General features: G+C 62.5%; 53 protein-coding genes, 1 tRNA gene, 6 pseudogenes and 1 riboswitch (2 of these 61 running past the window's edge). Of the genes and pseudogenes, 31 read left to right on the forward strand and 29 right to left on the reverse strand.

Annotation, left to right across the window (positions count from 1 at the left end):
* Together ACVWYI_RS11315 and ACVWYI_RS11320 are read left to right on the forward strand one after the other, a co-directional pair.
* A protein-coding gene (locus ACVWYI_RS11315; RefSeq protein ID WP_247441882.1) for an acyl-CoA dehydrogenase crosses the window boundary here: on the forward strand, window positions 1-1,193 show its 3' portion. Its footprint begins 22 nt before the window's first position; only the last 1,193 of its 1,215 coding nucleotides appear in the window; its start codon lies beyond the left edge, outside the window; it ends in the stop codon at window positions 1,191-1,193.
* Between the two features lie 157 nt (window positions 1,194-1,350).
* Window positions 1,351-2,274, forward strand: coding sequence for an MBL fold metallo-hydrolase (locus tag ACVWYI_RS11320; RefSeq protein WP_456662009.1), 924 nt, complete (start codon window positions 1,351-1,353; stop codon window positions 2,272-2,274).
* Between the two features lie 7 nt (window positions 2,275-2,281).
* Here the strand turns inward: ACVWYI_RS11320 and ACVWYI_RS11325 are convergent, their stop codons facing one another.
* Entirely contained in the window at window positions 2,282-3,136 is an 855-nt protein-coding gene (locus ACVWYI_RS11325; RefSeq protein WP_247441878.1) for a DUF1499 domain-containing protein, read from the reverse strand.
* Between the two features lie 174 nt (window positions 3,137-3,310).
* Entirely contained in the window at window positions 3,311-4,939 is a 1,629-nt protein-coding gene (locus tag ACVWYI_RS11330; RefSeq protein ID WP_456650918.1) for a fatty-acid--CoA ligase, read from the reverse strand.
* Between the two features lie 65 nt (window positions 4,940-5,004).
* On the opposite strand from ACVWYI_RS11330, the gene ACVWYI_RS11335 reads away from it, so the two are divergent.
* Entirely contained in the window at window positions 5,005-6,105 is a 1,101-nt protein-coding gene (locus tag ACVWYI_RS11335) for an extensin family protein (RefSeq protein ID WP_456662010.1), read from the forward strand.
* 38 nt (window positions 6,106-6,143) lie between these two features.
* Here the strand turns inward: ACVWYI_RS11335 and ACVWYI_RS11340 are convergent, their stop codons facing one another.
* The gene (locus ACVWYI_RS11340) at window positions 6,144-6,830 is read right to left on the reverse strand and encodes a L,D-transpeptidase (protein ID WP_247348037.1); all 687 of its coding nucleotides are present in this window, start codon (window positions 6,828-6,830) and stop codon (window positions 6,144-6,146) included.
* Window positions 6,831-7,165: 335 nt separating this feature from the next.
* Between ACVWYI_RS11340 and ACVWYI_RS11345 the strand changes: the two genes are divergently transcribed.
* From ACVWYI_RS11345 to ACVWYI_RS11355, 3 genes are all read left to right on the forward strand, one after another.
* Window positions 7,166-8,143 carry a magnesium transporter CorA family protein gene (locus ACVWYI_RS11345; protein WP_247348038.1) on the forward strand — a complete coding sequence of 326 codons (978 nt, stop codon included), beginning with the start codon at window positions 7,166-7,168 and terminating at the stop codon, window positions 8,141-8,143.
* A gap of 244 nt (window positions 8,144-8,387) precedes the next feature.
* Window positions 8,388-8,606: a hypothetical protein gene (locus ACVWYI_RS11350; RefSeq protein ID WP_247348039.1), complete on the forward strand. Its 219-nt coding sequence runs from the start codon at window positions 8,388-8,390 to the stop codon at window positions 8,604-8,606.
* 314 nt (window positions 8,607-8,920) lie between these two features.
* Window positions 8,921-9,430, forward strand: coding sequence for a Uma2 family endonuclease (locus ACVWYI_RS11355; RefSeq protein ID WP_456662011.1), 510 nt, complete (start codon window positions 8,921-8,923; stop codon window positions 9,428-9,430).
* A gap of 50 nt (window positions 9,431-9,480) precedes the next feature.
* Here ACVWYI_RS11355 and ACVWYI_RS11360 read toward each other — a convergent pair whose 3' ends face one another.
* Window positions 9,481-10,233, reverse strand: coding sequence for an SDR family NAD(P)-dependent oxidoreductase (locus ACVWYI_RS11360; RefSeq protein ID WP_456662012.1), 753 nt, complete (start codon window positions 10,231-10,233; stop codon window positions 9,481-9,483).
* A gap of 76 nt (window positions 10,234-10,309) precedes the next feature.
* Window positions 10,310-10,951 carry a pyridoxamine 5'-phosphate oxidase gene (pdxH, locus tag ACVWYI_RS11365; RefSeq protein ID WP_247441867.1) on the reverse strand — a complete coding sequence of 214 codons (642 nt, stop codon included), beginning with the start codon at window positions 10,949-10,951 and terminating at the stop codon, window positions 10,310-10,312.
* 113 nt (window positions 10,952-11,064) lie between these two features.
* On the opposite strand from pdxH, the gene ACVWYI_RS11370 reads away from it, so the two are divergent.
* Complete coding sequence (locus ACVWYI_RS11370; RefSeq protein WP_345946830.1) at window positions 11,065-11,472, forward strand: RT0821/Lpp0805 family surface protein; 408 nt, start codon at window positions 11,065-11,067, stop codon at window positions 11,470-11,472.
* A 108-nt stretch (window positions 11,473-11,580) separates the two neighbouring features.
* Entirely contained in the window at window positions 11,581-12,552 is a 972-nt protein-coding gene (locus ACVWYI_RS11375) for a DnaJ C-terminal domain-containing protein (RefSeq protein WP_456662013.1), read from the forward strand.
* Window positions 12,553-12,878: 326 nt separating this feature from the next.
* Here the strand turns inward: ACVWYI_RS11375 and ACVWYI_RS11380 are convergent, their stop codons facing one another.
* Window positions 12,879-13,649 (reverse strand): anti-sigma factor family protein, encoded by a 771-nt coding sequence (locus ACVWYI_RS11380; protein WP_247348289.1) that lies wholly within the window; start codon window positions 13,647-13,649, stop codon window positions 12,879-12,881.
* A 106-nt stretch (window positions 13,650-13,755) separates the two neighbouring features.
* Complete coding sequence (locus ACVWYI_RS11385) at window positions 13,756-14,244, reverse strand: sigma-70 family RNA polymerase sigma factor (RefSeq protein ID WP_354045984.1); 489 nt, start codon at window positions 14,242-14,244, stop codon at window positions 13,756-13,758.
* Window positions 14,245-14,416: 172 nt separating this feature from the next.
* On the opposite strand from ACVWYI_RS11385, the gene fabI reads away from it, so the two are divergent.
* The 4 genes and pseudogenes from fabI (at window position 14,417) to ACVWYI_RS11405 (ending at window position 18,307) form a co-directional block, all read left to right on the forward strand.
* Window positions 14,417-15,244 carry an enoyl-ACP reductase FabI gene (fabI, locus tag ACVWYI_RS11390; RefSeq protein WP_247348045.1) on the forward strand — a complete coding sequence of 276 codons (828 nt, stop codon included), beginning with the start codon at window positions 14,417-14,419 and terminating at the stop codon, window positions 15,242-15,244.
* Between the two features lie 12 nt (window positions 15,245-15,256).
* Window positions 15,257-15,857 (forward strand): annotated as a pseudogene (locus tag ACVWYI_RS11395) (histidine phosphatase family protein).
* Between the two features lie 91 nt (window positions 15,858-15,948).
* Window positions 15,949-17,037: a chorismate synthase gene (gene aroC, locus ACVWYI_RS11400; protein ID WP_456662014.1), complete on the forward strand. Its 1,089-nt coding sequence runs from the start codon at window positions 15,949-15,951 to the stop codon at window positions 17,035-17,037.
* 79 nt (window positions 17,038-17,116) lie between these two features.
* Window positions 17,117-18,307: an adenylate/guanylate cyclase domain-containing protein gene (locus ACVWYI_RS11405; protein WP_456662015.1), complete on the forward strand. Its 1,191-nt coding sequence runs from the start codon at window positions 17,117-17,119 to the stop codon at window positions 18,305-18,307.
* A gap of 3 nt (window positions 18,308-18,310) precedes the next feature.
* Here ACVWYI_RS11405 and clpS read toward each other — a convergent pair whose 3' ends face one another.
* The 5 genes from clpS to ACVWYI_RS11430 are packed head-to-tail and all read right to left on the reverse strand — an operon-like array spanning window position 18,311 to window position 21,056.
* Entirely contained in the window at window positions 18,311-18,616 is a 306-nt protein-coding gene (gene clpS, locus ACVWYI_RS11410) for an ATP-dependent Clp protease adapter ClpS (RefSeq protein ID WP_247441851.1), read from the reverse strand.
* Between the two features lie 43 nt (window positions 18,617-18,659).
* Window positions 18,660-19,001 (reverse strand): DUF190 domain-containing protein, encoded by a 342-nt coding sequence (locus ACVWYI_RS11415; protein WP_456662016.1) that lies wholly within the window; start codon window positions 18,999-19,001, stop codon window positions 18,660-18,662.
* A 2-nt stretch (window positions 19,002-19,003) separates the two neighbouring features.
* Window positions 19,004-19,432 carry a fluoride efflux transporter CrcB gene (crcB, locus tag ACVWYI_RS11420; protein WP_456662017.1) on the reverse strand — a complete coding sequence of 143 codons (429 nt, stop codon included), beginning with the start codon at window positions 19,430-19,432 and terminating at the stop codon, window positions 19,004-19,006.
* A 6-nt stretch (window positions 19,433-19,438) separates the two neighbouring features.
* The gene (gene crcB, locus ACVWYI_RS11425; protein WP_456650910.1) at window positions 19,439-19,828 is read right to left on the reverse strand and encodes a fluoride efflux transporter CrcB; all 390 of its coding nucleotides are present in this window, start codon (window positions 19,826-19,828) and stop codon (window positions 19,439-19,441) included.
* Between the two features lie 19 nt (window positions 19,829-19,847).
* Entirely contained in the window at window positions 19,848-21,056 is a 1,209-nt protein-coding gene (locus tag ACVWYI_RS11430; RefSeq protein ID WP_456662018.1) for an MFS transporter, read from the reverse strand.
* 137 nt (window positions 21,057-21,193) lie between these two features.
* Window positions 21,194-21,271: riboswitch (Fluoride riboswitch) on the reverse strand.
* 274 nt (window positions 21,272-21,545) lie between these two features.
* Here ACVWYI_RS11430 and ACVWYI_RS11435 point away from each other — a divergent pair.
* The 3 genes and pseudogenes from ACVWYI_RS11435 (at window position 21,546) to ACVWYI_RS11445 (ending at window position 24,204) form a co-directional block, all read left to right on the forward strand.
* Window positions 21,546-22,415, forward strand: coding sequence for a DUF1194 domain-containing protein (locus ACVWYI_RS11435; protein ID WP_247348061.1), 870 nt, complete (start codon window positions 21,546-21,548; stop codon window positions 22,413-22,415).
* A 177-nt stretch (window positions 22,416-22,592) separates the two neighbouring features.
* Window positions 22,593-23,225, forward strand: coding sequence for a hypothetical protein (locus ACVWYI_RS11440; RefSeq protein ID WP_354045997.1), 633 nt, complete (start codon window positions 22,593-22,595; stop codon window positions 23,223-23,225).
* Between the two features lie 375 nt (window positions 23,226-23,600).
* Window positions 23,601-24,204, forward strand: a pseudogene (locus tag ACVWYI_RS11445) (hypothetical protein).
* 59 nt (window positions 24,205-24,263) lie between these two features.
* On the opposite strand, the gene ACVWYI_RS11450 reads toward ACVWYI_RS11445, so the two are convergent.
* The 8 genes and pseudogenes from ACVWYI_RS11450 to ACVWYI_RS11485 all read right to left on the reverse strand — a co-directional run bounded on the left by ACVWYI_RS11450 (window position 24,264) and on the right by ACVWYI_RS11485 (window position 33,234).
* The gene (locus tag ACVWYI_RS11450; protein ID WP_456662019.1) at window positions 24,264-25,511 is read right to left on the reverse strand and encodes a class I SAM-dependent RNA methyltransferase; all 1,248 of its coding nucleotides are present in this window, start codon (window positions 25,509-25,511) and stop codon (window positions 24,264-24,266) included.
* The gene (locus tag ACVWYI_RS11455) at window positions 25,504-26,238 is read right to left on the reverse strand and encodes a TlyA family RNA methyltransferase (RefSeq protein WP_456662020.1); all 735 of its coding nucleotides are present in this window, start codon (window positions 26,236-26,238) and stop codon (window positions 25,504-25,506) included. The genes ACVWYI_RS11450 and ACVWYI_RS11455 overlap by 8 nt, the downstream gene beginning before the upstream one ends.
* Window positions 26,239-26,263: 25 nt before the next feature.
* Window positions 26,264-26,818: a nucleoside 2-deoxyribosyltransferase gene (locus ACVWYI_RS11460; protein WP_456662021.1), complete on the reverse strand. Its 555-nt coding sequence runs from the start codon at window positions 26,816-26,818 to the stop codon at window positions 26,264-26,266.
* A 33-nt stretch (window positions 26,819-26,851) separates the two neighbouring features.
* Window positions 26,852-28,780, reverse strand: coding sequence for a 1-deoxy-D-xylulose-5-phosphate synthase (gene dxs / locus ACVWYI_RS11465; RefSeq protein ID WP_247348075.1), 1,929 nt, complete (start codon window positions 28,778-28,780; stop codon window positions 26,852-26,854).
* A 592-nt stretch (window positions 28,781-29,372) separates the two neighbouring features.
* Entirely contained in the window at window positions 29,373-29,624 is a 252-nt protein-coding gene (locus tag ACVWYI_RS11470; RefSeq protein ID WP_247441837.1) for an exodeoxyribonuclease VII small subunit, read from the reverse strand.
* A 72-nt stretch (window positions 29,625-29,696) separates the two neighbouring features.
* Complete coding sequence (locus ACVWYI_RS11475; protein WP_456662022.1) at window positions 29,697-30,626, reverse strand: histone deacetylase family protein; 930 nt, start codon at window positions 30,624-30,626, stop codon at window positions 29,697-29,699.
* A 137-nt stretch (window positions 30,627-30,763) separates the two neighbouring features.
* Window positions 30,764-32,424, reverse strand: a pseudogene (locus tag ACVWYI_RS11480) (bifunctional metallophosphatase/5'-nucleotidase).
* A gap of 51 nt (window positions 32,425-32,475) precedes the next feature.
* Window positions 32,476-33,234: an enoyl-CoA hydratase-related protein gene (locus ACVWYI_RS11485; RefSeq protein WP_247348081.1), complete on the reverse strand. Its 759-nt coding sequence runs from the start codon at window positions 33,232-33,234 to the stop codon at window positions 32,476-32,478.
* 302 nt (window positions 33,235-33,536) lie between these two features.
* Here ACVWYI_RS11485 and ACVWYI_RS11490 point away from each other — a divergent pair, with 302 nt between their 5' ends.
* Window positions 33,537-34,775 carry an MFS transporter gene (locus tag ACVWYI_RS11490; RefSeq protein ID WP_456662023.1) on the forward strand — a complete coding sequence of 413 codons (1,239 nt, stop codon included), beginning with the start codon at window positions 33,537-33,539 and terminating at the stop codon, window positions 34,773-34,775.
* Between the two features lie 2 nt (window positions 34,776-34,777).
* On the opposite strand, the gene ACVWYI_RS11495 is transcribed toward ACVWYI_RS11490, so the two are convergent.
* The gene (locus ACVWYI_RS11495; protein ID WP_456662024.1) at window positions 34,778-36,568 is read right to left on the reverse strand and encodes an acyl-CoA dehydrogenase; all 1,791 of its coding nucleotides are present in this window, start codon (window positions 36,566-36,568) and stop codon (window positions 34,778-34,780) included.
* Between the two features lie 276 nt (window positions 36,569-36,844).
* Between ACVWYI_RS11495 and ACVWYI_RS11500 the strand changes: the two genes are divergently transcribed.
* From ACVWYI_RS11500 to ACVWYI_RS11510, 3 genes are all read left to right on the forward strand, one after another.
* Window positions 36,845-36,919, forward strand: a tRNA-Gln gene (locus tag ACVWYI_RS11500).
* A gap of 100 nt (window positions 36,920-37,019) precedes the next feature.
* A complete protein-coding gene (locus ACVWYI_RS11505) occupies window positions 37,020-38,444 on the forward strand; it encodes a DUF6538 domain-containing protein (RefSeq protein WP_456662025.1) in 1,425 nt (474 codons plus the stop codon).
* Window positions 38,437-39,057: a hypothetical protein gene (locus ACVWYI_RS11510; protein WP_456662026.1), complete on the forward strand. Its 621-nt coding sequence runs from the start codon at window positions 38,437-38,439 to the stop codon at window positions 39,055-39,057. Before ACVWYI_RS11505 ends, ACVWYI_RS11510 begins: the two co-directional genes overlap by 8 nt.
* A 98-nt stretch (window positions 39,058-39,155) precedes the next feature.
* Here ACVWYI_RS11510 and ACVWYI_RS11515 read toward each other — a convergent pair whose 3' ends face one another.
* The 5 genes from ACVWYI_RS11515 to ACVWYI_RS11535 all read right to left on the reverse strand — a co-directional run bounded on the left by ACVWYI_RS11515 (window position 39,156) and on the right by ACVWYI_RS11535 (window position 44,741).
* Complete coding sequence (locus tag ACVWYI_RS11515) at window positions 39,156-40,340, reverse strand: integrase core domain-containing protein (protein ID WP_456660981.1); 1,185 nt, start codon at window positions 40,338-40,340, stop codon at window positions 39,156-39,158.
* A gap of 704 nt (window positions 40,341-41,044) precedes the next feature.
* Window positions 41,045-41,185, reverse strand: coding sequence for a DUF1214 domain-containing protein (locus tag ACVWYI_RS11520; RefSeq protein ID WP_456662027.1), 141 nt, complete (start codon window positions 41,183-41,185; stop codon window positions 41,045-41,047).
* Window positions 41,186-41,254: 69 nt separating this feature from the next.
* Window positions 41,255-42,205 (reverse strand): helix-turn-helix domain-containing protein, encoded by a 951-nt coding sequence (locus ACVWYI_RS11525; protein WP_456662028.1) that lies wholly within the window; start codon window positions 42,203-42,205, stop codon window positions 41,255-41,257.
* A gap of 739 nt (window positions 42,206-42,944) precedes the next feature.
* The gene (locus tag ACVWYI_RS11530) at window positions 42,945-43,916 is read right to left on the reverse strand and encodes an ABC transporter substrate-binding protein (RefSeq protein WP_456662029.1); all 972 of its coding nucleotides are present in this window, start codon (window positions 43,914-43,916) and stop codon (window positions 42,945-42,947) included.
* Window positions 43,917-44,510: 594 nt separating this feature from the next.
* Window positions 44,511-44,741 carry a DUF6894 family protein gene (locus ACVWYI_RS11535; RefSeq protein ID WP_456662030.1) on the reverse strand — a complete coding sequence of 77 codons (231 nt, stop codon included), beginning with the start codon at window positions 44,739-44,741 and terminating at the stop codon, window positions 44,511-44,513.
* A gap of 44 nt (window positions 44,742-44,785) precedes the next feature.
* Between ACVWYI_RS11535 and ACVWYI_RS11540 the strand changes: the two genes are divergently transcribed.
* From ACVWYI_RS11540 to ACVWYI_RS11560, 5 genes and pseudogenes are all read left to right on the forward strand, one after another.
* A complete protein-coding gene (locus ACVWYI_RS11540; protein WP_247347892.1) occupies window positions 44,786-44,986 on the forward strand; it encodes a hypothetical protein in 201 nt (66 codons plus the stop codon).
* A gap of 149 nt (window positions 44,987-45,135) precedes the next feature.
* A complete protein-coding gene (locus tag ACVWYI_RS11545; RefSeq protein WP_456662031.1) occupies window positions 45,136-46,200 on the forward strand; it encodes an IS110 family RNA-guided transposase in 1,065 nt (354 codons plus the stop codon).
* 208 nt (window positions 46,201-46,408) lie between these two features.
* A pseudogene (locus tag ACVWYI_RS11550) lies at window positions 46,409-47,408 on the forward strand (Mu transposase domain-containing protein); the annotation flags it as partial.
* Window positions 47,374-47,556: pseudogene (locus ACVWYI_RS11555) on the forward strand (IS21-like element helper ATPase IstB); the annotation flags it as partial. The pseudogenes ACVWYI_RS11550 and ACVWYI_RS11555, both read left to right, overlap by 35 nt.
* Before the next feature lie 60 nt (window positions 47,557-47,616).
* Complete coding sequence (locus tag ACVWYI_RS11560) at window positions 47,617-49,059, forward strand: FAD-binding oxidoreductase (protein WP_456664506.1); 1,443 nt, start codon at window positions 47,617-47,619, stop codon at window positions 49,057-49,059.
* Window positions 49,060-49,144: 85 nt separating this feature from the next.
* On the opposite strand, the gene ACVWYI_RS11565 is transcribed toward ACVWYI_RS11560, so the two are convergent.
* Both ACVWYI_RS11565 and ACVWYI_RS11570 read right to left on the reverse strand, forming a co-directional pair.
* The gene (locus tag ACVWYI_RS11565; RefSeq protein WP_456662032.1) at window positions 49,145-49,360 is read right to left on the reverse strand and encodes a helix-turn-helix domain-containing protein; all 216 of its coding nucleotides are present in this window, start codon (window positions 49,358-49,360) and stop codon (window positions 49,145-49,147) included.
* Window positions 49,302-50,261, reverse strand: a pseudogene (locus ACVWYI_RS11570) (LysR family transcriptional regulator); the annotation flags it as partial. The pseudogene ACVWYI_RS11570 and the gene ACVWYI_RS11565, both read right to left, overlap by 59 nt.
* A gap of 212 nt (window positions 50,262-50,473) precedes the next feature.
* Here ACVWYI_RS11570 and ACVWYI_RS11575 point away from each other — a divergent pair.
* The 7 genes from ACVWYI_RS11575 to ACVWYI_RS11605 all read left to right on the forward strand — a co-directional run bounded on the left by ACVWYI_RS11575 (window position 50,474) and on the right by ACVWYI_RS11605 (window position 54,396).
* Window positions 50,474-51,886 (forward strand): GMC family oxidoreductase, encoded by a 1,413-nt coding sequence (locus ACVWYI_RS11575; protein WP_456662033.1) that lies wholly within the window; start codon window positions 50,474-50,476, stop codon window positions 51,884-51,886.
* Window positions 51,826-52,074 (forward strand): GMC oxidoreductase, encoded by a 249-nt coding sequence (locus ACVWYI_RS11580; RefSeq protein ID WP_456662034.1) that lies wholly within the window; start codon window positions 51,826-51,828, stop codon window positions 52,072-52,074. The genes ACVWYI_RS11575 and ACVWYI_RS11580 overlap by 61 nt, the downstream gene beginning before the upstream one ends.
* The gene (locus tag ACVWYI_RS11585) at window positions 52,071-52,505 is read left to right on the forward strand and encodes a DoxX family protein (protein WP_456662035.1); all 435 of its coding nucleotides are present in this window, start codon (window positions 52,071-52,073) and stop codon (window positions 52,503-52,505) included. The genes ACVWYI_RS11580 and ACVWYI_RS11585 overlap by 4 nt, the downstream gene beginning before the upstream one ends.
* Window positions 52,502-52,909 carry a nuclear transport factor 2 family protein gene (locus ACVWYI_RS11590; protein WP_456662036.1) on the forward strand — a complete coding sequence of 136 codons (408 nt, stop codon included), beginning with the start codon at window positions 52,502-52,504 and terminating at the stop codon, window positions 52,907-52,909. Before ACVWYI_RS11585 ends, ACVWYI_RS11590 begins: the two co-directional genes overlap by 4 nt.
* A 5-nt stretch (window positions 52,910-52,914) precedes the next feature.
* Window positions 52,915-53,253, forward strand: coding sequence for an FAD-dependent oxidoreductase (locus ACVWYI_RS11595; RefSeq protein ID WP_456662037.1), 339 nt, complete (start codon window positions 52,915-52,917; stop codon window positions 53,251-53,253).
* A gap of 80 nt (window positions 53,254-53,333) precedes the next feature.
* A complete protein-coding gene (locus ACVWYI_RS11600) occupies window positions 53,334-53,912 on the forward strand; it encodes an FAD-dependent monooxygenase (protein WP_456662038.1) in 579 nt (192 codons plus the stop codon).
* A complete protein-coding gene (locus tag ACVWYI_RS11605) occupies window positions 53,884-54,396 on the forward strand; it encodes an aromatic-ring hydroxylase C-terminal domain-containing protein (RefSeq protein ID WP_456662039.1) in 513 nt (170 codons plus the stop codon). The genes ACVWYI_RS11600 and ACVWYI_RS11605 overlap by 29 nt, the downstream gene beginning before the upstream one ends.
* A 232-nt stretch (window positions 54,397-54,628) precedes the next feature.
* Here the strand turns inward: ACVWYI_RS11605 and ACVWYI_RS11610 are convergent, their stop codons facing one another.
* On the reverse strand, window positions 54,629-55,379 hold the 3' portion of the coding sequence (locus tag ACVWYI_RS11610; RefSeq protein ID WP_456662040.1) for an ATP-binding protein. It continues 299 nt past the right edge of the window; only the last 751 of its 1,050 coding nucleotides appear in the window; its start codon lies off the right edge, out of view; the stop codon is at window positions 54,629-54,631.

Consider the following 55,379-nt stretch of genomic DNA (forward strand, 5'->3'; position numbering starts at 1 on the left):
AGGACAAGCCGATCTCGGCTTCTTTCCAGTGGGACGATCCGTTCCTGCTCGACGAGCAACTCACCGAAGACGAGCGCATGGTGCGCGACACCGCGCGCGCCTACGCCCAGGACAAGCTGCTGCCGCGTGTCACCAAAGCCTATCTCGAAGAGACGACCGACCGCGAGATCTTCAACGAGATGGGCGAGCTCGGCCTGATCGGCATCACGCTGCCTGAGGAATATGGCTGCGCCAATGCAGGCTATGTCGCCTACGGCCTCGTCGCCCGCGAGATCGAGCGGGTCGATTCCGGCTACCGCTCGATGAACTCGGTGCAGTCCTCGCTGGTGATGTACCCGATCTACGCCTATGGCGACGAGAACCAGCGCAAGAAATACCTGCCGAAGCTCGCCAGCGGCGAGTGGGTCGGCTGCTTCGGCCTGACCGAGCCCGACGCCGGCTCCGATCCGGCCGGCATGAAGACCCGGGCGGAGAAGGTCTCGGACGGCTATCGCCTCACCGGCAGCAAGATGTGGATATCGAACGCGCCGATCGCCGACGTGTTCGTGGTCTGGGCCAAGTCGGCCGCGCACGACAACCAGATCCGCGGCTTTGTGCTGGAGAAGGGCATGAAGGGCCTGTCCGCACCGAAGATCGGCGGCAAGCTGTCGCTTCGCGCCTCCATCACCGGCGAGGTCGTGATGGACGGCGTCGTGGTGCCGGAAGACGCGCTGCTGCCCAACGTCTCCGGCCTGAAGGGCCCGTTCGGCTGCCTCAACCGCGCCCGCTACGGCATTTCCTGGGGCGCGCTCGGCGCGGCCGAGGATTGCATGCACCGCGCCCGCCAGTACACGCTCGACCGCAAGCAGTTCGGCAAGCCGCTCGCCGCGACCCAGCTCGTGCAGAAGAAGCTCGCCGACATGGAGACCGAGATCGCGCTGGGCCTCCAGGGCTCGCTTCGCGTCGGCCGTCTGATGGACGAGGGCAAGTTCGCCCCCGAGATGATCTCGATCATGAAGCGCAACAATTGCGGCAAGGCGCTCGACATCGCCCGCGTCGCGCGCGACATGCACGGCGGCAACGGCATCTCGGCCGAGTACCACGTGATGCGTCATGTCCATAACCTCGAGACGGTCAACACCTACGAGGGCACCCACGACGTCCACGCCCTGATCCTGGGCCGCGCGATTACGGGCATTCAGGCGTTCTTCTGAGCAGACGTCTCGGCGTGGAATTGCGTCATGGCCGGGTAGAAGCGCGAAGCGCGTCTTCGCGCTAGACGTCCCGGCCATCCACGTTCTAGCCGCACGAAGAACGTGGATGCCCGGCACAAGCCCGGGCAAGACGAAGTCAGCAAGGTATGAGCCAGCCATGTCCGACAACGACGACGTCCCGTTCAACCGCAACTTTCCGCTGAAGCCCGGCGTCGTCGAGGAAGTCCGCCCCGGTGTGCGGCGCGTGCTTTGTAGCAATCCGAGCCCGTTCACTTTCACCGGCACGGTCAGTTACATCGTCGGCCAAGGCAACGTCGCGATCATCGATCCCGGTCCGGACGACGAGGCGCACGCGGCGGCGCTGCTCGATGCTGTCAGCGGCGAGACGGTGAGCCATATCTTCGTCACCCACACCCACCGCGACCATTCACCGAACACCGCGCGGATCAAGCAGGCGACCGGCGCGCCGGTCTATGCCGAAGGCCCGCACCGCGCCTCGCGCCCGCGTTTCGAGAGCGAGAAGCACAACCCGGAATCCGGCGCCGACCGCGACTTCGCGCCCGATATCAGGATCGCCCATGGCGACATCGTCGAAGGCGACGGCTGGCGGCTCGAGGCCGTGGCGACGCCCGGCCACACCGCCAATCATCTCGCGTTCGCCTGGCCCGAGCGAAAATTCAACTTCGTCGGCGATCACGTGATGGGCTGGTCGACCTCGATCGTGGCGCCGCCCGACGGCTCGATGATCGATTACATGGAGTCACTCGACCGACTGGCCGCACGCGAGGAGGATCTGTATTTCTCCGGCCACGGTCCCGAGATCCCGGACGGCCCGCGTTTCGTGCGCTTCCTGATCCGTCACCGCAAGGCGCGCGAGTCCTCGATCCTGCATCGCCTTGCCAAGGGCGAGACCGACATCCCGACCATGGTCCGCGCGATCTATATCGGCATCGATCCCAGGCTGACGACAGCTGCCGGCTATTCCGTGCTGGCGCATCTGGAAGATCTGGTCGCCCGCGGCGTGGTGGCGACTGACGGCGATCCCGTGATTGGCGGGACGTATCGGATGGCGAACGCTTAGCGTTCCGTCACTTCTTCACCGTCTTCGCCGGCGCCTTCGGCGGCATCACCGGGGTCTTCTTCACTGGCTTGAGTGCGTCGGCGTCGGCGGCGGTGTTGAGGTCGTCGATGAATTTTTTCACGCGCGCGGCGTTGCTGCCGAGGTCGCTCTCGAAATAGCGCGAGGCGGACCGGATATCGACGCGGGAATCGTCGCCGTCGGGTACGACGCGGATCGCGATGTCCTCGCGGAATCCCATGATCGGCGAGCGTGCCACAGCCTCGATGCGGCCGATGCGGCGCGGCGGCTGCGGCGCGCGCTCGTCGATGACCAGCCATTTGCGCTTGTTGACGAGCTGAAGCGCGATTGCATAGGCGCGGTCGACCGAAATCTCAAGCTCGATCGGCTCGATATCAGGATAGAACTGACGCTGCTGCTCGGCCGAATAGAGGCCGGCATAAACAGCGGTATTGGTGCCATCGCCGGTGCGCAGGCGGGCCAGTGCGTCGAAGCGCGGCGGGTCGATCGGGTCGGTGGTGATGTCGTGGATCGCCGGCAGCTTGCGGTATTGCAGGCCGAGATAAGCGGGATAGGCGAGGATCGCGCCGGCGATCAGGAAGGCAAGCAGGATGCGCGCCATGCCGCGCGAGCCGTTCTGCCAGATCGCGGCAAAGCCTGCGAGCCCGAACAGGATCGAGAGCGCGGCGATCCCGAGCCCGCCGAAGAAGGTCGCGAGTGCCGGCTTCATCTCCAGGAAGCCGAACCGGAGGATGATGATCGAGACCACCACCGCCACCACTGCGAACACGGCCAAATTGCGCGCCCAGCTCGCGAGGCTGGATACGGGCTCCGACTGATAGGGAGCGGAAAACCTGCGGGCCATCGGGTGAGCTCTGCCGGGGTCTTGGGGGCGGTGTCGGCCGATTTGGCGCGACTATGGGCCGTTGAGATCACGGCCCGAAGGCAAATTCAAGGGTTCCCGGGATGTTACGGCCCTGTCATTCCGGGTTCGATGCCGTTGGCATCGCCCCGAAATGACAGTGTTTGGTTCGGCCGTCTACGCCGCCGCGTTCGGGAAGCGATAGTCCTTGAACTGGTCGCGCAGCGCGGTCTTCAGGATCTTGCCCGTCGCCGTGTGCGGGATGCCGTCGACGAAAGCGACGTCGTCGGGCATCCACCATTTGGCGATCTTGCCGTCCATGAACTTCAGGATGTCCTCGCGGCTGGCCTGCTGGCCCTGCTTGAGCTGCACGATCAGCAGCGGACGCTCGTCCCATTTGGGATGGAACACGCCGATCACGGCGGCTTCCGCCACCGCGGGATGGCCGATTGCGAGGTTTTCCAGGTCGATCGAGGAGATCCACTCGCCGCCGGACTTGATCACGTCCTTGGAGCGGTCGGTGATCCGCATGTAGCCGGCCTCGTCGATGGTCGCGACGTCGCCGGTGTCGAAGAAGCCGTCCTCGTCGAGGATGTTGGCGTCGATGCGGAAATAGGCTTTGGCGACGGCGGGGCCGGAGACTTTCAAACGGCCGAAGGTCGTGCCGTCCCATGGCAGTTCCTTGCCGGCATCGTCGGTGATCTTCATCTCGACGGCGAACGGCGCGTAGCCTTGCATCTGAAGCACGTCGAGCCGCGCATCGCCCGTCGCATTCTGGAACGGCGGCTTCAGCGCCGCGACGCTGCCGATCGGGCTCATCTCGGTCATGCCCCAAGCGTGGCGGACGTTCGAGCCCATGTCGAGGAAGGCCTTGATCATCGAGCGCGGCATCGCCGAGCCGCCGCAGATCACCATCTTCAGATCCGGCAGCTTGAGATTGTTGGCGGCCATGTGCTGGAGCAGCATCAGCCACACCGTGGGCACGCCGGCGGTATGCGTCACTCTCTCGGTCGAGAGCAGTTCGTAGACCGAGGCGCCGTCAAGCTTGGCGCCGGGCATGACCAGCTTGGTGCCCTGCGAGGGTGCGGAGAAGGCGATGCCCCAGCTGTTGGCGTGGAAGAGCGGCACCACGGGGAGCATGGTCTCGGAGGCGCTGGTGCCGAGCGCGTCGACATTGTTCGCCATCAGCGCATGCAGCACGTTGGAGCGATGCGAATACAGCACGCCCTTGGGGTCGCCGGTGGTGCCTGACGTGTAGCACATCGCAGCCGCCGTGTTCTCGTCAAAGTCCTTCCATTTAAATTCGCCGTCGGCCTCCGCAATCCAGTCCTCGTAGGCGACCACATTCTTCAGCGTCGTCTGTGGCATGTGCGCTTTGTCGGTGAGCACGACGTAGCGTTCCACGCTTGTAAGCTTGTCGGCGATCTTCTCCAGGACCGGAACGAAAGTGATGTCGGTCATCACGATGCGGTCCTGCGCATGGTTGATGATCCAGGCGATCTGCTCGGGGAAAAGCCGGGGATTGACGGTATGGCAGATGGCGCCGATCCCCATGATGCCGTACCAGACCTCGAGATGGCGCCAGGTGTTCCAGGCGATCGTTGCGACACGGTCGCCGAGCTTGATGCCGCCGCGCTCCAGCATCTGCGAGACCTTGAGCGCGCGCTTGTGGATCTCGGCATAATTTGTGCGATGGATCGGTCCTTCGACCGAGCGCGTGACGACCTCCTGCTTGCCATGAATCCTGGCGGCGTGTTCGATGATCCGGTGGCAGAGCAGGGGCCAGTCTTGCATCAAACCAAGCATTCCGTCGTTCCTCCGAGAAGCCGCTGGGCGGATTGTCGCTCTCAGCGTTGGGCCAAAGAATTGTCATGAGTTTTAGCCTGCCGGCCCTTCGCCGCAAATGGTCTTGTCGCGGCTATATGTCCGCCGGCGCGGCAATGGTTACCGTCGCGCTCGTGCTCGCGGATCGGGCAGAGGCGCGAAAATATGCCTCCCCGCTGGATATCTTCGGCATTGCTGCACCACGGCCGCGCGCGACGGTTCATTCTGCCAAGGTCCCTGGCAGGATCCCGCTCCCGAGACCCCGCCCTGAGGAGGCCCCCAAAGCATCGGACGCGGTCCCCCCGGAGACTGACGGCAAGCCTTCGCCCGACAAGCCTTCCGCGGACGAACCTGGCGCCAGCAAGCCCGCCGAGGCCGCGCCGCCGCCCGAGAAGCAGGCCTCTTCCTGCCGCCTCGCGCTGACCGAGGAGATCGCTATCGCGCCGTCCATTCCGGATATCCGCGGTCCGGGCGCTTGCGGCGGTGAGGATCTGGTTCGGCTCGAAGCCATCGTGCTACCGGACAAGCGCAAGGTAGCGGTCAAGCCGGCGGCGATCCTCCGCTGCACCATGGCGTCAGCGATGGCCGATTGGGTGCGCAAGGACATGGTGCCGCTGGCCGCGAGCCTCGGCTCGACCATCAGCGATCTCGACAATTTCGACAGTTTCGAGTGCCGCGGCCGCAATCGCGTTGTCGGCGCCACGCTGTCCGAGCACGGCAAGGCCAACGCGCTCGATGTCCGCGCCATCAAGCTGGTCAACGGGCAGTCGATCGGCCTGACCGACCGCACCATGCCGCGCGAGGTCCGCGAGCGCGTGCTGCATTCGGTCTGTTCGCGCTTTTCCACCGTACTTGGGCCGGGCTCGGACTGGTACCACGAGGACCATATCCATCTCGATCTGGCGCAGCGGCGCAATGACTACCGGATCTGCCAATGGAACGTCTGGGATCCCCTGCCGCAGATTGCCCCGCTCCTGCCGGCGGAACGGCCCGAGGAGGCGCCGCCGCGCGAGGTCGCGGCCAAGCCCGAGCCAAAGCAGGGAGCTGATGACGAGGCGGCGCAGAAATCCCCTTCGCCTGCGGACAAGCCGGCGGTCGACGGCAGCAAGGCCCAGCCGCACAAGCCGGCAACAAAAAAGCGCCGGTGAAACCGGCGCTTTTGAAGCTCGGAAAGATCAGGACGGGATCAGTAGCTGCCCGCCTGGCCAGTTCCGCCGGCGCCGAGCGCCAGCCGCGAATTATAGGGCGAGTCGCCATGCTTGGGTTCGAGCACGACCACAATCGTACCGACCTTGACGCGGGTATAGAGGTCGATCGCGTCCTCGTTGGTCATGCGGATACAGCCCGACGAAATCGAGGCACCGATATATTCGGGCTGGTTGGTACCGTGGATGCGGAACAGCGTGTCCTTGCCGCCCGAATAGAGATACATCGCGCGCGAGCCCATCGGATTGTCCGGACCGGGCGCAACGAAGGTCGGTACGCCCAGACGTGAAATCTCGCCCGGGGTCGGATGCCATGCCGGCCACTCGGTCATGCTGCCGACCTTGGCGATGCCCGACCAGGCCATGGCCTCTTCGCCGACCGTGATGCCGTAGCGGATTGCCTTTCCGCCATCCATCACCCAGTAAAGGTAGTGGTTGTCGGAATCGACCACGATCGAACCCGGTGATTCCTTGCGGTGATAGTCGACGATGGCGCGGCGGAATGGCTCTGCGACCGGGGTGTTCTCGTACCGAACCTTGGCAAGCAGTTCCTTGTCCTTCGGCTTGAAGGCCTTGGTGTCGGTCGCCTCAAAATGTGTGGCCTGCATGCAGCCCGACAGCATCAGGCCAGCGGCCAAAATACCCAGCATAACTTTCAGCGACGACATGATTTGGTTCCAATCGACAACAACAAACTTGCGTGGAGCTTGGACCAAGCCCAAAGACCACGACTCCGTTGGCCCCATTATCGTTGAAATCTGCCACAATTCCAGCGTTTCGAAGCTTTTCCCGCGCTGCAAGACCTTACCTGTGGCTTTTCTGCCGCAAGTTTTGCGGTCCAGCGACGGTTTCTGGGCAACGCGCGCGCATGTGTGTTTTCGTGCCACAGTTGAGCCACGGCGCCGCCGCAAATGCAAACACTCCGTTAATGTGCTTGTCATCATGAACTTGTCAGAATCGCGCTAAACGCTGTCATTCTGTCGCAGGTTCTCTGGAGTTGTTCATGTTTTCGGTATTTGTTCCCTCCGAATCCTCCCTCAAGAAGGCCATCGTCGAGGATCTGGCGGCAGTACCGGAGCACGCGGTCTGGATCGACCTGGTCAACCCGACCGCGGCCGAGGACAAGGCCGTGGAGAAGCTGTCGGGGATCGCGATCCCCACCCGGGAGGACATGCAGGAGATCGAGATCTCCAGCCGCCTCTATATCGAGAACGGCGCGCGCTACATGACGGCGACGCTGATGTGCCAATCCGATACCGACATGCCCCGGACCACGGCCGTCACCTTCATTCTCGGCGACCATCGCCTGGTGACAGTGCGCTACGACCAGCCGAAGCCCTTTGCGCTGGTGGAAGCCAAGCTTGCCCGGTCCTGCACGCCTGCGATCACCGGCGAGATGGTGCTGATGGAACTGCTGGACGCGGTGATCGACCGCTGCGCCGACATTCTGGAACGCTGCGGCGCCGACATCGACCAGGTCTCCCATGACATCTTCGAGCCGGAGAGCGAGCGTCACGGCCACGCCAAGCAATACTCGCAAATCCTGATCTCGATCGGCCGCAAGGGCGACCTGACCTCCAAGGTCCGCGAGAGCCTGGTGTCGATCGGCCGCGTCGTCACCTTCCTCTCGGCGATCGTCGAAGGCGTGAAATGGTCGAAGGACATGCGCGAGCAGCTCAAGACCATGCAGCGCGACGTCTCCTCGCTGACCGACCACGCCTCCTATCTCTCCAGCAAGATCACCTTCGTGCTCGACGCCATGCTCGGCGTCGTCAATCTCGAGCAGAACAACATCATCAAGCTGTTTTCGGTCATGGCCGTTGTCCTGATGCCGCCGACGCTGATCGCCTCGATCTACGGCATGAACTTCAAGTCGATGCCGGAACTCGATTGGGCGCACGGCTATCCGTACGCGCTGGTTCTAATGCTGATCGCGGCGATCGTTCCTTACTGGATCTTCAAGTGGAAGAAGTGGCTGTAGGCGCATGATCCGGAAAAGTGTGCAGCGGTTTTCCGAAAAGATCATGCTCAAGCAAAGATACCTACCGAGACCTTACGCCGGTCACAGAGAGATGGCGTTGGGTGTTGCAGAATAGATCGGGATTGAGGCCGTGCGGTGATGTGTGCGCAGCGCCCCAATTCCTCCGGTAAAATTTGAGCGGTGGGCTGAACGTTTGCGCGAAACTTGTCTGCGATAAGCAGCATGTTAGCCGCGAGGAACAGCCATGGTTGAAAAACACATAACGTCGCCCCGCAACGTCATCGATCTGGCGAATTATCGTCAGGTCCTGGCGAGCGGCAAGGCGTCGTCGATGTCGGCACGCATGTGCCGGCACTGTGGTGCTCCGCTGCTCGACGGCGAGAACGACGACGACTGCTCGACTGCAATCACTTCCGCAGCTCCCCGGCTGCGCGAACAGCCGCGTCGGTTTCGCGCCGATTGACAACGGAAGGTAAGGGCGATCCAGGTCTTGCGGCGGCGTTGTCTGGATCGCCTTGCTTCCGTTCCCGTAGCTCTTCCCCACATTTGGCTCGCAGCGTCTGACGGGGACGGTGGCGTCCCCTGCCAGCCCTTCTTATCTCTATTGGCGTTCACGGCGGAGCCGATTAGGCTCGCGCCCGGTGACGTCGGAGACGCCGATGGGTGTTGGAATCGAAGAACCCACCACGGCCGGGCGCATGTCCGGCGAGCACTTCCGCCTGTTCCAGGAAGGTCGGCCGGACCATGAGCGCTGGGAGCTTGTCGGAGGGTGTCGCGATGATGATGACGCCGCCAATGATTGCGCACAACCGCATCGCGGGAAATCTTGAGCGTCTGCTCAATGACGCGCTGGCGAGTCACGATCAGAGTCGCATCGCAATGCAGCGTCCCGGCATCGAACTCGGGTCGGGCGAATTCCGCCCTGAGCCGGATGTTGCCGTCATCGACGCCGAGTACGAGCCGGACCAGAGGTTCGTCGAGCGAGCCTATCTGTTGGCAGAGATCGTCTCCGCCACTGACGACACGCGGGTGCCCGCCACCGAGAAGAGGTGGATCGACGTCAAACGAACCATCTACCTCGCGCATGCGGCCTGCGAGGCGGTGCTCATCATCGAGCAGGACCGAATGGAGGTCCGTCTCGACGCCAGAACGCCGAGTGGTTGGAACTCGCAAACACTCGGCGGGTCCGAGGAATTCAAGCTGCCTGCATTCGGACCGCAATGCGCCGTCGCTGATCTCTATGAGGGGACGCCGTTGCAGCCACGTCGCCGGAAGCGCCCTGCTTGAAGGGCTGTCAGACTCGCCGCAACTGACCTTCATTCAATGACGACGAGAGATTACACGTGCTGACCGCCGTTGATGTGGATCTCGGCGCCGTTGACATAGGACGAGGTGTCCGTGCACAGCACGTAGATGATCTTGGCGACCTCGTCGGGCGTGCCGAGGCGGTGCATCGGGATCTGCTGGTCGACGATCTTCTCGGTGCCCGGCGACAGGATCGAGGTGTCGATCTCGCCCGGCGCGATCGCGTTGACGCGAACGCCGACGCGGCCGAAGTCGGAGGCCATCTCGCGCGTCAGGGATGCGAGCGCGGCCTTCGAGGTTGCGTAGGCGGCGCCCGCGAAGGGATGTACGCGCGAGCCGGCGATCGAAGTGACGTTGACCACCGATCCCTTGGCCGCCTTCAATTCCTCGATCAGCCCCCGCGCCATCATGATCGGAGCGAAGAAGTTGACGTTGAACACGTGCGTCCAGGTCTCGAGGTCAGTGTCGACCGAGCCAAGCCTGGAGCCGCCGACACCCTTCGGCGAGATCGCGGCGTTGTTGACCAGCGCATGCAGCATGCCGCCTTCGAGGCGGTCGCGGATGTCGGAGATCGCGCGCGTGGTATCGGTGGGGGTGGCGAGGTCGACCTGGATATGGTCCTCAGGGCCCGCATCCCAGGGACAATCCTCCGGGAACGGATGCCGCGAACAGGTGATGACGCGCCAGCCGGCCGAGGAAAATCGGATTACGGTCGCGTGGCCGATGCCGCGGCTGGCTCCGGTCAGGAGCAGCGTACGGCGTGGCGCGTTGGAAGACTGCGACATGAAGCTCTTTCAGGTTGGAGCATGATCCGGAAAATTGTGCAGCGGTTTTCCGAAAAGATCATGCTCAAACAAAATACTAAGGATACATCCGCGTCTTGGACCATGGTTGGCCGGCCGCGTCACGACGAAATTCGATGCGGTCGTGCAGGCGGAATGGGCGATCGTGCCAGAACTCGATACGCGACGGCGTGATGCGCCAGCCGCTCCAGCCCGGCGGTCGCGGCACCTCGCCGATCATGTGCTTGGCGGCGACCTTGGCGATCGCCTGCTCGAAGGCGAAGCGGCTCTCTAGCTCTTGCGACTGCTTGCTCGCCCACGCGCCGATCTGCGCCTGCTTCGGACGGGTGGCGAAATAGGCGTCGGCTTCGGCCTCGCTTACCGGCGTCACGTTGCCGCGGATGCGGACCTGCCGGCGCAGCGACTTCCAGTGAAAAAGTAACGCGGCCTTAGGATTTGCGGCGAGTTCGCGGCCCTTCTGGCTGGCGATGTGGCTGTAGAAGACGAAACCCTCGGTATCGAAGCCTTTCATCAGCACCATGCGCACGTCCGGCAGGCCGTCGGCGTCGACGGTCGAGAGCGCCATGGCGTTCGGATCGTTCGGCTCGCTCTTGATCGCCTCGTTCAGCCAAGCCTCGAACAGCGCAAAAGGTTCGTCGGCGGCGGTGAAATCACCGGATGTTAAGGGTGTCTGGTGTTTCATCGGGGTCGTGTCGGTCATGTCTGGAGTCCGAGTTGCGTCCTGCGGCCCAAAACGCGTTGTTGTCCGCTACCGCCCTATATAGGGCATGGGGACGCGTTGGCCTATCGGCGATCCGGCCGTCCGGCGTCGTCATGACGATCGTTCTGATCGGGCTTGGCACCGGCGGTTGCAGCTTTTCCCGCAATGACAAGAGTGCCTACGCCAAGGCCGACGACAGCGATCTCACCGGCTCGATCACGATGTCGGCGAAGGAGGCGGCTCCGACCGAGACCGATCTCGCCTTCGCCCGCAATGCCGCCTCAGACATCCTGAGCAAGGGCGACAAGGATTCCAGCCAACACTGGGAGAATCCCGAGACCGGCGCCCGCGGTTCGGTGACGCCGATCGCGCAATCCTATGCCGCCGAGGACGGCCGCAAGTGCCGCGACTTCCTCGCGAGCTATGTCAACGGCACCACCGAAAGCTGGCTCCAGGGCGCCGGCTGCCAAAGCAGCCGTGGCCGTTGGGAGATTCATACGCTAAAGCCGTGGCGGAGTTAGAAATCGGCTCCGCGAGCTAGTTGCAAAAATGCCACTTGCCCCCACATGGAGCCCAGGTGGGGCGGGGAGCCCTTTGAACATATCGATTTCCTGAAGGAGACGTGACGGATGCGCGACCCCTACGAGGTCTTGGGGGTGCCGCGGAGCGCCAACGCTGCCGCGATCAAGAGCGCCTATCGCAAGCTTGCCAAGAAGCACCATCCCGACAACAACCAGAACGATCCGCGGGCCGCCGAGCACTTCGCCGAGATCAACACGGCCAACGAGATCCTCGGCGACGAGGACAAGCGCAAGCAGTTTGATCGTGGCGAGATCGGCGCCGACGGCAAGCCGCGGTTCCAGGGCTTTCCCGGCGGCGGCGGCGGCGGCGGGCCGCGCGGTCGCGCCGGTCCGGGCGGGTTCGAAAGCTACACCTTCCGCAGTGGCGGCGCGGGCCCTGGTCAGGGCGGCGGCGCGTTCGAGGACATCCTCAACAGCATGTTCGGCGGTGGGCAGCGTCCGCGGCCCGGGGCCGGCGGTGCCGGGCAGTTCGAATTCGACACCGGCGGGATCGGGGTTAATCTCGACCTGAACGTCGCCATGACCGTTTCGCTGGAGGAGTCGGTGCAGGGCGGGGAGAAGCGCGTCCGGCTGCCGACGGGCAAGGAACTCAATGTCAAAATTCCGGTCGGCGTGGTCAGCGGCCAGCAGATCCGGCTGAAGGGGCAGGGCGAGACCGCGCAGGGCCACCCGCCGGGCGATCTCCTGATCACGATTACCGTTGCACCGCATTCGTTTTTCAAGGTCGATGGTGCCGACCTCAGGATCGACCTACCGGTCACGCTCTATGAGGCGGTGCTTGGCGGTAAGGTCCGCGTGCCCACACTCGGCAATGCAGTGGAGCTGTCGGTCCCGAAAAACACGTCCAGCGGCCGGACCTTCCGCCTTAAGGGCAAAGGATTGCCAAAAGCAGGCGGAACCGGGGATCTCTTCGTCACCATCAGGATTATGCTACCGGACGGGAACGACGCCGAACTTGAAGCATTGATGGAAAAGTGGCGGGACCAACACCCCTACAATCCACGTAGCGGGCTCGGTTAGGGCGAGATCGGCAGCTGAAGGGGTTCTCCTAAAGACTGAGAGCGTCGTCCATGGAGATGATGCTCATCATATGCCGAGGCGTGGTAGCCCCTGTTGGCTCACGTGCTCGACGTGTCGGCTGCCCGGCGGGGCAGCCGATAAAAAGGTGCGGCCTCGAGAGGGGGACCAGCGCGGTACCAAAAACCCCAATCGAGGCCGCCCGCGTCGATCGGCGGATCGAACGCTGCTCATTTTCGCGTGATCATCCGGTGCGATAATGAGACGCGCCGATGTCTTGATTCCAAATTTTCAATGTCGGAATCGAGGCACCGCGTTTGCGTGGTTGTCTACGTGCCTTTTTTCTCTGCCTGGTCGTAGACCGCCTGCGCCACTTTGGTCAGCCGGTCCCGGTCGCCGCCACCGCTGACGACGTAGCCGACGCCGCGCTCGGCCCAGAACAGCGCCCCGTCCTTGTCCGCTCTGGCGTAGCGCATCTGCGTCGCGCCGTTCTCGGTCTTGGCGGTGTAGATCGTGTACCGCTCGCCCGAGGCGCCCTCGTACATCAGGAACGACGCCGGACCGTTCGGCCCAGGCAGGAGCCGGCCGCCGACGAGCTTCAGCCCGCTCGCCTCCAGGTTCGGTGCAAACACGGTCCAGCCGCAGCGCCGGGTCAGCCAGGCCTGGAGGTGGTCGCGCTCGTTGCCGCCGACCTCGACGGGGTGGCGAACCTCGACGACGTAGAGGCGGTGGGCGTCGAGCGCGTCGGTCGTAAAGTTCTGGAAGGTCGAGGGGGCATTGGCGGCGCCATGCGCGACCCAGCCGGCGGTGCCGCCGGCGACGAAGGCAACAAGCACCGCCGCGGCGGCGCCATAGAGCCACTGGCGGGGCCGGCGCTCCAGCCGCTCGAGCTCCAGCCGCGCCGGCACCTGCTCCTGGGCGACGGAATCGTAGCGGGCGTGCAGCATCTCGGCCACGGCGCGCCAGGACTGCACGCGCTCGGCATCGTCAGGGTGGGCGACTAGCCAGGCCTCGACGTCGGTGCTGCGCTCGGCCGGTAGCTCGCCGTCGACATAGGCGTGCAGTTCGTCTTCTGTGAGGGGAATATTGCGGTCGTTCATATCGGTCGTCTCTGGCTCTGCGGCCCAAAATATCTTACGCGGTTCAACTGCGCTGCTTCCCACTCCACGCAGGGGAAGCGACATGCGCAATGCATCCACCCTGCCATTACTTCACCCGCTTGAGCGCCGGGCGCTCACCCTCCAGCGAGGCTTTAACGTGGGCACGGGCGCGGGCCAGGCGCGACATCACGGTGCCGATCGGCACGCCCTGGATGTCGGCGACCTCGCGATAGCTCATGCCCTCCAGCATCACCAGGAGCAGCACCGAGCGTTGCTCTTCGACGAGCGTCGCCAGTGCCTTCTCGATATCGCGCCCTTCGGCTTCGGTCCCGCTGGCATCCGGGTTGTTCTCCGTCAGCTGCATGAATTGCGGGCGCCTTGCCAGCGAGCGCCGCCGGTTCTTGTTGAGGTTGGTCAGGATCGTGTAGAGCCAGCTCCTGACATCGCCCCCGAGGAACAGGCGCTCTGAACGCAGCGCCCGCACCAATGTATCCTGCACCAGATCGTCGGCCGCATCCGCCTCGCGCGTGAGCGCGCGGGCGTAGCGGCGCAACGCCGGGATCATTGCTTCCACACTTTGTCGAAACGCACTCATTGCGGTCTTGACGTCCTGGTGTCCGGCGCGAGTGCCACAACGATCATAACACCCGAGCGGAACAGCTATTCCGGCGCTCGAAACAGCGTTAACGCCGCGTATTAGGACTGTACCGCAAAGGAGGGCTGGTGTACCTCCAGACCTCACCGAGAGCTCGACGGGACGTTAGCAAATGGCGCAGAATTCAGGTCTGATGCAGGGACTGATGCAAGGCAAGCGCGGGGTCATCCTCGGTGTTGCCAATAACCGTTCGATCGCCTGGGGCATCGCCAAGGCATGCCACGCGGCCGGCGCCGAGCTCGCCTTCACCTATCAGGGCGATGCGCTGAAGAAGCGCGTGGAGCCGCTCGCCGCCGAGATCGGCGGGCTCGTGCTCGGCCATTGCGACGTCACCGATGCCGCGACCATCGACGCGGCCTTCGCGGTGCTGAAGGAGAAGTGGGGCAAGATCGATTTCCTGGTGCACGCGATCGCCTACGGCGAGCAGCTGGATGGTCGCTACGTCGACACCACGCAGGAGAATTTTTCGAAGTCCATGCTGATCTCCTGCTATTCGTTCACGGCCGTGGCGCAGCGCGCCGAGAAGCTGATGACCGACGGCGGCTCGCTGATCACGCTCAGCTATTACGGCGCCGAGAAGTGGATGCCGCATTACAACGTGATGGGCGTGGCGAAGGCGGCGCTCGAAGCGAGCGTGCGCTATCTCGCGGCCGATCTCGGCGAGAAGAACATCCGCGTCAACGCGATCTCGGCGGGTCCGATCAAGACGCTCGCGGCGTCCGGCATCGGCGATTTCCGCTATATCCTGAAGTGGAACGAGGCCAACGCACCGATGCGGCGCAACGTGACCACTGAAGATGTCGGCGGCAGCGCGCTGTATTTCCTCTCCGACCTGTCGCGAGGCGTCACCGGCGAGGTGCACCACGTCGATTCCGGCTATCACGTGCTCGGCATGAAGCGCCCCGACGCGCCTGACATTTCGTTCGGTAGCAAGGACTAACCTTTACCTGGAATGCCCGTGCCCACGATCTATTATCTTCGCCACGGCGAGACCGAGTGGAATGCGCTCGGCAGGCTTCAGGGCACCAAGGACATTCCGCTGAACGCGCGCGGCCGCGGTCAGGCTGTGCAGGCCGGGGGCATTCTCGCCGATCTGTTTCAAGCGCGACGGCCGCGACAAGGCTGCATTTCCCTACGTGTCGAGCCCGCTTGGCCGCGCGCGGCAGACCATGGAACTGGCGCGGGGCAAGCTCGAACTGCCGCCTGCGGACTACACGCTCGACGATCGCCTGCGCGAGATCGGCTACGGCGCCTGGGAGGGACTGACGCTGGCCGAGAGCGAGGCCTCCGATCCCGATGTCTACGCCCGGCGCCTCGCCGACAAATGGACGGTGGGCCCCGCGGACGGGGAGACCTACGCCGAAGTACAGGTCCGCGTGCGCGCCTGGTACGACCAGCTCCGGACCGACACCGTCGCGGTTGCCCATGGCGGGACCTGCCGGGCCCTGATGGTTTCACTCGGCCTGGAGACGCCGGCGAGCGCCGCCGAACTCTATATCGAGCAGGGCGCAGTCTATGTGTTCCGCGACGGGCGGCTGGAGAAGTTTAGTTAAGCCGGTTGGCCGTCTCCCGTGGCGGCTGCGGGTTTGACCCCCGGCCCCCCCCGCGCGTTACCACACGCGGGAACCAAGCTAGCGAGCCGCGATGTCCTTCAACACCTTCGGCCACATGTTCCGCGTCACCACCTTCGGCGAGAGCCACGGGGTAGCGATCGGCTGTGTGGTCGACGGCTGCCCGCCCATGATCCCGCTCGTCGAGGTCGACATCCAGGGCGATCTCGATCGCCGCCGGCCCGGCCAGTCGCGCTTCACGACCCAGCGCCAGGAGCCAGATCAGGTGAAGATCCTCTCCGGCGTGATGGCGCATCCGGAGACCGGCGTACAGGTGACGACGGGCACGCCGATCGGGCTGCTGATCGAGAACACCGACCAGCGCTCGAAGGATTATTCCGAGATCAAGGACAAGTTTCGCCCTGGTCATGCCGACTTCACCTACGAGGCCAAATACGGCCTGCGCGATTACCGCGGTGGCGGCCGTTCTTCGGCGCGCGAGACGGCGACGCGCGTTGCTGCCGGTGCGATCGCACGAAAAGTGCTGCCCGACGTCAGGGTGCGCGGCGCGCTGGTGCAGATCGGTCCGCACAAGATCGACCGCGACAAGTGGGACTGGGACGAGATTGCGAAAAACCCGTTCTTCTGTCCCGACAAGGACAAGGCCGCGTTCTTCGAGACCTATCTCGATGGCATCCGCAAGAGCGGCTCCTCGATCGGCGCGGTGGTCGAGGTCGTCGCCGAAGGCGTGCCGGCCGGCCTTGGTGCGCCGATCTATGCGAAGCTCGATTCCGAGTTGGCAGCCGCGATGATGACCATCAACGCGGTGAAGGGCGTCGAGATCGGCGCCGGCTTTGGCGCGGCGGAATTGACCGGCGAAGAGAACGCCGACGAGATGCGTACCGGCAATGACGGCACGCGCTTTCTGTCCAACCACGCCGGCGGCGTGCTGGGCGGCATCGCCACGGGACAGCCGGTGGTGGTGCGCTTTGCGGTGAAGCCGACCTCGTCGATCCTGCAGCCGCGTTTGACGGTCGATCGCAACGGCGCCGACACCGAGATATTCACCAAGGGCCGCCACGACCCCTGCGTCGGCATCCGCGCCGTCCCCGTCGGCGAAGCCATGATGGCTTGCGTCTTGGCCGATCATTTCCTGCGCGACCGCGGGCAGGTGGGACGCTAGCGCTGGGTGGGTCGCTTGTGTCGCGCCACCAGCCACCGCGCAGCTTGACGATCCCACAACTTCGTCCGCAAATGCGGACATGCAAAACTCCGAACTCCAGCGCATCACCAACTGGTTGATCGACGGCGCCAGGTCGTCGGGGACCCCGTCGGAGATGATCGCCGACGTCTGCGAACATCTGGTCGAAGCCGGCTTGCCGCTGTGGCGGTTCGGCATCTTCATTCGCACGCTGCATCCGGAAATCTTCGGCCGCAATTTTATCTGGCGGGAAGGTCAGAAGGTCGAGATCGGGACCGTCGATTTCGATATCCTGGACACGCCCGAATTCGCCAGGAGCCCGCTTCGTATCGTGTTCGAAGAGGGGATCGAGGTCAGGGGCCGCATGGACGACCCCGACAGCAAGCGCTTTCCGTTCCTCGATGACATGCGCGCCGAAGGCGTGACCGACTATATCGCGGTGCCGATGCCGTATCTCGACGGCTCTATCCATGCAACGAGCTGGGTCACGCGGGATCCCGGCGGCTTCAGCGATGACGACATCGCTGCGATCCGCACCCTCATGGCACCGCTTGCGCGCGTCAGCGAGATCATCAGCCTGCGCCGCACCGCCGAGATGCTGCTCGATACCTATGTCGGCAACCGTGCCGGCGCGCGTATCCTCGGCGGCCAGATCCGCCGCGGCCACAACGACACCATGCAGGCTGCGATCTGGCTCTCGGATCTGCGCGGCTTCACCGCGCTGTCGGACCGGCTGCCGGCCGAGACCGTGGTCGAGATCCTCAATCACTATTTCGACTGTCAGGTCACCGCGATCCGGGGCCATGGCGGCGAAGTCCTGAAATTCATGGGCGACGGCTTGCTCGCGGTGTTCCCGATCGACGAATATGTCGGCGATGCCGCCTATGTCTGCTCGCGCGTGCTGGAGGCGGCGCGCGAATCCCGCGCCAGCGTCGAGGCGCTCGCCTTCCCGGTCGGCGACGTCGTCGAGCGCTTCCGCTTCGGCGTCGCGCTCCATGTCGGCAACATCCTCTACGGCAATATTGGCGGCGGCAACCGCCTCGACTTCACCTGCATCGGCCCCGCCGTCAACCTTGCCGCCAGGCTCGAGAAGATCACGGGTCGGCTAGGGCGGACCATCGTGGCCTCGGCAGGCTTTGCCAATGTCTGCCAACACGACTGGCACGAGCTCGGAGAATTCCCGATCGCGGGATTTTCCAAGGCGCAGCGCGTGTACGGGCTCGCGGATGAAGCGCCGGCGCTGGTCGACTGAGTGCTATTCCTCCGGCTCCGTCGTGAACAGCAGCGGATAGCCCTTGGTGCGGGCGGCATCCGTTGCGCGGGTGGCCTTGGTCTCGGCGACGTCCCTGGTGAACACCGCGACCACGCAAGCGCCGAGCTTGTGGGCGGTGATCATCACCTTGTAGGCCTGATCCTCGGTCATCCGGAATTCGGCCTTGAGGATCATGGTGACGAATTCGCGCGGCGTAAAGTCGTCGTTGATCAGGATGACCTTATGCAGCTTCGGCCGCTCGACCTTGGTCTTCGTCCTGGTTTTCGGCTTGATGACGGTGTCGTTCATTCCGCCTCCCGGATACGGCGGGCTCGGGTTCCTGCCGGCGCGCTCAGCGCGCGGCCTTCTCACCATATTGTAGGACGTGCACCTTCTCCAAGGTGATCAGGCCGCTCGACATCATGCCATCCAGGAAGGGCAGGAATGCGTTGACGTTGTCCTCGCTGTCGACGATCTCGATCAGCAGCGGCAGGTCTTCCGACAGCCGCAGGATTTTCGAAGTGTGCAGCCGGCTCGACTTTCCGAAGCCCATCGGACCGCGCAGCACGGTGGCGCCGGCCAGATGCCGCTCGCGCGCCGTCATCACGATCGCTTCATAGAGCGGCTTGCCGTCGAAATGGTCGTTCTCGCCAATGAAGATCCGGAGCGAAACTGCCTGATTGGGAATTTGCATGGTCAGCTCCTTGTCAAGCGGTTGGTGCGGCTGGCCATCATATGGCCTGCCCATACCGATACCAGCCAGCAGATGACGGACGCCGCGATATAGGCGAGCGCCGTATATTTCATGCCGTCGTGGAACAGGCGGAAGGTCTCAAGGCTGAAGGTCGAAAAGGTCGTGTAGCCGCCGCAGAACCCGGTCATGACGAACTGCCGGTGCTCGGGCCGCGCCAGCACGCGGCCGTCGGGCCCGGTCAGCGTCGCGTAGAAGCCGATGATCAGCGAGCCGGTGGCGTTGATGAACAGCGTCGCGACGGGGAAGCCGGGGCCGGTGTCGAGCGCGAGCCCGACGAGGTAGCGCGTGAGCCCGCCGACGATGCTGCCGGCGGCAACCCAGGCATAGAGCATCGCGGTGCGCCGGCGATCGGCGGAGGAGCGGGTCTTCATCTGCCTCTAGACTCCCAGAGTGTCCGCGAGGAGGAAGCCGCAACTGACGGCCGCAAGGCACAGCCCGACCGAGCACACGACATTGCCAAACGCATGCATCGGCTCGCCGTTCCGCGCCAGCGTCAGCGTTTGCAGGCTGAACGAGGACACCGTGGTGTAGCAGCCGAGAAAGCCGGTCACCGCGAACAGCCATGGATTGGGCGTGGCGAAGGCCGAGCCGGGATGGGTCGCCAGTGCGCCAAAAATCCCGATCAGGAAGGCGCCGGTGACGTTGATGGTCATGGTGCCCCATGGAAACGTCTCGCCCATCCGTCGCGCGATCGCGCCGGAGACGAAATAGCGCGCACAGCCGCCCAGCACGCTGCCGATGATGATCGCAAGCACTCCGCTCAGCACGACAAACAGCCCCCCGTCATCATTTTTGCTCCGTTGCCAGCCCGTTGCCGACGGCGAACAGCCCCATAAGCGCGACCAGCGCGAAGCTGAGCCCGGCCAGGAACGTGCCGGCCGGACCATAAGTATCCCACAGCGCGCCGGCGATCACGCTTGCGGCCAGCAAGGCAAGGCCGGTGAACAGGTTGAAATAGCCGAACGCAGTGCCGCGCAAGCTCGGTGGCGCGGCGTCGGCGACGAGGGCCGAGAGCAGGCCTTGCGTCAATCCCATATGCAGCCCCCATGGCACGACGCCGAGTGCGAGGCCCCCAAGGCTTGGTAGCAGCGCGAGCGCGAGATCGGCGCCGGCGAGCAAGACGAGGCCGAGCGCGAGCAAGCCGGTGCGGTTGATCCGGTCCGAGAGCACGCCGGCCGGATAGGCCGACAACGCATAGGCGATGTTCATCAGCACCAGCACGGCCGGCACCCACATCACATTGAGCCCAATGTGCTGTGCGCGCAGGATCAAAAAGGCCTCGCTGAAACGCGCGAGCGTGAAGACCACGCCGACCGCCACGACGCGCCAGTACACGGATCCGAGCTGCCGCATCGCGGCGCGATTGAGCGGGTTTTTTGCAAGCTCCCGGCTCGGATCTGGCTCCGGTTCACTCACCGCGAACGCGATCAGTCCGAATGACAGGAAAGCCGGCAGCACCGCCACCCAGAACACCGCCGTAAAATTGTCCGCCGTCCACCACATCAAGGCGATCGCCACGAGCGGCCCGACGAACGCGCCGACGGTGTCGAGCGACTGCCGCAGGCCGAAGCTCGCGCCGCGCAGGCCGACGGGTGCGATATCGGCGATCAGCGCATCGCGCGGCGCGCCGCGAATGCCCTTGCCGACGCGGTCGATGAAGCGCGCGGCAACCAGCCATCCGACGCTGGGGGCAAGCGGGAATAGCGGTTTTGTCAGCGCTGCTAGCCCGTAGCCGAGCGCTGCAAGGAGCTTGCGCCGGCCGAGCCAGTCCGACAATGCGCCGGAGAAGATTTTCGTGATCGAGGCGGTCGCCTCCGCAATGCCCTCGATGAAGCCGACGGTGAGCGTGGAGGCGCCGAGCACGGTGACGAGATAGACCGGCAGCAGCGCGTGGATCATCTCGGAGGAGACGTCCATCAGCATCGACACGAAGCCGAGCACCCAGATTCCCCTGGGCAGCCCCGCACGCGCAGCAATCGGTGTCGTCGTCGTCACGTCCAGGACTTCTCCTTGCCTTCTCCTTGGCCTCCCCTTGGGCCTGCTCCTTGGCCTTCGCGTCCAGCCAACAAAAAACCCGCCAGCGGCGGGTTTGTCCATGCTCCCGCAAAAGGCAGAGGCTTCATGTTGCCCCTCCTCAAGCAGGAGTCATCAGCCCACTACGGTCACAGGCCGCCGGGCGGTTGTCGGGGGACTCCATCCCCATCTGTGCGGCCAGCCTAGCATGGAAATCGCGCCGGACAAATGGGCGGGGCGCTCTGTCCAGTGGCCCGTCATTCCGGGAGCGCACCGCGAGCGAGGGCATGACGGTGCCGGCGATCGCGCAGTTCCAGCGGCGCGAGCGCGGCAACATGGCGGCCGCTTTGCGTAAAGCGACGCAAATCCCAACTCGCAAATCCCTAACTGGAATGTGAAGCGCAAGCGATCTTCGGACTTTGCGGCAAGGCGTTTGCATGTCACCATCGCGTCATACGACGGGAGGCTGCGATGCGCTTGCTGTTCTCGATCGGGGTTGTGCTGGTGACCGGCATGTTTGCCGGAGGGGACGTCGCGGGGATCGCGGCACCAGGACCCAAATTCGAGTCGCCTAAAAATCAGCCGCAGCGGCAAGCAGCCGACAGGGACGCGCAGACGGTCGATGTCGAGCTGATCCTCGCGGTCGACGTATCCTACTCCATGGACATGGACGAACTCGCGATCCAGCGCGAAGGCTATGCCCAGGCGATCCAGTCGAAGGAATTCTTGCAGGCGCTGAAGCTGGGTCCGAACGGCCGGATCGCCGTGACCTATTTCGAGTGGGCCGCCTCGACCGACCAGAAGATCATCATTCCCTGGCGGCTGATCGACGGACCGGAGACCGCCGATGCCGTCGCCGCCGAAATCCTGAAGACGCCGATCCGTCGTGCCTCGCGCACCTCGATCTCCGGCGCGATCACTTTCGCGATGCCGCTGTTCGATGAAGATCCCTATCGGGGCTTGCGGCGCGTGATCGACATTTCCGGCGACGGTCCCAACAACAATGGCACTCCGGTCACGGTGGCGCGCGATGCAGCGATCGAGAAGGGCATCGTCATCAACGGCCTGCCGATCATGGTCAAGGAGCCGTCCTATTCGACCATGGATATCGACAATCTCGACTTCTACTATGAGGACTGCGTCATCGGCGGCCCCGGTTCCTTCGTGATTACGATCAAGGACCGCGACAAGTTCAAGGAAGCCATCCGTACAAAGCTCTTGATGGAGGTTGCGGGCCGTATGCCGGAGCGTCCGGTGATGCGCGTTGCGGGCAAGGACAAGGAGCCGCGTGTGAACTGCATGATCGGCGAAAAGATCTGGTCGGACCGCTGGGGGCGCTAAACGCGCTACCGCCGAATGAGACGTTTTGCCCTATTTGCTTCTGATGGAATTTTAACCATGCGTTAACCGTCGCGTGGCCCTAATTGGCTGTTTCCAATTGTTTCCGGATAAAGTTCTGACCTTGTTGTCGGGGCGCGAACGAAGCGGACCTGTCAGACAAATCCGCCGAGCAATCAAATGGCCATCGTCACGTCGAGCACCAGCCAGATTTCGCCCGCCAACGAGCGGGTTTATCACCAGAGCGCCCTGCTCGGTGACTGGAAGGGCAATTGGGCGGGCAACAACCAGCCCGTCGGCTTCAAGGTCGTGAACATCCGCGGTGCCCGGGCGCAGGTCGAGTACACCCATAACGGACACACCGAGCGCGGTTTTGGCGAGGTCAGTGGCGCGCTTCTCACCTTCGGTAACATCACGGTCGGCACCAAGGACGGCAAGAGTTTGGTGCTCTTGTCCTCCGCGGGCGCTGGCAAGCAGACCGCGACGCTGGATAAGCAGGCGCCGCCGGCCTCGGACAGCCGTCTGATGGGAAGCTGGGGCGGCTATTCCAGTGACAATGGCAAGAGCGCGAGCTTCCGTGTGCTCGGGGTCAACGGCAACGAGGCCCAGGTCAGCGTCACCACTGACGGCGTCACCCGGCAGGGCACCGGCACCGTCTACAAGAACGTCATCATGTTCGGGCAAGCGCAGATTGCGACCGATGACGGGCAGAACGGCAAGATCATCTACCAGGTCGGCAACAAGTCGTTCATGGTTCCCGTGACGAAATATCCGCCGTCCGATACGTCGTCTTCGGTCGACAAGACCGCTTAACGCCTCACCGTCGTTTGCTTGCGGCATGATCTCAGCGCCGCGGTACTGCAATCGAACGCCCCGGCTACTTGGCGGCGAGCGGTCGCAGTGGCAGCACGCTGTTGTTCGGCGCTTCCGTCTGCATGGTGATCAGCGTCATCGAGACCAGGTCGCAATAGCCAATCAGGCCGATGATATCCATGATGCCGCGCTCGTCGAATTTCTGTTGCGCCGCGCGGTAGATTCGTCGGAGCCCTTCTTGGCGCGGTGCGAACCGTGCAAGAGCTCGGGAACGCATGCGGGAGTTGAATGGAACGACGCCCGGGCGTGTCAGCTCCACTGGCATTCGCGGCAACCGTCGCGTATAATTTCCGCACTTCCTTGACGGTCACCTGAATGCTCAGTCTCGCAGCTCCACGCGCCCTCGCAACTGTCTTCGCCGTGCTTTGCCTCGGCGGAGCAACGGCTCATGCACAAGTGGCGCCTCTGAGGTATTGGATACCGGGCGGTGCTTTCGGCTTTGGCGGAACTAGCAGCCAAAGAGCCGATGCCTACGGTAATTTTCCAAGCTTCAAGGCCGGCGATGCAGACGGAAGCTACGATTTTCGTCCCGGGTTCTTTGTCGGGAGCGAACGCGGCAGTCTCGGTTTGAACGGTCTCAGCCAGAGCGCCTCCGTCGGCAATTTCAGCGCGCTCTCTTTATGATGGCACGCAGTTCGGTTACAACACCAAGACCGCGGGCGGCATGCCCGTCACGTTCTTTGCCGGTTTCGACACGCTGAAATACAGTGGCGGCATTGGCAGCTCGCTTGCGCCGCTCACCTCCAGCGCCTCGCCCGGCTACGGCGCATTTGCAGGTGTCGAGTTCAAGCCGACCTCCAACCTCAGTCTGTCGTTCGGCGCCGGTTTCATTCAGCAGCAATCGGGAAACATGGACAGCGACATCAACTCGTCGATGCTGCCCGGCGAGTCGCCGGCATTGGGCGTCCTTCGGCGGTAGAGCATGACCCCGGAAGGTGTGCCGCGGTTTCCCGAAAAGTGCACCCTCAAACATAAGAACTAGCGCGTAAAGCGCGCCACCAGCTCGACATGCGGCGTGTGGCGGAACTGGTCCACCGGCACGACGCCGTCGATCCTGTAGCCGCCATCGATCAAGAGCCGTGCGTCGCGGGCAAAGGTCGCGACGTTGCAGGAGACCGCGACCACCACGGGCACCTTGCTCGCGGCGAGCTTCAACGCCTGGGCCTGCGCGCCCTGGCGCGGCGGGTCGAACACCACGGCATCGAAGTCGCGCAGCTCCGGCGGCACCAGAGGCCGGCGGAACAGGTCGCGCGGCTCGGCCTTGATCGGCTTGAGCCCCGGCGTACGCGCGGCTTTTTCGAGCGCTGCAATGGCGCCGGCGTCGTTGTCATGGGCGGTGACGCGGGCCTTTTCGGCGAGCCGCAACGCAAAAGGGCCGACGCCGCAGAAGAGGTCGAGCACGTTCTTGGCCTTGCCGATGCGCTCCGCGACAAGAGACGCCAGCGTCTCTTCGCCCGCAACGGTTGCTTGCAGGAACGAGCCCGGCGGCAGCGTCACCTCGGCGCGGCCCATCTGCAGGGTCGGCGCCAGGCGTTGCAGCACCAGCTCGCCATGCCGCGTCAGCCGCGCCAGGCGGTGCTGCTCGGCGACCCGCGACAGCGCCGTCACAAGTGGCGTTGGCAGTGGGCCGGAGCCGCGCAAATCGATATCGAGACCATTGGCGGTGGCAGTGACCTGGATGTCCAGCGGCTTTGTCACCGACATCTTCGACGTCAGCAGCTCGGAGAGTGCCCAACCCGCATCGAGCGCACCCTCGAGCCCGGGATCGAGGATCGGGCAGCGATGGATCGGGATGACATCGTGTGAGCTAGCAGCAGAAAAACCCACCTTGAGGATGTCATGCGTGCCGAACCGGCCGTGCAGCGTGACGCGCCTGCGGCCCGCGCCGTGGGCGTCAACCAGTGGCGCCACCCCGCAGTCGATGCCGGCTTGCGCCAGCGTCTCGACCACGATGCCGCGCTTCCAGACGTGATACGGTTCAGTCGCCCAGTGCTGGATCGCGCAGCCGCCACAGACGCCGAAATGCGGACAGAACGGTGTGATGCGCTCCGGGCTTGCGACATCCACCGCCAGCAGCTTGCGGCGGTCAGGATGGTTGCCTGCGACGTGGCCGACCTCGACGGTCTCGCCGCCGAGCGTGTAGGGTACATAGACCGCATCGCCCGCAGCCAGCGAGACGCCGTCGCCACGATGGCCGACGTGATCAATCTTCACGCGCTCAACCACGTCGCGCGCCCAGGAAGAATTCGATATTGCCGTCGCCGCCGGTGATTGCCGACGGGAACACTTCGATATCGGTACAGCCGAGCGAGGCGGCAAAGGCGGCGATGTCGTTGCAGATATCCTGATGCACGGCGGCGTCGCGGATGATGCCCTTCTTGTTGTGCTTCCGCTCCGCCTCGAATTGCGGCTTGATTAGCGCCAGCAGGCTCATCGGTGCGGCCGCAAGTGATAGCGCCACGGGCAGCACCGTCTTGAGCGAGATGAAGCTGACGTCGATGACGACGACATCGGGCCGCGCCGGCAAGCGCTTGCCATCATAGGCGCGGATGTCGGTCTCTTCCATCGATACGATTTTGGAGTGACCGCGCAGCGAGGGATGCAACTGGTTGGTGCCGACATCGACGGCAAAGACGAGGCTCGCGCCGTTCGCCAGCAGCACCTCGGTGAATCCGCCAGTGGAAGCGCCGACGTCGAGGCAGACATGGTCCTCGATCTCGATCCTGTAGCGCTCAAGCGCGCCGGCGAGCTTGACGCCGCCGCGGGAGACATAGGGGTGTGCGGGCTCGGCCCGGATCACCGCATCCTCGGCGATGGTCTCCGACGGTTTTGCGACCTGCTTGTCATCGGCAGTGACGAGCCCAGCCTCGATCGCCGCGCGCGCCCGCGCCCGGCTCTCGAACAGGCCACGCTCGACCAGCAATACATCCGCGCGCTTGCGGGCAGGGGACATCGGTTCTCCGAAAGAGAATTTGCGCTTATATAGCGATCAATCGCGCGGCTGCCATCCGGACGCAAGCCTCGAAGGCGGCCAGATCGTGCCAGACGTCGATCGGCATCTGCGCAGGCGTCACCAGCGGGCAGCCATGCAGCTCCAACGCGTGGATCATCATAAGATTATCGACGAGTCCAAAGTCTTCGACCGTCAGCCCCTGCGCGTCGACCAGCCGCCCCTCTTCGGACGTCACATCCACGAAGCGCCCGACACGGTCGGCATAGGCAGCGCCGTCGTTGGAATAGGCGAGGCAGAACTTGCGGCGGCCGGCCATGTAGCCGAGCTCGTAGACGGTGCCGGTATCGGCGCCGGCGCCGCGGAACGGCGTGAGGTTTGCGATGATGGCATCGGCCGCGTCCATCATCGCCTCGTTGCCGCAAAAGATCTGCCGCGACGCATCAGGCGCGGCGAGGTCGATCTCGTTGTCGAGGGGATAGAGGCCGGTGAGGCCGTGAGCGGCGCAGATCGCGGCTTTCTGCCGGCCGATCTCGACCGCATCTGGCAGGAACACGTCGGGGCCTGCCAGATAGATTTTCATGAGAGCTGCTTCGCAGAAGGTCGAAGCTCGCTGTTAGGCGAGCTTGACCGTCTCGGCCTTGACGTCCTTGCCGAGCGCCTCGAATACCTTGGCGACGATGCCCTTGGCATCGAGACCGGCACGGCCATACATCGCGGCCGGCGTATCGTGGTCCAGGAACACGTCGGGCAGCACCAGGGAGCGGAACCGCACCATGCCACTGTCGAGCGCGCCCTGATCGGTCAGGAATTGGGCGACATGCGAACCGAAACCGCCGACCGAGCCTTCCTCGATCGTGATCAGGATCTCGTGGTCGCGGGCGAGCTTGAGCACCAGCTCGGTGTCGAGCGGCTTCATGAAGCGCGCGTCGGCGATCGTGGTGGAGAGGCCGTGAGCTACGAGCTCGTCGGCCGCCTTCTCGCATTCGGCGAGGCGCGTGCCGAAGGAGAGCAGGGCGATCTTGCTGCCCTCGCGGACCACACGGCCCTTGCCGATTTCGAGGGGAACGCCGACGTCGGGCATTTCGACGCCGCGGCCTTCGCCGCGCGGATAGCGCAGCGCGCTCGGGTGGTCGTTAATCGCGACCTGGGTTGCGACCATGTGGACCATTTCGGCTTCGTCGGACGGCGCCATGATGACCATGTTCGGCAGACAGCCGAGATAGGCGTTGTCAAACGAGCCGGCATGCGTCGCGCCGTCGGCGCCGACGAGGCCGGCGCGGTCGATGGCGAAGCGGACGGGCAGGTTCTGGATCGCGACGTCATGCACGATCTGGTCGTAGCCGCGCTGCAGGAAGGTCGAGTAGATCGCGCAGAACGGCTTGTAACCTTCGGTCGCAAGACCTGCGGCGAAGGTCACCGCGTGCTGCTCGGCGATACCGACGTCGAAGGTGCGGTCCGGAAACGCCTTGTTGAAGATGTCGACGCCGGTGCCGGACGGCATCGCCGCGGTGATGGCGACGATCTTGTCGTCCTTTTCGGCTTCCTTGACGAGGCTCGCGCCGAATACGTTCTGATAGGCCGGCGCATTCGGCTTGGACTTGGCCTGGGTGCCGGTCGCGACGTCGAACTTGACGACGGCGTGGTACTTGTCGGCGGAAGCTTCCGCCGGACCGTAGCCCTTGCCCTTCTGGGTCACGACGTGGACCAGGATCGGGCCGGTCTCCATGTCGCGGACGTTCTTCAGCACGGGCAGGAGATGGTCGAGGTTATGGCCGTCGATCGGGCCGACGTAATAGAAACCGAGCTCCTCGAACAGAGTGCCGCCGTCCATCATGAAGCCGCGGGAGTATTCCTCGACGCGGTTGGCGCGGTTGGCGAGGATCTTCGGCAGGCGCTTGTTGATCTGCTTGGCCGCATCGCGCAGCGTGCGATAGGTCTTGCCCGAGTAGAGCCGCGACAGATAGGCACTCATCGCGCCGACCGGCGGCGCGATCGACATGTCGTTGTCGTTGAGGATGACGATCAGGCGCGAATTCATCGCGCCCGCATTGTTCATGGCCTCGTAAGCCATGCCGGCTGACATCGCGCCGTCACCGATCACGGCGATAACGTTGTTCGTGCCGCCGGAGAGGTCGCGCGCGACCGCCATGCCAAGGCCGGCAGAGATCGAGGTCGAGGAATGTGCCGCGCCGAACGGATCGTAATCGCTCTCGCTGCGCTTGGTGAAGCCGGACAGGCCGCCGCCGGTGCGCAGCGTGCGGATGCGGTCACGCCGGCCGGTGAGGATCTTGTGCGGATAGGCCTGGTGGCCGACGTCCCAGATCAGCCGGTCGCGCGGCGTGTCGAAGACGTAATGGATCGCGGTGGTGAGTTCGACCACGCCGAGGCCCGCGCCGAAGTGACCGCCGGTGACCGAAACAGCATCGATGGTCTCCTGCCGCAGCTCGTCGGCGACCTGACGAACCTGCTCGATCTTGAGCTTGCGCAAATCATCCGGCGTCCGGATGGTGTCGAGAAGCGGCGTCTTACTGTATGCGTTCACGGCGATTTCCAATTTGTCAGCGCCGGAAGATCGTTCCGGCGCGCGATGGGTTTGCACAATATCGGCGCAGCGCGAGTCCTTGACCGTCGGAGCCACCTGCATGGGGCAACGCCCCGTCTTCAAGCTTAGGTGAGCCTAAGTGCGCTCCGGTTCAGTCTCTGTGATCCATGTCACGTAGGTCGGCTTCGTCCGGTCCCAACCAATTTCATCAGCAGTTTGAAGCCCTTGTTGTCGGTAATCGGTGCCCACACAAGGCTTACAAAAAGCCACACTGCGCGCAGCTTTACACCAAAGCTTGGGCCAAAGCCAACCCGCTGGCCTGCTTACGGGGCATGCCGGTGCAACTGGCGGGCCAGAGTGGTTAATCGTGGCGGGAGCGGAAGAGTTCCAGTTTTGCCCGGTTCCTCGGCAGGATTTCAGCCGAGAGGGAGGTCGTTTCGACCGGATTTGCGGAGCCGGAGCGCTTCCGCGCAGGCAAATTCTTGGGTTCCCGCCTGGCTGCCGGGCCTCATGATCGGGAGATCGGCGTGCGATCGTGAAAAATTGCGGGGCGGCGGATGCTTGAAACGGGCGGCTTTGAAGTGCGGCGCCCTTACTGGACGTCGAGCGGCGCGGTGCCGGTGGCCTGGCCGCTGGCATCGGTGGTGATCTTGTCGACGCGCGCCTCGGCCTGGCGCAGCAACTCCTCGCAGCGGCGCTTCAGGGCCTCGCCGCGCTCGTAGATCGTCACGGATTCCTCGAGCGGCACCTTGCCGTCCTCGAGCCGCTTCACGATCGTTTCGAGCTCCTCGATGGCGCGTTCGAAGGTCAGCCTGGAGATGTCCATTTGGGTATTTTCGGCCATATAAGTTTCCGATTGCCCGATTCGCTTCAGATCAGAAAAAGCAGAGTTTTGCGGGCGCAATGTGGCGAGTCGTCAGGCGCCCATCAGGGCGCCGACATGCGCCGTAACAGATTCTTTCAATCCTTGCAGATCGTAGCCGCCTTCGAGCACAGAAACAACGCGGCCCCCGGCGCTCTTGTCGGCGAGGTCCATCAGCTTGCGCGTCACCCATGCATAATCCTCGGCGCGCAAATTCAGCGACGCCAATGGATCGCGATAATGCGCGTCGAAGCCGGCGGAGACGACGAGCAGCTCCGGGCTGAATTTTTCGAGCTGCGGCAGGATCAAATTCTCGAACGCAATGCGGAATTCCGGCCCGCCATCCTCGGAGGCGAGCGGCGCGTTGACGATGGTGTCGTGGTCGCCGCGCTCGCCTTTCGCGCCGGTGCCCGGAAACAGCGGCATCTGGTGCGTCGAGCAGTACATCACGGTCGGGTCCGACCAGAAAATGTCCTGCGTGCCGTTGCCGTGATGCACGTCGAAATCGACGATGGCGGCGCGCTTGATGCCGTATTTGCGCTGCGCGTGGCGCGCGGCGATTGCGACGTTGTCGAAGAAGCAAAAGCCCATCGGCTTGCCGATCTCTGCGTGGTGGCCGGGCGGGCGTACCGCGACGAAGGCATTGCGATGCTCGCCCGCCATCACCGCATCGGTCGCCGCGACCGCGCCGCCGACGCCGCGCATCACCGCTTCCCACGTGCCCGGCGACATCGAGGTGTCGCCGTCGATATAGACTTGGCCGCTGGTCGGCGCGATGTGGCGCAGCTCCGTGACGTAGTCCTCGTTGTGGCAGAGCGTGACGAGATCGAGATCGCCCTCCGGCGCCAGGTCGTGCACCAGGAACTGGAAGCGCTCATGCGACAGCGCTTCCTCCACGGCGCGCAGGCGGTCCGGCCTTTCAGGGTGTCCCGGCGGCGTGACGTGGTCGAGGCAGGCCTTGTGGGAGAGGAGAAGCGTACTCATCAGGTCGGCCTCATGGAAATGCGGGGCTCTCGACGTCGCTTGGCGCATCCGGTGCCAAAACGCAAATGCAAAACCCAATCTATGCGTTCCCCCGGGAATGGCAAAGGGTGGTCCTGGACCGATCCGTTTAATCCGGATCAATTCACGCGCAGGATGCGGCTCAGCGGCAACGGCCCGATCGGTCCGTGCGCCCTGAAGAACGCGAACAGCGCGTCAGCGTCGTAGCCGCCATATTGCGGCTCCGTGCCCAGTTTGGCGGTTGTAAAGCCGTCGCCACCGACTGCGAGGTAATCGTTGAGAGTGACGCGGTAGCCGCTTCCAGCTTCGATCAGCCTGCCATTGAGCGTCATCTTGTCGGCGAGGACGCGCTCGCCGAACGGCTTCGCCGCATCCCAGGCATAGTTGAACCCGTTCGAGACCTGGAGAATCCGCGGCCGCTTCGGGTCGAGCCATTGCTGCTCCAGCATGTCCTTGAGCTGGCCGCCCGTGAGCGTCATGGTGACGAGCCGGTTGCGGAACGGCTGGCTGGCGAAAACGTCGCCGAAGGATATCGCGCCATTCTCCTTTGGCACGATGTCGGTGCGGATGCCGCCGGGATTGGTGAGCGCGATGACAGCGCCGCCGTCCTTGGCGTTCCTGGTCGCGGCGAGCTGCGCGTCCGCGATGACGTCGCCGAGCGCGCTTTCGCCCGCCTCGTTCGGAATCCGTGACAGCGTCTGCGTCACCGATCCGGCGGGCCGGTTGGCGATCGGCGCCGAAAGCCTGTCGTATGCGTCGATCAACGCGGTCTGCTCGGGATCCTTTGGCAACGAGGCATTGGCAACAATGACGTTCTCGGCCCTGGCGCTGACGACGTCGCGCGTTGCCGGATCGAGCTTGAGGTCGATCGCAGTGACCAGCGTGCCGTATTTGTCGCCGCTGGTGACGAGCCGCCCGTCGACCTGGCAAACATAAGCTCGATGAGTGTGGCCGCTGACGACGACATCGACGGCGCGATCGAATTTTTTGACGATGTCGACGATCGGTCCCGTAATAGCAGGGCATTCATTGTAGTCGCCTGCCGGCTCGCCGCCCTGGTGGATCAGCACCACGATCGCCTCGACCCCACGTGCCTTCAGCTGCGCGACCTGCGCATTCACCGTCGCGGCCTCGTCGCGGAATTCAAGGCCGGTGATGCCTGATGGCGAGACGATGCCCGCGGTCTCTTTCAAGGTCAGTCCGATGAAGGCGACGGGGATGCCCTCGAACTCCCTGATCTCGTAAGGCGGCAGCACGCTCCTTGCCGGTCACGGTCTCGATGGTGGACGCCGCGAGATAGTGAAATTTGGCGCCCAGGAAGGGATGCGGGCCCTGGCAGCCGTCGACTGGATGACAACCGCCGTTCTGCATCCGCAACAGCTCGGTCTTGCCCTCGTCGAATTCGTGGTTGCCGACCGACGTGATCGCGAGCCCCATCATCGAGAGCGCCTCGATCGAAGGCTCGTCGTGGAACATCGCCGACAGGAACGGGCTCGCGCCAATCAGATCGCCGGCTGCGACGAAGATCGTGTTCTTGTGTCCCTCGCGCAGCTGCTTCACCAGCGTCGCCATGTATTCCGCACCGCCGGCCGCCACCATCACCTTCCTGGACCCATCCTCGGGATCACTGATCCGAATGCCGCCCGGCGGCGGGCGCAGATTGCCGTGGAAATCGTTGAGGGCGAGAATGCGCAGCTCAACGGGTGGGGCGGTTTGCGCGGACGCGGGCAGGGTGGCGAGCGCGAGCGAGAAGGCGGTCAGGGCGGAGAACGTGTCGCATGGAACCAGACTAGTCGTTGCGCACGAAGATTTCACCAAAGTTCTCGGTACCCTATTTTTTCTTCCTGTCCGCAAACGTGTTGAACGCGGCGGTGGCTTCTTCCGACTTCAGCCGCTCGCCGAACAGATGGGCTTCCTGGTCGATACGGCGGGTGAGTTCTTCCGGCGCGGCGCGCAGCAATTTGCGAGAGATCGCGACCGCCTCGGCCGGAAGCTTGCAAATCTCGCGCGCCACTTTGCGGGCTTCGACCTCGGTGTGTCCCGATGACACCACCGCGTTGACGAAGCCTGCGGTATGGGCCTCCGCGGCGGTGAAAGTCCGCCCCATCACCAACATCGCAAAAGCGCGCTGGTAACCCATCGTGTTCGGCATCAGCAGGCTGGAAGCCCCGACCGGAACCAGCCCGAGACGGATGTAAGGCGCGGAAAAAGTAGCTGCCGTGGATGCGAGCACGTAGTCGCAGTGAAACAACATCACCGTGCCAATGCCGATCGACGCGCCATCCACGGCAGCGATGATTGGCTTGACGTTCAGGGCGAGTGAATAGAGGAATCTCGCTCCGTCCGTCAGCGTCTCGGGGCGAGACGTGTCGGCGTGCATGAAATCGTCGATGTCGTCACCGGCGGTGAACACGCCGGAGCCGCCGGTGATGATCATGCAGCGAATGTCGGGATTGTTCTGCGCCGTGTCGATGGCGCGGCTCATCTCGCGATACATGTCCTGCGTGATGGCGTTCTTCTTGCTCGGCCGGCGCAGCGTGATCACGCGCGTTCCACGCTCTTCGGTGACGACGATATTGCCATTCGGCATAAGGGGCCCCTGCGGTCGCCGCGACGCTGACGAGTCTTGTAGTCCTCAGCCTACATCATCTTGCAGGCGTGCCAATCCGCTCGTGCCGGCTTTTCGACGATCCCCCTGTGCCGGGATGCCTGGCGTCCAGCCTTGGCTCGCGTTCCCTGCGTGGCGCCGCATCACATCGGATTCACACGCGCCGTTTTACGCTTTATCCGCCGTTGCGCGTTGCAACAATTAGCTACAATGTTTCATTTGAAAAACCGGTGGTTGTGCGGCACGATGGCCCGTCGCGTTCCATTTGGCCGATTGCTCGATTGATGATAGCCGCCACTGGTGTTGACGAATCCTCGTTCCACTACCGCGGCTGGCGCGTCGTGCTGGCCTGCTTCCTGATGGCCTTCTTCATGTTCGGCTTCGGCCTGTACGGCCAGGGCGTCTATCTCGCTGAGCTCCAACGCGCCCATGGCTGGCCGGGTACACTGGTCTCCGCGGCCAGCACCTTCTCCTTTCTCCTGACCTCCGTCCTCGTCATCTTCACCGACGATCTGCTCGCCCGTATCGGGCTGCGGTCGCTGATCCTGTGCGGCCTGTCGGCGCTCGGCGCGTCGACGGTGCTGCTGGCGCTGCTGCAGACGCCTTGGCAGCTCTATCTCGCCTATGCGTTGATGTCGGTCGGCTGGACCGGCATGGGCACCGTGGTGATCGCGACCGTGCTGAACTCCTGGTTCGAACGGCGCCGCGGGCTGGCGCTCAGTCTCGCCTACAACGGCGCGACCTGCGGCGGCATCGTCCTCGTTCCGCTGCTGCTGACGCTAAGCGGCAGTATCGGCTTCCGTTCCGCCATGCTGGCGGCCACGATCGCGATGGTGGTGCTGGTGCTGCCGGTGGTCGTGATCTTCATCGGCTGGCCCGACCGGACGTCGCGGGCATCGGGTGGAACTGCGTCTGGTGGTGGCACGGCCGCGCCGACGCAGTCCCGCAAGGCGCTGCTCGCCAACGCGGCGTTCTGGACCATGGTGCTGCCGATCGCGATCGCGCTGCTGGCGCAGATGGGATTCATTATCCACCAGGTGACGTTTCTCGAACCGCTGATCGGCCGGGCCAGTGCGGGCCTTGCCGTCACCCTCATGGCGGCGATGGCGGTGGTCGGGCGCCTGTCGCTCGGTCTGTTCGTGGACCGGCTCGATCCGCGGCTCGCCTGCGCGGCCTCGATGACGAGCCAGGCGGCGGCACTGTTCGTTCTGGTGCAGAGCACGAGCCCGACCGTGCTGCTCGTGTGCTGCGCCGTCTACGGCTTCTCGATCGGCAACATGATCACGTTCCCGCCCCTGATCATCCAGCGCGAGATCGGCGCCAGCGCCTTCGCCGCCGCGATGGGACTGGGCACGTCGATCAGCGGCATCGTCAGCGCCTTCGGCCCCGGCATCGTCGGTCTCGTGCGCAGCGTGACCGGCGATTACACGACGGCGTTTGCGATGTGCGTCGTGCTGGACCTTGTGGCGGCGGGGATTGTGCTGTGGCGGCCGGGGAGGCGCGCAAAGCTCGCAGCCTCGTAGCCCTACGCGTCCCAGCTACCCAGCAGCACCGCATCCGCCGCCGCGACCGACTCCGCGCTCTCCGTCACCGTGCGCTCGAGCGCGCCGGCCTGCACGGTGATGTTCTCGGCGAAGAAGCGCGCCAGCGAGACGTAGCGCGCGGCGTCTGTGTTGCCGTCGGCTTTCGCGGCGAGCGCTTCGGAGGCGAGCATGCATCCCCCGAGCGTGGCGCCGAATTGCTGCAGATACGGCGTCGCGCCCGCCAGCGCCTCGTTCGGCGCGGACCCGACGCGCTCCAGGAGCCATTTGCTGGTGCGCGTCAGCGCCTCCAGTGCCTCGCGCAGTTTCACGCCCGTGGTGCCGAAGGCAGGATCGTTGGAGGCTTCGACCTGCTTCACGGTCGCGGAGAGCTCGTCGAGCAGCGCCCACACCGACGCGCCGCCGTTGGCTGCGAGCTTTCGCGTGACGAGGTCAATGGCCTGGATGCCGTTGGTGCCCTCGTAAATCGCGGTGATGCGGGCATCGCGATAGTGCTGGGCCGCGCCGGTCTCCTCGATGAAGCCCATGCCGCCATGCACCTGCACGCCGAGATAGGCGACCTCGTTGCCGACATCGGTCGAATAGCCCTTGGCCATCGGCGTCAGCAGCGCCGCGCGCGCGGCAGCATCCGCGCGGACCCTCGGATCCCTGGCGCGCGTCGAGACGTCGATCGCGACGGCGGTCGCATAGCAGATGGTGCGTGCCGCCGCGGTCTGCGCCCGCATCCGCATCAACATGCGCTTGACGTCCGGATGCACGAAGATCGCATCGGAGCCGTCACCCTTTTTGCCGAGGGCGCGGCCCTGCTTGCGTTCCTGTGCGTAGGCGAGGGCCTGCTGGTAGGCGCGGTCGGCAACACCGACGCCTTCGAGGCCGACGCCGAGGCGGGCCTGGTTCATCATCGTGAACATGCAGCGCATGCCCTGGTTCTCTTCGCCGACCAGGAAGCCGATCGCGCCGCCATGATCGCCCATGGTCATGGTGCAGGTCGGGGAGGCATGCATGCCGAGCTTGTGCTCGACGCCAGAGGCAAAAATGTCGTTGCGCTGCCCCAGCGAGCCGTCTTCGTTGACCATGAATTTCGGCACGAGAAACAGCGAGATCCCCTTGGTGCCGGCGGGCGCGTCCGGGAGACGCGCCAGCACGAAATGCACGATGTTGTCGGTCATGTCGTGTTCGCCATAGGTGATGAAGATCTTCGTCCCCTTGATGCGATAGGTGCCGTCGGCCGTCTTCTCGGCGCGGGTGCGCAGCGCGCCGACGTCGGAGCCGGCCTGCGGCTCGGTCAGCTGCATCGTGCCGGTCCATTCGCCGGAGACGAGCTTTTCGAGATAGATTTTTTTCAGCTCGTCGCTGCCATGCGCGTCCAGCGCCTCCATCGCCGACGCCGTCAGCAGCGGACAGAGGCCGAAGGCGACGTTCGAGGCGCTCCAGATCTCGGTGCAGGCCGCGTTGATCGCGATCGGCAGGCCCTGGCCGCCAAAATCCTCGGGGCCGGAGACTGCGTTCCAGCCCCCCTCGGTCCAGCGCTTGTAGGCATCCGGCCAGCCCGGCGCGGTCGTGACCTTGCCGGCATCGAGCTTGATGCCGTGCTCGTCGCCGACCCTGTTGAGCGGCGCCAGCACGTCGGTTGCGAATTTGCCGGCTTCCTCCAGCACGGCGCTCACGATGTCGCCGTCGAAATCGCCGTAATGGCCGGCCTCCACGGCAGCCTTCAGGCCGGCGCCGTGGTTGAGCGACAGCAGCATGTCAGAGATCGGCGCGCGGTAGGTCATGGCTCACTCCCGTGGACAGGTCTTGCCGCCGTATTCCCATGAAACGGGGGAGGTCTCAACTGTCGGGATCCAGGGAACGCGCTGGGCCGGAACGGGCCGTTGTCAGGGCCTATAATAACAAGGCCTATAATAAGGTGTGGCAGGTCCGCAGCCGGCGGCTGTGGTATTTTGCCCCTCCAGGCGGTTGAAATGCCGCTTCGCTCCCTATAGACCGGCTGCGACCAACGGGAATCTGCGGTAGCCAGTTCTTCCGCCCCGTTCCGTTGGTCATCCTGTTGGGGCGTAGCCAAGTGGTAAGGCAGCGGATTTTGATTCCGCCATTCGGAGGTTCGATCCCTCCCGCCCCAGCCACAGGCTCCGCTTCCCCTGAAATTGCTGACGAAACCGGCCTGGCTGGGGCGCTGCTGCACAGCGCTGCGACACATCACTGCTGCACAGGGTGTCGCTCGCAATGGCTTTCCACATCTTTCGGCGCGAAGCCGTCTACTATTGGCGCCGCCGAACCCCCCGAGCGCTTGCCATTCGCTATGGCCGCCCGCATGTTTCTATGAGCCTTCGGACGACGAGCCGCGCTGTCGCCTGTCGCCTGGCCAACCAGCTCAACCTGACATTGGACGATGTTGCGATGCTCGCCGACGGCCCCGACCCGCATCTGACGAGGTCTCAAATCGAGACAATGCTCCATGCCGTCGTCGATGGGCATCTGGCCAAGCTCGACCGTGTCGCCTTCGCGGCCAAGAGCTCGCCCGGGTTTGATCTCGGGCAGGCGAAAGCCGACGACTGGAGGGCCTATTGGGCCTACGCGCTGTTGGACGCCCAGGGCGTCACTGCCGTGGTGCGCGAGGAAAATCGCGAGCGCATGACCGCCGACGGGCTCTCCGAAGCCGACATCGGGGCCGTCCAGGACCACCTGGCCATGCTCCGCGTCAATGACCTCGTCCCGACGAAGCACTACATCCTGCGGGGCATGATCGAGGGCGTCGCCGCCACGCCGACCGCCATGAATCTCGCTGTGGCCCAGGGGACCTATCTTCGCGGGATGAAGCTGGCGCTGGCCCAGTCCGAACGGCGCTATGGTGGCGTGAGGATCGAGGATGACGGACTGGTGGATCGCATGATGCTCGCAAAGAGCGATCCACTGAAGCCGCCTCCGTCTATGGTGAATCGTCCGGTGGATCGTCCCACCGATCCACCGGAGGTCGACGCTCCGACGATTCCGCAGTTCATTCCCATGGCCGACTTCGCGCAATTGGCGGATCGCGTCGCCCAGCAGAATCGCGCGGACGAACACTGGGACGACAAGACGCAACGGCAGGCCAAGAGCATCGCAAACCTGTTCGTCAAGTTCATGGTTCAGGATCAGCGCATTCTCGATCTCAGCCTGCTGCGCCAGGAACACGTCGGCAAGTTCGTCGATTTCCTCCGCTTCGACGTCTACAAGCACTACGGCAAATCGGCGCGTGACGAGCAACTGACGATCGAGCAGCTTCGCGAGAAGGGGCGATCCGTCGTGCAGGCCAAGCGCGGGATCAGTGGCGGTACTATCAATCGCCATGCGACCTTCCTGGGCCAGATCTTCGACCACGCGACGGCGCGCGGCGTGAAGAGCCTGGAAGCGATCGATCTGACCAAGCTGCGCGCAAAGAGCCGCAGCAAGAACAAGCGCGCCCGCGACGAGAGGCGCAAGCTGCCCATCGACAGCGCGAAAGCGATCTTCCAGACGCCGCCGTTCATCAACTGCGCCGGCTGGGACGATCTCGGGAAGTGGGGCGAGCAAGGGGCTGCCCAGATATTCCACTGTGCACTCTATTTCGTTCCGATCCTCATCTACTACGCGGGGGGCAAGGCGCGAGGAGCTTTGCGGCGCCATGGTTGACGACATCATCTTCGATCGCGAGGGATGCAAACCTTACATCCACATTGCGGCCAACCAGCAGCGGCGCATCAAGAACCCCCAGTCGAAGCGAAACATCCCCCTCCATCCGGAGCTGATCCGTTTGGGCTTCCTCGCCTATGTCGGGAAGATCAAGGCGCTCGGATACAAGCTGCTCTTCCCCGACCTCTACTCTCCCAGCACCCGCTCGCCGCTCGGCAACCGCTTCTACAAGCTGTTCAAGCCGATCCTCACGGCAGCCAAAATCACCGAAGAGGGGCTGGGCGCGCATGCCGTCCGCCATCTCTTCGGCGCGCAACTGAAGAAGAAGCTGTTGTCGAAGGAGGACCGCGCGGATCTCCTCGGCCACGGCGGCGACAGCGAAACCAGCGAGCGCTACTGTGAGCCCCATGAGCTCGACACCTTGTTCGAGTTCATCATGAAGCTGGAGGTGGTCACCGGCCATCTTGAGCCGCAGACCATCAACATTATCCCTTGGGTCAAGAGAATGGAGGTCGCGCCGTTTTCGCAGCCGTCGCGCGCGAAGCGTTCGGTCGCTGGCTTGCTGGATGAGCCATTGTTCGGCCGGAATTGTCCAAAAGGTGCTGACGGTTAGAACAGAGGAATCATAATCCTGGGGTCGGGGGTTCGAGTCCCTCTCCCGCTACCAATTCCAGCGTTGTCCAGCCCGGAGACATCGGTAACAGATTGTACCTAAGACATGGGTGACAACCTCGTGCCGAACGGGTTGTCGAGGGGTTGCAGGGTTTTCTGCTCCAGGTCGAAGTATCCCAAATCATAGTGCATGAAGCTGACGAGCCAAATGCCGTCGTCGACCTCCTTGATGCCGAGTTTCTGGCCGGCCAGCACGGTCGAGATGTTGATTCGCTTGCGATGCAGGCAGAGGCGCCCGCAAGCGGTCACGAGAATCTCGCGATCGTGGAACGGATAGATCAACTCGGGCAAGCCATCGTAACGGCGTGGTGAGGCGCGATAGAGTTCGGCGGGGCATTTCATCTGCAGCGCCTCATGCGGCCGTTCGGTATTGAACTCGCGGACGAAGGCGTCGAAGCGTTCCTGCTGCTGCAGGCTGTTGGCGCCCGGCGGACGGGTCGTCTCCTTCTTGAGGGTGAGATGCATGCGCTCATGGCGGCCGTTCTGCTGTGGATGGCCGGGCTTGATGCGTTCGATGACGATGCCGAGCCTCAGCCACCAGACCGCGAGCTTTGAGAGATTGAACAGGGCATTGGGACTGGCAAAGGGCACGCCGTTGTCGGAGCGGATGGCGAACGGCAAGCCGCGCTCGCGGAACAGCCGTTCAAAGGCGGTAATGGCAGGCTCTTCACGCGTGGAATCGAGCGCCTCGCACAACAGCAGGAAGCGCGAGGCATGATCGGTGACGGTCAGCGGGTAACAGTAGCGGCCATTGCCGAGCTTGAACTCGCCCTTGAAGTCGGCGCACCACAGATCATTGGGTCCCGTGCCCGCGGAGAGCGGCGTGCCGCGCGCGCGGTGGCGCGGCCCGCCGGCGCGCTTGACCAGGTCATGGCGGTCGAGGACCGCATGGATGGTACTCTTGGCCGGAACCCGGATATCGCCGTCCAGCCGTCGGACCAGCAGTTCCCGGATCTTGCGCGCGCCCCAGTGCGGCTTCTCGCCCTTGAGCCGGACAATCAGGCTCTCGATCTGCTCCGGCAGCTGGTTGGCGTAGCGCACCGGCCGCCGCGAGCGATCGCTCAGGGCCTCAAGACCGTGCTCCTTGTAGCGATCGAACATCTTGTAGCCGGTCTTGCGCGAGACGCCGAAATCCCGGCACACGTCCGTCATGGCCTCCCCGTCCAACAGGCGGGCGACAAAGCGCAGGCGTTCTTCCATGACCGAACTCGCTTTCCACGGCATCCACACCTCCCGCTTGCAAAAAAGCGAAAAGTGTAACCCATGTGTCCGGTACGAAATGCCACCTATGTCTCGGGCCGCTCACGTAACCCTTTGATTTCCCAGACTTGGCCGATTAATGTTTCGACGCGAGGGATGTCTCATTGAACGGTCGCTGATCAATTCAAGCGGTGGTCGCGGCCAATGGATCAGCATCAGCGGCGCGAGCCGACGTGCGGGACCGCGGTTTGCAAACGTGGGGTGGGTTAATGGGGGTTCGAATCCCTCCCTCTCCGCCATTTAATTCGCCCCATCCGCCACTTTCTGGATCTGCGAAAAGCTCGAAAAACAACGTTTCCGGCCTGCCCGAGTATGCAAGTGTCGAAGCGTGTATCCCGCATTGTAGTCAGCAAAGTAGCCCAACAGAAAAGCTTATCCGAGCGCCCAGCGCGCCGGCCCAGAGGGCCGGGGCGGGCACCGACCTATCTGGTGTGTCGGCTTTCCACGTATTTCTTCCAGATTCGGCCCTCCTCGAACCTTGCAGCCGGGCTGCCGTCATGCGCTCCTATTCGGGTGCGACTTGGGGTGCTTCCGCATCGTGAGGCGCAGCGGCGGGCAGCTGAAGTGGTCACCGGGATGATTCCATTGAATCTTATCCTGCTCGCGGCAGCGGCGGTTGCTCCCGCTTGCCTTCCACCGCTGCTTCTTTCGGCCCTATAGGCGCATGATCATGGAGAACGCCCCTTGGGGGCAGGCAGCCAGTTGGCTTCCTTTTCCTTGCCCGGGGATTCGTTCTGGATGATCAGCGTCAGCCAGCCGTCGGCATCGCGCTTGAGCTGCGGCGGGACCGATCCGATGCCCCTCGTCACCGGACGCCAACCATGGCCCCTAATAGCTCTTCCCGGCAAGGGAAGCCCACGACCGGCAATTTTAGAGCATCACTGGAGGCGCGATTTCACCAGAGTGTCCGAGGGTCGTTCGCCGAACTGAAGACGATAACTCCTCGCGAAATCACCTAAGTGCCAAAATCCGAAAGCGAGCGCACACGCCTTTACGCTATCCGCTCCGGCCAGCAGTCGTTGCCGCACGAGCCAAAGGCGCCTCAGGCGCAAATATCGATGGAGGCTCATTCCTCGGTATCGCTTGACCGCCTCATGCATGGTTCGCACCGAGGCGCCAACTTCTCGCGCAAGTTCATCGCTGTAGACCGGACGCCCAATGTTACCGGACAATACTTCCTGAATATCTCGGAAAATCTTGAAATACCTCAGGTAATTCGCATGAAACGCCCATCTTGCGTCAACAACGTCGGCGAATGCGGCATCAATTCCAGCCAGTAGGGACTCCCGGATTGCGGACGAGGCGTCGCCCGCCTCGTAGGCATCGAACGTCGCGGAAGTTGACAGGATCTGCCTCACGAGCTCGCGCAGTGAATGCTGCGCAGCGGTGCTCGTTTCAAACGCTTTCCAGTTGGGACCGGCTTGGGGCCAGCCACGATCCTGTATCGCTGGCGTGAAAATAATCGATGTGAATTGCCGCTCGGCTCGTTCGACCGTGGAATATGCAGCACCGCTGCCGCCGATCGCGATAGCTGAGTGATCTCTTTCGACCCCGTTGAAGCGAATAGGAAAACCGTCATCCATCGAGAACCCGACAGCTGTGCAATTGTCGGCAAGCTGACCATCGGCGATGCGCGGGAAAGACTTGGCAAAATTGATGTCACATCCGGGGAGATTTAGGATGACTTGCTCAGCAGAGATTTTCCGTGCGAGAGGCGTAAATTCGACCTTCAGATTTCGCACGGCTGTTCGATACTGATCGAGATCAGTAAAGCGAAATACCTTTGGCGCCAGCACAGCGAGAACCGCTATTCTCCTATCGAGGACCAAGGCGGCCCTCTAACAATACTAAAGCCAAAACGGGCTCTAGGGATTCCGGAAGACTACGGATTGAGCGTATAGCGACCAACACGTCAGGGCTCAATGAGCCATCAGAAGCACGAGGATCATTCTGGGGTGTTGTGAGGACATAAATCAGGAGCGATCAATCAAGTTAACCAGCAGCAGATGATGCAGTTGTTTGGAGCATTCATTCAGGGCGCAGGCATTAGCAAAGCAATGGTAATGTAGCGAACTCCTCCATTGAATTGCTGCACTGCAGTCTAGGTCGCCCCTGCTCTGGTGTATTTCTGCCCTCCGCGCGACGGCCCACCTTACTCAAGCGCATGCGAATGGTAGTGGGCACAGCCGTGATGATGGCTGTCTGTGGCTCGTCCTCTATCAGGTCGTTCGCGAGTAGCTTCCAGAGCATGCGCGGCGAGACACCATTGCGCTCGCACTTCCAGACGCTACCGTCCGGCCCGAAAACACGAAACACTTTCTGGTCATTGGTCGCGATCATTGCGCGACGTGCCGCAGGCGTAACGTTGAATCTCGTATGCTCTGGCGCGCTCATCAGGCAACAAAAGAGAAGATGCCAAGTGGGCTCTGTTGATCTAAATCAAAGCGTCCGCCCTGGGTCAAAAGCGTCGGTCTCGCACACCACTGCAAACTTCCGGTCTACCCCTCTGAGCCGAAATGTAATGGCACCGCCCCAACGGTAGCGATGGGCCACTAGGCGACATTGCGTTTATTCAACAACTTCGTCAGCTTGGGTGAGTAACGTCGCCGGAACGATTAGACCGAGTGCTTTTGCGGTCCTAAGGTTGATCGAAAGCTCGACCCGCGTGGGCTGTTCGACGGGCAAGTCACCGGGGCGCGATCCCTGAAGAATCCTTGCGACGTAATAGCCTGACCGGACGAAGAGACGACGTCTCGATGCGCCATAGGCGAGTAGACCACCAATCCCGACGAATTCTGGTAATGTTGCGAAGCTTGGGATGCGGTGTTTCTCCGCCAACGCAGCGATTCGGTCGCTCAAATCAAAAATTCCAGAGTCTGACATGATTTGCAGCGTGTCCGGGCGTTGCGCGGCGAGCTCGGTGAACACGTCATCTATCGCTCCGGGTGTTTTCAGTTCGGCTGGCAGAACTTTCATATTAAAGGCTTCAGCTTGCGTTCGAAGGTTTTCGAGAAAATACAAATGAGTTGGATTGCCTGAGTTAAAGAGAGCTGCGATCTTCGTCGCCGCGGGGACAATGATCCGCTGAAATTCGAGAAGCTTGGTTGTTAAATCTTCTTCGAGGTTTGCGAGACCCGTTGTGTTCCCAGCTGGTTTTGAAAGGCTCGCGACCAAGCCGGCCCTGACCGGGTCGTTGATCGATAACATGATAACGGAAACGGACGGGTTGAGCTTCTGGGCGGCGCGAACCGAAGCAATCGTATGGGCGAGTATGATGGTGGCACCTGTTTGAGCCAGCTCGTGCGCTAGTGCTGGAAACTTTTCATATTTTCCTTCAGCGTATCGGCACTCGAGCGAATAATCGCGCCCCTCGACTAAGCTAGACTCAGATAGTCCTTGTTTGATCGCTTTGATCAGATTCTGCGTGTAAAGCGATGTAGGCGCACCGCTGGCCAACAATCCAATTCGTGCCGGCAATTTTTGAGCATATGCTGCGAGCGGCACCAGAGCTACGATTGCAGATACTCCAGAGAAACTCACGTCGTCTCATGACATGACATGCCCCGAGGTCGCCTCGCCGCAAGATCGATACGATAGGGGAAGGTAGCACTTTACATGAGAACACTCCATGTCTGCCTCCGGTCAAAGGCGGCGGTCTGCAACGGAGGCGAGGACTTCTGCTCTACCCCAGACTCCAGACCTGCCGATTAGCGTAAGGAAGGTAGGCGACTGCTGGGCCGGCCTCAATCCGCGGGCGGCAATACGGCCACGCAACGGGCGCGGTCCCAGACTTGAATAGCGACGCCATCCACGTATTGCTTCGCTTGGGTAACGGCAGCGTCATCGTCTTCGCAATCGACGATAACCGGGGGCCCCTGAATGTGCCCATCTTTGTCAAACCGATAAAGGCGATATTCCGCCATAGTCGGCACTCATGCGCGGGTTGTGATTGCGCATCCTCTACTCAGAGTTCCGTCCGGCGCAACAACATTTGAGAGCCTAGAATCAAAAATAGGCCGCTCCGGAAATCAAACGCCGCAGACACCCGACATGTCGGCGGCCCTTACCTTATTCAGCTGACGGCCACGAGCGGAATTCATGTAGCTTGAATGAGAGGCCTGCAACGAAGGGGGCTTACTTCATTTTTCGAGACCCAATGCTGATGAAGTAGATCGGTTTGCCGGCTTCGTCCATCACCTCTAGGCTCCATTCTTCGCCCGGCCGGAACTTGCCATCGACGTCCTTGAACAGAGCGCCTGCAAAGGTCGTGGCCTCCCGCCATGCCGCTTCGTCGTCCGGCAACTCTTGGCCTTGCTCGTCCTTGCTTGGCGCGACGTTGTGGAGGTGGAAGAAATATCGGGGCATGTTCGAAGAATGCGAACCAGACGTGCCGGTTCCTATGGTGCCTCATGACCCCGGAAGAATATCTAACACTGGCGGAGCTATATCGGGAAGCGCTGGAAACGGCCAAGGACGCCTTCGTACGCCACCATCTGGAAGCCATGGAACGGACCTACCGGACCTTGGCCGATAGCGAGCGGGCGTTGCCCAAGTCGGGCCGGCTTTCTGATGCCTTGGACAAGCTGGGCGATGGCGACAAAGCAAAATAGGCCACTGCTGAAATCACTAGGCAAAGTTAGAACTGATCGTCAACACGGAATTAGCGGGCGTCATGGTCCGCTAATGGAATGGTCCGGCCGTGCTCCGGCCCTGCCAGCAGGACAAGCTGGCAAGGGGCGCCCAAGACAAGGAGCACGCCATGTCTCAGAAACTCGACACTTCGCCCGCCGTCATCGGCATCGATATCGGCAAGAACTCGTTCCACATCATTGGCCAGAATCAGCGCGGCGGCATCGTGCTGCGGCAGAAGTGGTCGCGCGGCCAGGTGGAAACGCGGCTCGCCAACCTGCCGCCATGTTTGATCGGCATGGTGGCCTGCGTCGGCGCGCATCACCTCAGTCGCAAGCTGCAAATGCTTGGCCACGACGCCCGCTTGATGCCGGCGAAATACGTGCGCCCCTATTCGAAGGGACAGAAGAATGACTTCCGAGATGCGGAAGCCATCGCCGAGGCGGTCCAACGCCCGACCATGAAGTTCGTCGCAACCAAGACCGCCGACCAGCTCGACCTGCAGGCGCTGCACCGCGTGCGCGAGCGATTAGTCGGTCAGCGCACCGGCGTCATCAATCAGATCCGTGCGTTCCTGCTGGAGCGGGGCATCGCGCTGCGGCAAGGCCTGCGCTCCCTGCGGTCCGAGTTGCCGGGTATCCTCGCGACGCGCACCGATGTGCTCTCGCCTCGCATGTTGCGCATCATCGAGGATCTGGCGGGCGACTGGCGCCGGCTGGATGAGCGTATCGAGGACCTCTCCAGCGAGATCGAAGCATTGGCTCGTCAAGACAAAGGCTGCGAGCGACTGATGACGGTGCCTGGCATTGGCCCGATCATCTCGAGCGCGATGGTGGCCGCGATCGGCACTGGAGACGTGTTCTCGAAAGGCCGCGACTTCGGCGCCTGGCTTGGACTGGTGCCGAAGCAGATATCGACCGGCGACCGCACGATCCTCGGCAAGATATCAAGGCGCGGCAATCGCTACCTGCGCGCGCTGTTTGTGCAGGCCGCGTGGGTTGTGCTGGTCAAGGTCAAGGGTTGGGAGCGCTATGGCCTCAAATCTTGGATCGAAGCCGCCAAGAAACGATTGCACCACAACGTGCTGGCGATTGCGCTCGCCAACAAGCTCGCCCGCATCGCCTGGGCGGTTCTCAACAAGGGGCGCGCCTTCGAGTGCGTCAAGACCGATGAGATGGCGTCCCGACCTGCTTGATCCTCGCGCCGTGCTCGGGGCCGTCAAGGCACAGCCTGGCAGCGGTAGAGCAAGACGTCAGGACAGCACGACGGCCGGCCTTGACGGCCCTTGCGCGCGGCGCGTCGGCGCGCGCAGGCCGGGACGAAGGAACGGTCGCCAGGCACGAACAAAGGAACAGTGCGAAGTGAGGAGCGTTCGATGACGTAACAACATCCCTTACCCGCACGCCCACGACCGGGCATTCGCCCTGTTCAAGGGCACCTGCGGGCGCGGCATTTACGACAACATGAAGACCGCCGTGGAGACGATCTTCGTCGGCAAAGGGCGCCTCTGCTATCGCCGCTTCATGCAGATGTGCAGCCACTATCTGGTCGATCCGGTCGCCTGCACGCCAGCGTCGGGCTGGGAGAAGGGGCAGATCGAGAACCAGGTCGGGCTGGTCAGGGAACGCTTCTTCACGCCGCGACTGCGGTTCAAAACCCTCGACGAGTTGAACGCCTGGCTGTTGGACAAGTGCATCGCCTACGCCAAGGCTCATCGCCATCCGGAGTTGGTTGATCAGACGATCTGGGAGGTGTTCGAAGCCGAGCGGCCGAAGCTCGTTCCCTATGTCGGCCGGTTCGACGGATTCCACGCGGTGCCGGCATCGGTCTCCAAGACCTGCCTGGTACGCCTCGACAACAACAAATACTCGGTCGCAGCCAGCGCCGTCGGACGTCCGGTTGAGGTTCATGCCTATGCAGACCGCATCGTGATCCGCCAGGACGGGCGCATTGTTGCCGAGCATCCGCGTTCATTTGGCCGCGGCGAGACGATTTACAATCCCTGGCATTATGTGCCGGTGCTGGCTCGCAAACCCGGTGCCTTGCGCAACGGCGCTCCCTTCAAGGACTGGGTGCTGCCGGCGGCGATTGAGCGTGTACGGCGCAAGCTCGCCAGTGTCGACGATGGTAATCGGCAGATGGTCGACATCCTCAACGCGGTTCTGACCGACGGCTTGCCGGCCGTCGAGGCGGCCTGTGCCGAGGCGATCGCTCACGGCGTTCATTCCGCCGATGTCGTGCTCAACGTTCTGGCCCGCCAGCGTGATCCTGCGCCGCCGGCCAACATCCTCACCCCGGCTGCGCTGACATTGCGCCATGCCCCCATCGCCGACTGTGCTCGTTACGACCACCTCAGGAGAACCATCTGATGGAGCGTACTCAACTGTTCGACCTCATGGGTGAGCTCAAGCTCTACGGCATGAAGGCTGCCTTCGACGAGATCATGGCGACCGCCATCAAACGCCAGCACGAACCCCAACGCATTGTCGGCGACCTGCTCAATGCCGAGATCAACGAGAAGCAGGCCCGCTCGATCAAAGATACGGTGACTGATTTTGTCGACGATATTAAGCATCGGCTGGGGAGCGAGAACATAACGATCGATGAGAGTGTGCTCACGCGCTATGGCGCGCACACGTTGCCCGGATCGGACCGGCCTTCAAGTGCCATAGTCTATTCTGGCTCAACCGCTGACGTGCAAACGATAGTGCGCGCAGCGAATATGCATCGGATACCCATCTTCCCGATCAGCACCGGAAGCAATCTTGGATTGGGGACGCGCGCACCCGCCCAAACGGGTCAGGTTGTCGTTGACCTTGGCAGGCGCATGAACGGCATCCTGGAGATTGACAAAACTCTTGCCTATGCCGCCGTCCAACCTGGGGTCAGCTTTCAAATAATGGCCGACGAGTTGGTCCACCGCGGCGGAGACTTCATTATCTCGACGACGTCTGGTCCACCGCAAGGTGGCATGCTCGGCAACGCAGTGGATAAAGGCGGAGGATATGGTCCGATGTTCGATCATTTCGGCTTTAGCGGCGGCATGGAAGTAGTGCTCGGCAACGGTGAGGTGATCCGTACCGGTGCCGGAAATGTGGAACACCCCGAACATCCCAATTGGCACATCTCCAAGTATACTTTCGGTCCGATCCTCGACGGCCTATTTGCGCAGTCCAATTTCGGCATTGTGACCCGGCTAGGCATCTGGCTGATGCCCAGGCCGGAGGCCACTCGTTCCTTCCACTTCACTTTTCCAGATGATGACGATTTGGAGCATATTATTGATGTGTGCCGGCCGCTGAAACTCAACAATTCCGTTCCCACACTCCTTCGAGTTGCCAACGATTTGTACCTCATTGGTGCCGATGATGTTTTCCCCGCCTACGACGAAGTTTCAGGCAAACGAAGTGTCAGCGACGATCAGCGCAAGGCTCTGCAAGCGAAACATGGCTTTGGCTCTTGGACGGTTTCTGGCGCGTTCTATGGCCCGTCGATGGAGGCTCTGGAACCGCAGATCAATCTGGTAAAGCAGCTCTTCATGCAATCTGGAAAGGCCAAGTATATTTCGCATGAGGATGCGATGGGGAAGCCCCCATTGAGAGTCGCCATCGATTCCTTCTCCGGCGTGCCCACCCAAGATGAGCTGAACTTGCTCAATTGGCGGCCGGGTGGAGGCAACGTTTGGTGCACACCCGGAACGCCGATGGTCGGCAGGATCGCCAATAAATACCAGAAGGAGGCGCGGGCGATCTACAACCGCCATGGACTCGACTACGCGGTCATGAATGTTTGCGGCGGTCGCTTCGCTCGCAGCCTACACGTTATCTCGTTCAATCGCGACAGTGGCGACGAGCGTCGTCGTGCTGATGCGACATATGGAGAGCTTGCAGATTCGTTTGCCGCGGATGGTGTCCCCGTCGGGAGGTCGCCCGTTGACTACTTTGATCATCACATGAGAACGGTCATGCCGGCGTTCGCTAATGCCTGCATTGAGATCAAGCGCGCGCTTGATCCCAACGGCATCATCGCTCCCGGCAAATACGGAATCCCTTGATCAGGGGCAACATCATCATCCTCCATTGTGTTGGTGGGCCGTGTGGGCGAGCGACCATGAAGATAACTCAACGTTTGAGCTATAGTCAGTTGCCAATCTTCCCGGGCGAGGCACCGTAAACGCGTCGAACCCAACGCGACAAATGGCTCTGGTCGGCGAAACCTGTGCGTGCCGCGATTTTAGCCAAGCCAGAACGACCGCCCCGAACGAGTTCTACCGCTCGCTGCAGCCGCCGATACAGCTCACCGCGCAGCCACCAATCGATTACTCCGATCATGCGACAAACGTTTCGGTAGTTCATTGACGACGGTGCTCTTTTCGATTGCTTGAGCCGCGACCCGACCAATCAGCCAAGATGCCGCCGGACCCGGCGGCGTATCCGTCTGATAAATCGCGTACAGTCGAATCGACGCACTGTTACACTCGGGCATATCCAGCCTAACGAGCAGCCTTTTTTCAAGATCCTCGCGCACCATAGGTTCCGGCATGTAGCCCCAGCCGATGCCTTCCTTCAGCAACGTGTGCTTGGAGCCGAGGTCGGCCAGGCGCCAAGTCTCAGTGCCGATCACGCCGAGGTCTTGGCCCTGCGTGAGCGCCGCGCGATTCGTCAACACAAGTTGGATGTGCTCGCGACCAGCACCCGGGACGTTCCGACCAACGAGCGCCAGTGGATGATCAGGAGCCGCGACAGGGATCAACTCAACGTTACCGACCCCGAGACGCTCAAGCCCGGGGACCTCCGCATCGAGAGGCCCGCAGATTCCAATCATTGCCGTGCGGTCGACCACCATTTGGGTCACCGCACCAAGCGCTTCGACGTAAAGCCGCAGCGACACCGTCGGAAACTCCGCTCGAAATGCCTTCAGCGCGTCGACGACGCGTGAAGAAGGCAGCATCACGTCAAGGACGAGATGGACTTCGGTTTCCAGACCCTGGAGGAGGCCACTCACTTTTGCGCGGAGTCCATTGATTCCGTTGGAGACGGTGCGCGCCTCCGACAGCACGGCACGGCCCGCTTTGGTCAATTGAGGTTTACGAGTCAACTCGCGATCGAACAACAAAACACCGAGCTGAAATTCGAGATTCGCGATCGCGTAACTGATTGCAGAAGTAGCCCTTCCTAGATGTCGGCCCGCCGCAGCGAAACTGCTCATTTCGACGACAGCCAAAAAAACTTTGAGCTGATCGAGGCTCGGCGTACCGGACCTTGCATGTCTAAAACTCCGAACGTTGCTTTCGACATTTTACGGCTATTTGGGCGCCGAGGTGCGTGAATAACCTTGCCAGAAGATAGACCCGCAATAGTCGCCCGCAAGTGGAGTGGATAAAATCATATTATGGACGACATCCAATTAAGCGCGATGCACAGCGTCTTGGGCCATTCCGACGGCAGAAACGGGTTAAAGGAACGATCATGGTAGGCTTAGATTACGATTATGTGATCGTCGGCGCAGGCTCTGCCGGATGTGTGTTGGCAGCGAGACTCAGCGAAGACACGGGTGTGCGCGTCGCGCTTGTCGAAGCAGGCAGTTCTGACGATGCAACCGAAATCCATCTCCCTGTCGCCTTCCCTCAGCTGTTCAAGACAAAATTCGACTGGGATTTCGCAACCGAACTGGAACCCGCATTGGGACGACGCCGGATTTACATTCCGCGCGGCAAAGTACTGGGCGGAAGCTCATCAATGAACGCCATGATCTACATCCGCGGCAATCCGCTCGATTTCGACGACTGGGCCGAACGAGGAGCTTCAGGCTGGTCTTATCGCGACATCTTGCCCTACTTCATCAAGGCCGAGGGTAACGATTGCGGTGACAGCCAATTTCACGGACGCCTTGGACCGCTATCCGTACGGGATAGCCGGTCAATGTATTCGCTGATCGATCGGTTTGTATCTGCTGGGATCGATGCGGGACATCCCGGCAACGATGATTTCAACGGCCGCTCGCAGCTCGGCGTCGGCCGCTATCAGGTAACCCAGCGTGACGGCGCGCGCTGCAGCGTGGCAGTGGCGTATTTGCACCCGGCGGCAAAGCGCACCAATTTGCATATCTTCACTGACGCGCTGGTAACACGGCTCCAGTTCGACGGCACGCTTGCCACAGGCGTATCTGTCCTTCGCGGCGGCGCTGAACAGACGTTGCGAGCGGAGCGGGAAATTATTCTCTCCGCCGGCGCCTTCGGTTCGCCCCAGATCTTGATGCTTTCCGGCATCGGCCCCGCCGATCACCTCGCCGAACTTGGAGCAACTCCCGGGGTGGATCTGCCGGTTGGCGAAAATCTGCAGGATCATCCCGTCGTCTTCCTCAGCTATTTCACCGACGAATCAACCCTGTTCGGCGCTGGATCGGATGCCGATGTAGCGCTCTACCAGACCCAGCAACGGGGCCCGATGAGCTCGAACATCGGCGAAGGCGGCGGCTTCATGATGACGCGATCCGGTCTGGACGCGCCCGATGTGCAATTGATCGCGGCCCCGGTGATGTGGGCTGATGAAGGGCTTGCGGCGCCCGTTGATGATGCCTTCGCAATCGCGCCCTGTGTACTGAAACCAACCAGCCGCGGGCGCATCTGCCTCCGATCGATGCGGCCCGATGCGAAGCCGCGTATCTTCTGCAATTTCTTGTCCATGCCCGAAGACAGGGAGACGATGATCGCGGGCGTTCGTATAGCGCTTGAGATCACGAAACAACCGGCCTTGCGACTGCGATCCGGTCGACACATCTGGCGCCGGATTCCGATGCCAACGCAGATATTTGGTCCTACGTGCAGCAGCACGCGAGCACCATCTACCATCCGACCGGCACGTGCGCCATTGGGGCCGTAGTCGATTCAACACTCAAGGTGTTCGGCGTCAACGGGCTGCGCGTTGTCGATGCCTCCGTCATGCCTAGCGTGGTCAGGGGCAACACCAACGCCACTGTCATCGCGATCGCTGAGAAGGCCGCCGATCTCATACTGGGGCGACAGACAGCCCCTGCCGTGCAACCCAACTCGCAAGGAGCCTCCCTATGAACAGTATTCGTTACCTGCCGGTCATCGGCCGGCTGTTAACTGCCGCGATATTCATTGTCAGCGGCCTTGGCAAGATCGCCGCGCCTGCGATGACACAGGCCTACATCGCGTCAGCCGCACTGCCGATACCGACGCTTGCCTATCTGATTGCCATCGTGATCGAGGTATTCGGTGGACTCTTTCTCGTCATTGGTTTTCACACTCGGGCGACCGCCGCCGTGTTGGCGACCTTCGTCGTGGCGACGGCGCTCAGCTTTCATCATGACTTCGCCGACCAGAACCAGCTTATTCATTTCTTGAAGAACATCGCGATTGCCGGCGGGTTGCTCCAGGTCTGCGCGTTCGGCGCGGGCTCCTTCAGCTTTGATAACCGCCGGACATCGCCAGACCTCCCGGCACCCACAATCACCTCGGAAAGGAGCTCCGTATGATGACCGCAACCGAACTGGCTCAAGCTCAGTTACGCTGCATGACAACCGATCCCGTCGCATTGCGTACTCTGTTTGACGAGAATGCGGTTTGGGAGCTCGTCTATGGCGCATCCGCCGGCATCGCCAGCCCCTTATCCGGAATCGACGACATCGTCACGGCGGTGCGTGACTTCACTTCGCAGGTGGAAGGTTTGCGCTTCGGGGATCCGACGATTTATCGCGTGGAGGGAGACGATGCGGTGCTCGCGAAGTTTCACGCTGATGCGACGGTCATTGCAACCGGCCGCCCCTATCATCAGGACTATGTTTTCTATTTACGCGCACGCGGCGGCAAGATCGTGCAGATCAGGGAATACTTCGATGCCGTCAGGCTCGTCGCGGCATTCAGTGAAACGTCGGATTAACACTCATGAGCGATGATTTCGAGGTCGTAATAGTCGGCGGTGGTCCGGTTGGATTGTGGCTCGCCTGCGAGCTGGCGCTGGCAAGGGTGCGGGTCGCGGTGCTCGAGCGACGCGCCGATCGGGTCACTCAATCCCGCACGCTGGCGATCCACGGCCGGACGCTGGAAGTGTTCGCCCTTCGCGGTTTGGCGGATCGTTTTCTCTCCCGGGGCCGTCCGGTCTCGACTGCCCATTACGGAGCACTCAACACGCCGTTAGACTTCTCGGTATTCGACACGCGATTCCCTTTCTCCACCTCCTGCCTCAAGCAACGACTGAGGGGTTGCTCGAAGAGCGAGCGCTGAACTGGGAGTGGACATCAGGCGAGGCTATCTTGTTGAGACTATTGAGTAGCGCACGGACGGTGTGATCGCAAAGGGTCGGAATGGCGCGGCGTTTTTCCAACTCTCTGCCTTATCTCGTTGGCGCCGACGGAGCCCGCAGCATGGTGCGGCGTGCGGCCGCCATCGATTTTCCAGGCTATCCGGCACGCCACACAATGATGCTGGGAGACGTCGTGCTAGATTCACCGCCGGTACTACCGATGGTTACGATCGTGAACGAGGCCGGGGGTATGCTAGTGGTACAGCTCGGAGATGGCATCCATCACAGAATCGTCGTCGTGGATGTGCCGACAGACCCAAAGAAGCTCTCCGAGCCAGTTTCGCTTTCTGGCCTCGCAGCCGCTGCAACCCGTGTCGCAAGCATAGACTTTCGTCCGCGCGATCCGATTTGGCTGTCGCGCTTCTCGGACGAAACGCGACTCGCCGAACGCTACCGAAAGGGACGGGTTCTCCTCGCCGGCGATGCAGCTCATATTCACTCTCCGATGGGCGGTCAAGGCATGAACGTGGGCATCCAGGACGCGATGAACCTTGGCTGGAAACTGGCGAGCGTCCTGCGGGATGCTGCGCCCGAGGAGTTGCTCGACACCTATGAACGAGAACGTTGGCCGGTTTGGTGAGGTACTGCGCCGCAATACACTCGCACAGCTCGCCCTGTTCTCTACTTATGACCCATCCATGCTCGCCTTGCGGTGTACGCTCGATAACGTCCTCCGCGTTCCAGAGGTGAACCGCCAGCTTTCAGAAGAGGTTTCCGGCTTTGGCGTAGCCTATCCGGAGCCGCTTTTTCTGCCGGCGGAGGGCTGGCAACATCGCAAAGGAGTGAGTGGGAATCGTCTTCCCGACATGAACCTCGCGCTGGAAGGCGGCTTGCACACTACACTCTCTCGCCTGCTTGAGGATGGCAATTGGCTCAGGCTGCAGTTGTCGCCGGATGAGAAAGTCCCGTCTGACGTAGGCTCCATCAAGAACGTTATTTTGCCGAACGGTTCAAATCATTTGGCTCTCGCGAACCTCGCCTCGGTGCTCGTGCGGCCAGACGGCTATCTCGGTCATGTGCGCCCTGCCGAAGGTGCTCGAAATGCGGAGAGGGCTGCCGCGTAAAGCTCTCCTTCTGCTCGTTGTGAATCGCCATTAGTGCATCGAGCGGCCATGTTTAAGCTTGCTTCACGCCGGGGCTGCAGTCCGCAGTCGTCAAGCAGGCTGCTCGTCAGAAATAAAGCCAAACGAAATATGGTTTGCCGTCGCGCGTCAGTATCCAGTTTGATTCGTGTTCGGCGGGCAGTTTCGGCGCGAGGTACCAATGAGGGCTGCAAAAGACGTAGGAACGTTGATGCTACGCCTTGTGCAGGATCAACCGCAGCCGTTGCGCCAAGTCTGGCAAGCGGTAAGGTTTGTCGATGATCGGAAATTCCTCAGTGGCCTGATGACGCTCCAATACGTCACCCGAGTAACCCGAAGTGAGCAGGACGCTTATGTCCTTTTTCAATAGCCTCGCTTCGCGAGCAAGTTCAACGCCGTTCATTCCGTTTGGCATCACAACGTCGCTGAACAGAAGTTCGAACTCCTGGCCGCTTTTGAGTATTGCGATGGCGTCCTCGCCGTATCGTGCGCTAGTAACCTGATAACCGAATGTAGTCAGCATTGCCGACGTGGTTTCCAGGAGATCCTCATTGTCCTCGACTACAAGGATTCGCTCTGAACCTGGCGGTATCGCCGTGGCTTGAACGGCTTCCGCTTCCGTGTCTGAACTTTGCGAGGCTTTAGGTAGGTACAAAGCGACCGTAGTGCCAGTGCCGGACGTACTTTCTACGGTTACATGCCCCCCGGATTGCCTGACAAAGCCGTAGACCATGCTGAGGCCGAGCCCAGTGCCTTTGCCGGCCTCTTTGGTTGTGAAGAAGGGCTCAAAAGCGCGATCCCGTACTTCAGGAGTCATCCCGAAGCCGGTGTCCGTCACGGATAGCCGCACATAGGATCCCGGCTGGCAGCCGACCGGGGCTTGCTCATCCAGGACAACGTTCCGTGTGTCGATCTCAAGCACGCCGCCATCAGGCATGGCATCACGTCCATTCAGGGCGAGGTTG

The organism is Bradyrhizobium sp. LB13.1 (assembly GCF_054056815.1).

Bases quoted from the DNA above. Each gene is read 5' to 3' on its own strand.
- ACVWYI_RS11320 (WP_456662009.1), top strand. From the start codon at position 1,351: ATGTCCGACAACGACGACGTCCCGTTCAACCGCAACTTTCCGCTGAAG.
- ACVWYI_RS11325 (WP_247441878.1), bottom strand. From the start codon at position 3,136: ATGGCCCGCAGGTTTTCCGCTCCCTATCAGTCGGAGCCCGTATCCAGC.
- ACVWYI_RS11330 (WP_456650918.1), bottom strand. From the start codon at position 4,939: ATGCTTGGTTTGATGCAAGACTGGCCCCTGCTCTGCCACCGGATCATC.
- ACVWYI_RS11335 (WP_456662010.1), top strand. From the start codon at position 5,005: ATGAGTTTTAGCCTGCCGGCCCTTCGCCGCAAATGGTCTTGTCGCGGC.
- ACVWYI_RS11340 (WP_247348037.1), bottom strand. From the start codon at position 6,830: ATGTCGTCGCTGAAAGTTATGCTGGGTATTTTGGCCGCTGGCCTGATG.
- ACVWYI_RS11345 (WP_247348038.1), top strand. From the start codon at position 7,166: ATGTTTTCGGTATTTGTTCCCTCCGAATCCTCCCTCAAGAAGGCCATC.
- ACVWYI_RS11350 (WP_247348039.1), top strand. From the start codon at position 8,388: ATGGTTGAAAAACACATAACGTCGCCCCGCAACGTCATCGATCTGGCG.
- ACVWYI_RS11355 (WP_456662011.1), top strand. From the start codon at position 8,921: ATGATGATGACGCCGCCAATGATTGCGCACAACCGCATCGCGGGAAAT.
- ACVWYI_RS11360 (WP_456662012.1), bottom strand. From the start codon at position 10,233: ATGTCGCAGTCTTCCAACGCGCCACGCCGTACGCTGCTCCTGACCGGA.
- pdxH (WP_247441867.1), bottom strand. From the start codon at position 10,951: ATGACCGACACGACCCCGATGAAACACCAGACACCCTTAACATCCGGT.
- ACVWYI_RS11370 (WP_345946830.1), top strand. From the start codon at position 11,065: ATGACGATCGTTCTGATCGGGCTTGGCACCGGCGGTTGCAGCTTTTCC.
- ACVWYI_RS11375 (WP_456662013.1), top strand. From the start codon at position 11,581: ATGCGCGACCCCTACGAGGTCTTGGGGGTGCCGCGGAGCGCCAACGCT.
- ACVWYI_RS11380 (WP_247348289.1), bottom strand. From the start codon at position 13,649: ATGAACGACCGCAATATTCCCCTCACAGAAGACGAACTGCACGCCTAT.
- ACVWYI_RS11385 (WP_354045984.1), bottom strand. From the start codon at position 14,244: ATGAGTGCGTTTCGACAAAGTGTGGAAGCAATGATCCCGGCGTTGCGC.
- fabI (WP_247348045.1), top strand. From the start codon at position 14,417: ATGGCGCAGAATTCAGGTCTGATGCAGGGACTGATGCAAGGCAAGCGC.
- aroC (WP_456662014.1), top strand. From the start codon at position 15,949: ATGTCCTTCAACACCTTCGGCCACATGTTCCGCGTCACCACCTTCGGC.
- ACVWYI_RS11405 (WP_456662015.1), top strand. From the start codon at position 17,117: ATGCAAAACTCCGAACTCCAGCGCATCACCAACTGGTTGATCGACGGC.
- clpS (WP_247441851.1), bottom strand. From the start codon at position 18,616: ATGAACGACACCGTCATCAAGCCGAAAACCAGGACGAAGACCAAGGTC.
- ACVWYI_RS11415 (WP_456662016.1), bottom strand. From the start codon at position 19,001: ATGCAAATTCCCAATCAGGCAGTTTCGCTCCGGATCTTCATTGGCGAG.
- crcB (WP_456662017.1), bottom strand. From the start codon at position 19,432: ATGAAGACCCGCTCCTCCGCCGATCGCCGGCGCACCGCGATGCTCTAT.
- ACVWYI_RS11435 (WP_247348061.1), top strand. From the start codon at position 21,546: ATGCGCTTGCTGTTCTCGATCGGGGTTGTGCTGGTGACCGGCATGTTT.
- ACVWYI_RS11440 (WP_354045997.1), top strand. From the start codon at position 22,593: ATGGCCATCGTCACGTCGAGCACCAGCCAGATTTCGCCCGCCAACGAG.
- ACVWYI_RS11455 (WP_456662020.1), bottom strand. From the start codon at position 26,238: ATGTCCCCTGCCCGCAAGCGCGCGGATGTATTGCTGGTCGAGCGTGGC.
- ACVWYI_RS11460 (WP_456662021.1), bottom strand. From the start codon at position 26,818: ATGAAAATCTATCTGGCAGGCCCCGACGTGTTCCTGCCAGATGCGGTC.
- ACVWYI_RS11470 (WP_247441837.1), bottom strand. From the start codon at position 29,624: ATGGCCGAAAATACCCAAATGGACATCTCCAGGCTGACCTTCGAACGC.
- ACVWYI_RS11475 (WP_456662022.1), bottom strand. From the start codon at position 30,626: ATGAGTACGCTTCTCCTCTCCCACAAGGCCTGCCTCGACCACGTCACG.
- ACVWYI_RS11485 (WP_247348081.1), bottom strand. From the start codon at position 33,234: ATGCCGAATGGCAATATCGTCGTCACCGAAGAGCGTGGAACGCGCGTG.
- ACVWYI_RS11490 (WP_456662023.1), top strand. From the start codon at position 33,537: ATGATAGCCGCCACTGGTGTTGACGAATCCTCGTTCCACTACCGCGGC.
- ACVWYI_RS11495 (WP_456662024.1), bottom strand. From the start codon at position 36,568: ATGACCTACCGCGCGCCGATCTCTGACATGCTGCTGTCGCTCAACCAC.
- ACVWYI_RS11505 (WP_456662025.1), top strand. From the start codon at position 37,020: ATGGCTTTCCACATCTTTCGGCGCGAAGCCGTCTACTATTGGCGCCGC.
- ACVWYI_RS11510 (WP_456662026.1), top strand. From the start codon at position 38,437: ATGGTTGACGACATCATCTTCGATCGCGAGGGATGCAAACCTTACATC.
- ACVWYI_RS11515 (WP_456660981.1), bottom strand. From the start codon at position 40,340: ATGCCGTGGAAAGCGAGTTCGGTCATGGAAGAACGCCTGCGCTTTGTC.
- ACVWYI_RS11535 (WP_456662030.1), bottom strand. From the start codon at position 44,741: ATGCCCCGATATTTCTTCCACCTCCACAACGTCGCGCCAAGCAAGGAC.
- ACVWYI_RS11540 (WP_247347892.1), top strand. From the start codon at position 44,786: ATGACCCCGGAAGAATATCTAACACTGGCGGAGCTATATCGGGAAGCG.
- ACVWYI_RS11545 (WP_456662031.1), top strand. From the start codon at position 45,136: ATGTCTCAGAAACTCGACACTTCGCCCGCCGTCATCGGCATCGATATC.
- ACVWYI_RS11565 (WP_456662032.1), bottom strand. From the start codon at position 49,360: ATGAACTACCGAAACGTTTGTCGCATGATCGGAGTAATCGATTGGTGG.
- ACVWYI_RS11575 (WP_456662033.1), top strand. From the start codon at position 50,474: ATGGTAGGCTTAGATTACGATTATGTGATCGTCGGCGCAGGCTCTGCC.
- ACVWYI_RS11585 (WP_456662035.1), top strand. From the start codon at position 52,071: ATGAACAGTATTCGTTACCTGCCGGTCATCGGCCGGCTGTTAACTGCC.
- ACVWYI_RS11590 (WP_456662036.1), top strand. From the start codon at position 52,502: ATGATGACCGCAACCGAACTGGCTCAAGCTCAGTTACGCTGCATGACA.
- ACVWYI_RS11595 (WP_456662037.1), top strand. From the start codon at position 52,915: ATGAGCGATGATTTCGAGGTCGTAATAGTCGGCGGTGGTCCGGTTGGA.
- ACVWYI_RS11600 (WP_456662038.1), top strand. From the start codon at position 53,334: ATGGCGCGGCGTTTTTCCAACTCTCTGCCTTATCTCGTTGGCGCCGAC.
- ACVWYI_RS11605 (WP_456662039.1), top strand. From the start codon at position 53,884: ATGAACGAGAACGTTGGCCGGTTTGGTGAGGTACTGCGCCGCAATACA.